Genomic DNA, 57671 nt, shown 5'->3' on the forward strand with positions numbered 1-57671 from the left:
CCAACCACCTGGCGGATCAGGATCAAGCCTGGGATGTCAGGATGGACAATGGTGGTGCCCAGAACCACCTGAGCGCGAATGCCGGCGACGCCTTTGGCGCAGAAGGCATGGACGGCAAGGGATGGGACCTCAAGGCTGGCGACGACGCTGCGGGTACCAGCACTGCAGATGCATCGGCTATCCTTGCAAACTCCGGCTTCCATCTGGAACTGGTGCAGGGCGCCAACATGCTCTCCAATGCCGTTGATGTCTCGGTCACAGGCGGTAACTCGCATGTTTCCGATACCGGCGAGGACAGCGGCTCCTGACGAGTACCTCTCTATGAAAAAAGCTGCACCGGCATTCGCCGGTGCAGTTTGCGGTTGAAGGACCGGGTTTGCGCGAAGACGAAGCACCGCCTCTTGGACGTGTGCCGCCCGCCGCCCAGGCTCTGCCGCGATGATCAGGGAGGGACCTGCAATGCAAATCGACAGAATTTCAGACATGATTGCGCATTTCATCGGCCTGTTCGACACGGTGATCGAGGAAGCGCGTCTAAGAAGCAACTATGCAGAAGGCACGGCACACGCGAACCAAGACCGGTTGTCGGATGATGACGCGGCAAGACTGCTAGACAAGAACTACGACTTGCAGCTTCAGGATTACGATCCCGGCGTTAAATATCGCGCCGGCTATTACGACTTCGACTATCTGCAACCGCATTTCGCTCGCATGGTCGAACACGACATGCAGCAGCTTGCAAATGCGATACCGGTCGATATGTCAGCCGCGCATTTCCGTTTTCCGGGCAGTGTCTCCTTTGAGCAAGAACGCGAACTGGTGGTGCACACCGGCCCTGGCTCCGTTATCGCCCATGTCACGCAGGTCAACATTCTTCAGGACGACGACTATCTGAACATGACGGACGGCCCCAATGTGGCGCGCGACACCAGTTTCGTGACCCAGCGCACCGTCGAGTTCTATAACGAAGCAGCCGTCTTCACGCCCTTTTCCGTTTTCCAGCGCACCGACAGCTACGACGCGTTACAGGCGCTCGCCAAATCAGCACATGATTATATCGGCCATGCACGCGAAAATGACGTGACGTCCCTTGGAACCGGCGCTGAACAGGATTTCGTTCTCGCCGGCAATGACATCAACGGCCTCTACATCAATGGCTCCATGGCAAGCGAAAAGCCAACACTCGACGACTTCATGCCGGATCGTGGCATTGCCAAGCCCGCTGAAGAGCCGGAAAAGAGCGATGTTTCGCTGCATGAGGATAGCCCCGCCGGAAACAGCCTCGATGTGGCTGCCGGCGCAAATGTCGTCGCCAACATAGCAACGCTGGTCAATACTGCCGTCATGGCCTCCGTCACCACCGTCATGGGCGATTATCACCAGATCGACGCAATCACCCAGGCCTATGTCTATAGCGACCGCGATGAGGTCGATTCCGTTTTCACGCAGTCCGAAGACCATGACGCAACCGCCGCATACAATATTGCGACCTTCTCACGCAGTGTCTATCCGGGTGCGGAAAGCGCCGACAGCAGCCACGATAGTGGTGAAACGCCAATATTTCCCACCGCCTGGCGTGTCAGCGTCCTCGAGGGAGACGTGTCCTTCGTCCACTGGATCGAGCAGTACCAGTTCATCAGCGACAACGACACACTGACGGTTACCTCTTCGGGTGCCAGCGTCAGCTTGCTGAGCGGTGGCAACGCTGCCCTAAACATCGCCAATTTCCTCGGCATCGGCATGCAGTACGATCTGGTCATCGTCGGCGGCAATGTGCTGGACATGAACCTCATCAGCCAGATCGCCGTGCTTTACGACAATGACTGGATCCGCGCCAACCCCGACGCGCCTGAGGGCGCCACCGTTCAGTCCGGCAACAACCTGTTGTGGAACGACGCCAGCATCCACAATGTCGGTAGCAACGACCGTTTCGAAACTATGCCGGACTACATGGCGCAGACGGTGAAAGCGATTAACGAGCGTGATCCGAACATGCCGGACGCGCTTGCCCACGATGCCAATTTTGCGGGCTATCAGGGGATCAACGTCCTTTACATCACTGGCAATCTTTATGACGTCAGCATCATCAAACAGGTGAGCGTGCTGGGCGATTCCGACTATGTGACGCAGGCAGCCGCAAAGATTCTCGAAAACAACGAGAACGTCACGATCCATATCGATACCGGCAGCAACGCCGTCATCAATCTCGCGCAGATTATCGATTACGACAGCTTCGGTTCCACCACCTACGTCGCAGGCGGGCTTTATTCGGATGCTATCCTGATACAGGGCGGCATCATCGAAAACGATGCGTCGCAACCGGGTCACCAAGGCCAGCAGCTGGCAAACGAAGTGATCGCGTTTCTGCACGACGATCCCGCCACCATTCAGAATGAATCCGATGGCGTCATCAACGCCGGTCACGACATGTCGTGGTCGAGCGCGCATTCATCCGACGTCATGCAGGCGGTCACTGCATAGGTTTTGACGGGCGGGGAGAAACGCCCGCCGCCAAAGCCGCAGAAACCGCGAGATCACCGAGGGGATTAATAAAAAAATGGATCATATTTCAAGAAAAACCATTACCGCCGGGCACTCGCTGGACTTGCCGCTGGATCAGGATGCGGAAGACAGCAAGCTGACTGATGCCTGCATTTCGGCCATAAACGAGGCCGTCGAAAACCTGCGCCATCTGTCCGGCGCGGAACCGACCGCGAAAGCAGCCCCGCCCTCCCCTGAGATCACACCGCCCCGGCCGCTTCCGCAACATTCCCCATACGCCGAACAACCGCAAATGCGTGACGTTCCGCAGGAAAGGCCAGTGCCGCCGCAGCAAGACCGGCGCCCCGCCTCACCGCCGGAGCCAGAAGCAAAGGTGGACAATACTGAGCTGAAAAGCGCACCCGACCTGCCCTTCGTCAAGACAATCGACAATAATGACGGGCCCATCCGTGAAAACGAGCGCCGTCCGGTGACGGGCGGCGGCGGCAACGGCAAGGAGCCGACGGAGAATGGCGGTGGTGGCGGAGGCGGCGGCGGAAGCCAGAGCGGCTTCCACAAGCGCAGTGAACCCGTCAATTTCGCCGCCAGCCTCGCCAAGGGCATCGCCGCGATACGGCGCAACATGGCGATCGTGATGCTGTTCACCATCGCCATCAACGTTCTGCTGCTTGCCATCCCGCTCTATCTGTTCCAAATCTCGGACCGGGTACTGACAAGCCGCTCCATGGATACCCTCGTCATGCTGACGGTCGCCGTTCTCGGCGCGGTTCTGTTGCAAGCCTTCATGGACGCCATCCGGCGCTTCATCCTGATGCGCACCGCTGTCGAGCTTGAAGTGCAGCTTGGAGCGCCGATCCTGTCGGCAGCGGCCCGTGCCTCCCTGCATGGCAGCGGCAAGGACTACCAGATCCTGCAGGACCTGCAGCAGCTGCGTTCCTTCATTACCTCCGGCACCCTGATCGCCTTTCTCGATGCGCCGTTGATGCCCCTCTTCATCGTGGTGGTCTATCTTGTACATCCGCATCTCGGCATCATCATCATGGTCTGCTGCGCGGTGCTGTTCATCATAGCCTGGCTGAACCAGCGCTTCACCGCCAGACAGTTCGCGGAAGCCTCCGGTTATCTGAGCCGCGCCAATTTCCATCTTGATTCCATGTCGCGCAACTCGCAGATCATCAATGCCATGGCGATGATCCCAGAGGCCGTGAAGATGTGGGGTCGTGAAACAGCCGGATCGCTGAAGTCGCATGTGGCGGCGCAGGATCGCAACATCATGTTCTCAGGTGTTTCCAAAGCAGCCCGCATGATCACGCAGGTCGCACTTCTGGGTTGGGGCGCGCATCTGTCTCTCGCAGGCGAATTGACCGGCGGCATGGTGATCGCAGCATCCATCATTTCCGGCCGCGCGCTTGCACCGATCGAAGGGGCGATCGAGGGCTGGCATCAGTTCAACAAATCTGCAGCCTCCTATAGCCGTATCAAGCAGCTTCTCATCACCTCACCGCTCAATTTCCCGCGTCTGCGCCTGCCCAATCCGGAAGGGCGCCTGGATGTGGAACGTATCCTTTTCGTGCCGCCGCCGCAGAAGAAGGTGATCTTGAACGGCATTTCCTTTTCGCTGAAGAAAGGGGAATCCCTTGCCATCATCGGCAATTCCGGTTCCGGCAAGACGACGCTTGGCAAGATGCTGGTCGGCTCCATCCTTCCCACTTCCGGCAATGTCCGCCTTGACCTCATGGACCTGCGCAACTGGGACCAGCGGCAATTCGGTGAAAGCATCGGTTATCTGCCCCAGGACGTGCAGCTGTTTCCCGGCACCATCAAGGCCAATATCTGTCGCATGCGTGACGATGTTGAAGACCGGCAGATCTACGAGGCGGCTGTGCTCGCTGACGTACACGAGCTGATCGCCGGTTTCCCGCAGGGTTACGAAACCGTGGTTGCCGCCGATGGCGCACCGCTTTCGGGCGGCCAGAAGCAGCGCATCGCGCTTGCCCGCGCCTTCTTCGGTGATCCCAAATTCGTGGTTCTGGACGAACCAAACTCCAACCTTGATACGCAGGGCGAACAGGCGCTGGCAAAAGCCATTCTGCACGCCAAGAAACAGGGCATCACCACCGTCACCATCACCCAGCGACCCGCACTTCTTCAGTGCGTCGACAAGATAATGGTGCTGAAGGACGGATCGGTCGCCATGTTCGGCGAACGGATGGACGTACTGAAGGCTATTTCCGGCAATGGCCGGCAAAGTAGCCAGTCTCCGCAGATCGAGGGTTGAGGATCGTCATGTTCAAGAAAAAAACCGCCGTCGCCGTCGCAGAGGTAAAACCCCAGGGCCAGCTTGAGTGGTACAGCGAAGTGCCACGTTCCATTCGCCTCCACAGTTCAATCGGTCTTGCCGTGCTGCTCGCTTCCTTTGGCGGTTTCGGGTACTGGGCCGGCACTGCACCGCTCTCCGCCGCCATCATTGCCCAGGGCAGCTTTGTCGCCACAGGCAACAACAAGGTCGTGCAGCATCTGGAGGGCGGCATCATCAAGGAAATGATGGTCAGCGAAGGCGACACCGTCAAGGAAGGCGACGTGCTTCTGACGCTCGACAAGACGACGGCGCTCGCCAACGAGCGCATGTTCCAGCTAAGACGCCTTCGCCTCGAAACCATCGTCACGCGCCTGCGCGCCGAGGCACAGGGCCAAAAAAGCTTCAAGGTGCCTGACATCGTCATGAAGGAAGCCAGCGATCCTGATATCAAATCCATCATCCAGAGCCAGAACATCGTGTTCCACAGCAAGATCGTGAAGCTCGACGAGCAGCTGAATCTCATCGAAAAGAACATCAAGTCGCTGGAGTTTCGCTATACGGGCTATGAGGGGCAGAAGCAGTCCTTCGACCGCCAGCTGGCACTTCTGACCCAGGAGCGTGATTCCAAGGAAAGGCTTGCCAAGGACGGTGTCATCCGCAAGACTGACATGCTGGCGCTGGAGCGCGCCATTGCCGATGCCATGGGCGATATCGCCCGACTGACCGGCGAGATGAACCAGAGCGAGGCTGAAATCGCCAAGTTCAAGCAGGAAGCGGTCATTGCCATCAACGCCAACAAGCAGGCTGCTCTCGACGCGCTCGAAACCGCAGAAGCCGATCTGGACAGCGTGCGCGAGCAAGTGCGCGGTGCCGCCGAAGTGCTGGAACGCACCGTCATCCGCTCCCCGGTCAACGGTACCGTGGTGCGCGCCTATTACCACACGGCAGGCGGCGTCATCACCACCGGCAAGCCAATCATGGAAATCCTGCCCGCCCACGTTCCCCTGATCCTTGAGGCGCAGGTTCTGAGAACCTCCATCGACCAGTTGCATGAAGGCCAGACGGCAGCGATCCGCCTTTCGGCACTGAACCGCCGCACCACGCCTGTTCTGAACGGTAAGGTCTTTTACGTCTCCGCCGATAGCATCGAGGAAAATGCAGGCCTGCAGGTTAAGGACGTCTATATCGTGCGCGTGCAGGTTTCAGACGAGGAGATCGCGAAGGTCCATAATTTCCATCCCGTTCCCGGCATGCCGGCGGATGTCCTGATCCAGACTTCGGAGCGAACCTTCTTCGAATATCTGACCAAGCCTATATCCGACAGCATGTCCCGAGCATTCAAGGAAAGATGAAGAAATACCGCTTTTCCAGGAAGGTTGGATGGCGGTTTTGCGTCTGGAAAATGCGGAACGCAGAAGGACCTACACTGTCAATCCCGTCCAGATCGGCATAGAATGCCAGTATATGTCTGGTGGGGCGGGAGAACAGCATGGCGGCAATGTCGGATATATTGCTGATGGTCGGCAGGCTGAATTACGTGTGGACCAACACCGAAAGCCTGATGATCTATCTGATCGTCCATCTCCTGAAAGTGGAGAAGGAAGCGGCCATCGTCGTGTTTCTGACGCTCAACACCACGCGCGCGCGCATGGATCTCATCGAGCGTCTGGCAAAACTTCCCTCAACGCCGGCGCCGGATCGCAAGACCATTCTATCCATCATGGCGCGGCTCAAGAAAGAATCGAAAACGCGCAACAAATACAATCATTGCATCTACTCCTTCGACGAAAAGGGCGAAATTGCCAGCACCCAGCTCATGCGACTGGTGGAGGACGAAACCCAGGTCCGTTACGGTAAGGTAGAACGCATGGACGAGAAAGAAATCGAACACCTCGAGAAATCCATCGCCGACATCGTCTCTGTCAGCAGGGACATGTGGAGTTTCATCCACGCCAGCCCGCACGTCTCATCGGATTACCTCTAGGATCGGGCAGAGCGAATGCTCAGGCTCGCGTCTGTAACCGCACGCCAATCGCGGGATGAGTTTCGCTGTTCTGCGTGGCTTTCGCCGGCAGGCATAGTTTTCCGGCGGCGAAATACAGCAGGAACGAGCCGATCTGGAATGGGAAGATGATATCGATCTCCACGAAGGAGCGGACGACGAACAGCGCGCAGATGGCAAAGAGAATGACGCCCTGCGGATCGCGCTGGCGCATCAGGACCGAGCGCAGATGGCCGAGCAGCGTTCCGTAAAGCACCATGCCGAGCAGAACCATGCCGACGATGCCATTCTCCACCACCGTCTCGATATAAGTGTTGTGAAAATGGAAGCCGCTGCGTCCGGTAATGAAGAAGTCGTTCCACAGGCGCTCGGCATCGGCAAAACCCACCACCCAGAACCCCTGGTAACCAACGCCGAGGATCGGTGTCTGCTTTGCCGCTTCGATGCCCTGCTGCCAGAGATAGGTGCGTCCTGTCAGTGTCGAATCCTTGCCGAAAAGGCCGAGAATGGCATCAAGCAAGCCGAACTGCAGGGACGCGACCACCAGCAATATGCCAATACCGCCGAGTGCGAAAAAGGTCATCTTGCGGTTCGCCGGTGAAAGCATGCCAATCGGGATGAAACCGATGATGAGGGCGACCACCGCCGCCGTGGTAATGGTGGATGTGGCCGATTGCGAAGCAATTAGGCTATAGGCCGATAAGAGCCCGGTGATGCCCGCGATCGGCAGCCAGATACCCCTTTGCTTGAGGATCAGCACGGATGAGACAGCGAAAATGACGCCGAGCGAGGCGTAAAAGCCAAGCTGGTTCTTCGATGAGAAAGCTCCGACGAAACTGTAGGTTCCATCAAGCGCATCGAAAAGGTGGACACCGAACAGCAGCGAATAGAGCAGAATGACGGTGATGCCGATCAACGCCCCACGCGTCAGCGTGCGGATGGAGACCACCCGCATGGCGATAAGTGCACAGACGATATGCGTCATATACTGTATGGAAGCGCGCATGGTGACCGATGCTGCCTCCGACCAGAAGCTCGACAGCACGGTCAGGATGCCGAAGGCGAATATCCACAGATAGCGCGGATAGTTACCCAGCACGCGCCGGTAATTGACCACTACAAGGGGCAGCCACATGCCATAATAGGCCAGAATCGAGATTTGCCCGAAACGCGACGAATAGGCGAAAACGAAGAATGACAGCGCAATCGCCGCCATTCCGTAGACTTCATTGCGTTCGGGATCGATCAGTGCCGATTTGGCGATCCGCATGAAAACCTCACTGCATCAGGATTTCGGACGAGACCTTGATGACGTCGCCTGGCTGGAGCATGGCGTTTTCATCCACCTTCACTTCCTTCGGCTTGCCGTTTTCCTCACGCACCACGACGTAGCTGATTGTCGCGGATTTTCCCGACGGATCGAAACGGATCGCCTCAGCCGATTGTGCGAGCGCCTCCGACATCAATTCCCGGCTTGTACCCAGTTGCAGATTGAGCTTGTCGAGTTCCGCTTCCGTGTCCTGCAATTCCTTGGAGCGCTGTGCCACCCAGTCATTGCGCAGGTTGATTTCATCCTGGGTCGCCTTGTTGATATCCTGCTTGGCCCGCAATGACTGCGTGTCGATATCAAGCAGTGCGGCTTCCACCTCCGCTGCACGTTCTTCCGCGGAAATACGCCGTTGCGATAGTGCAAGGCCCTGCTCGTTCAGCCGGTTGACACGGTCTCGGTCCTCATTGGCAAGCTCGAGCTGGCGGTTTTGCGTTTCCGATTTCTTTTTCAGCGACTCGACTTCGCTTTCCAGAAGCGCATGCAGATCCGTCAGTGCCTTGAGCTGCAAAGTGTAACGCTCGGTGCGCGATTTCATCAGCGCACTTTCGCTGGCGAGAAGCGCGTCGATCTCGGCAATCTTTTCCATCTCCGGCGTCTTGGCGATGACCGTGTCACCCTTGACCTCGGCGATCAACCGCGCCTGACGGGCAAGCAGCCTTGCGCGCTGGTTGTCGTAAACGGCTGCGTCGCCGCGGGCATTTATGAAGTCGCGGGCAAAACGCTGCCCGGCATCGGAGCGCCGCAACCCACCGGCAAGGCTTACGGCCTTCAACACCGTGAGATTGGCAGCATAGGGATATTCGCCGGGCGTCTGTACATCTCCGCTGAGGAAGATCGGCCGGAACTGGGCGATTTCGACAGAAGCCGACGGCAGGTTGCGAAGGGCGAACTTGCTCTGAAGCTGGGCTCCAATCGCCTCACCGACCTCCGCGGACGTCTTCCCCGCCACATCCAGCTGGCCGATGAAGGGCAGCGACAGCGCGCCGGATGGGCCGACGGAATAATCGCCGTTGATGACATCCCAGTTGCGGATGCTGCCATCGGCCGGCTGCCATTCGGCAACGCGGATGCGCAGCTTGTCGGCGGTGCCAAGCTTGTATTGAGCGCCTTCTGCAGCCATTGCGGAAAGCGGCGCTCCGAATGCGACGGATGCAACAAGCAGAAGGGCGGAGAAAGTGCGTCCGGCGGTTCTTTTTGCAAGCGGACGGCTGGCGACGGCAATAGGACCGTTCATCGGGAAACTCCCTGTTTGCGGATCGCCGCACGGGCGATCAGGCGATAGAGCAGCCGGACGGTGCCGGCTGCACAGCGCCGCAAAAAGCGGCCATTATGATTTGCACCAATGACGCACCCAAAGACCGGACTTGGGATCCCGGTCAGGGTGCGTGGCAAAACAAAGATCGATAAAGCCAAACTCAATATCGGTTTTCAGTAGCTTCCGCGTGAAAGGCACACGGCGGGAATGGTCTTGACGATGATGAAGACGTCCTGTCGCATCGACCAGTTCTGCACATATTGCGTGTCGAAAGCCACGCGGGTCTTGTAGCTTACGTCATTGCGGCCGCTGATCTGCCAAAGGCCGGTCAGGCCCGGACGGGTGCTGAGGTAATAGGCGGCATCGCTTTCGTAGTAGCTCAGCTCCTCGTCGACGACCGGGCGCGGGCCAACGACGCTCATTTCGCCGCGGATGATGTTGAGAAGCTGCGGCAGCTCATCAAGGCTGAGCTTGCGCAGCACGGCACCAACTGCGGTTACGCGCGGATCATTCTTGAGTTTGCGGGTCGCACGCCATTCCTCGGCGGCCTCCGGATTGGCGGCAAGATATTGCCGCAACATTTCATCACCGTTCATCGCCATCGTCCTGAATTTCAGGCAATGGAAATAGCGGCCATTATGTCCCACACGCCGGTGCCCATAAAAGATCGGGCCGGGATCGGACAATTTCACCAGTGCGGCGATCAACAGAAAAATCGGGCTGAAGATGAGCAGCGCAAGCAGGGCCGATGTCATATCGAAGCTGCGTTTTGCGATGCCCCCGATAGGGAAACTGACATCGAAGTCTTCGGAACTGCTGAGTGTCTGTTCAGCCGATTGGGTCGCGGACTTCATAGAGAGAACTCCATTTATGTTTTGCGATTGGTCGGTGCCCGGAGGCGTGTCTTTCCGTCTAAAAGAGATAACAAGTCTGTGTTCTGAATTTGATGCTAATGGATTTTTTGTAAGGCACATTGCCCCTGACCGTCTATGCGATTTCTTGCGAGAGCGGCCGATCAACGTCAGGGCAATATTAACGGTTGCATAAAAAAGCAACAAATGTGCCGGCGGCCATGTGTTGAGAGCATGGGTGCCGCTCCCGCATGTATTGCGTTTTCGACAACAGATAGTCTTTTCTTATATGTTTCTTGTGACTTAATCACGTGAGACAGGAACGCCAAGAACAGCCATGCGTCAGGAAGAATATTAAATTTTTTTGCAGCGCAGCAAGATTGTGGCAATGCATATAAAATTTGACATATTAGCCGGGATTTTTTTGCCGGCACGCCAACTTCGCCAAGAAAAAGCGATGGAAAAATTGCAAAAGCGGCGCAAAAGCGGCAAAATAATGGCAGGAACCCGTATCAAAGTTCGGTCGGATCGTAGAAAATCTCTCCGGCTGGACCATATTATCTCCGGCTGCAACGGTCCGACCACCATTCCGGCGTGACTTTACGCGAAAGCCATAGAATCAGAAGGTGGGTGGCGTGCAGGCGCTGATGACCTCGCACGGCACTGGACCAACGCAGCGGAAGCGATGCGGCCTGCGGCTTTCGAAATAATAGGCATCCCCCGGACCAAGAACCCGCCGCTCCTCGTCTACCGTCACCTCCAGACGCCCGGAGAGGATGATACCCCCCTCTTCTCCATCGTGGACCAGTGGCACCTTGCCGGTATCGGCACCCGGCTGGTAACATTCCTTCAGGATTTGCAGGCTGCGGCCGAAAACATTTTCGCCCACCTGCCGGAAGGATATCGGTCCTTTGCCGATTTCGACAAGTTCATCCGCGCGGTAAAATGCCTTGCGGCTGGTCTCCGGCTCGTAGGCGAAAAATTCGGCAAGGCCGATCGGTATACCGTCGAGAATGCGCTTCAGCGCGCCGACGGACGGGTTGGAGGTGTTGGATTCGATCAGGGAAATCGTCGAATTGGTAACGCCAGCACGTCTTGCCAGTTCACGCTGGGAAATATTGTGACGCAGCCGCAAATGGCGCAAACGCCCGCCTATATCCACCGACATGCGTGATCCCCCGTTGCCGTTGTTCGAAATATCGAAAACTACCTTTCCCGCCTATAACATTTTCAATGGCTTGGCCACAGCGAGAAAAGGGCTTGTTCAGCCCGGAAAATAGCTTTCAATCACCGGCACCGAACAGGAGAACCGTTATGGACAACCCCAACCGATCCAACTCCACCTCACTCGACAGCTACTGGATGCCATTTACCGCCAACCGGCAGTTCAAGGCCAATCCCCGCCTGCTGACGAGCGCGGAGGGCATGTATTACACCAGCAATGACGGTCGTCAGGTTCTCGACGGCACAGCTGGCCTGTGGTGCGTCAATGTCGGCCATGGCCGCCACCAGATTGCATCCGCCGTCAAACACCAGCTTTCGACCATGGATTATGCGCCCTCGTTTCAGATGGGCCATCCCGCCGCCTTCGAATTCGCCGAGCGGCTGGCGGAAATCGCGCCCGGCCCGGAAGGCGCGAAGCTCGACCGCGTGTTCTACACCGGCTCGGGTTCTGAATCAGTCGATACGGCGCTGAAGATTGCCATCGCTTATCAGCGCGCCATCGGTCAGGGCACCCGCAGCCGTCTGATCGGCCGTGAGCGCGGTTATCACGGCGTCGGTTTCGGCGGCATCTCCGTTGGCGGCCTTGTTAACAACCGCCGTGTTTTTCCGCAAATCCCGGCCGACCACCTGCGTCACACCCACGATTTGGCGAAAAACAGCTTCGTAAAGGGCCAGCCCGAGCATGGTGCCGAACTGGCAGACGATCTGGAACGGCTGGTTGCTCTGCATGGGGCCGAAACAATCGCGGCCTGTATCGTTGAACCGGTAGCCGGCTCCACCGGCGTGCTGGTGCCGCCGAAGGGTTATCTGGAGCGCCTGCGGGCCATCTGCGACAAGCACGGCATTCTGCTGATCTTCGATGAGGTTATCACCGGTTTCGGCCGTATGGGCTCGTCCTTTGCCAGCAACTACTTCGGCGTGACGCCTGACATCGTCACCACCGCCAAGGGGCTGACCAACGGCGCAATCCCGATGGGTGCGGTTTTCACCAGCCGCAAGGTGCACGATGCGTTGATGCATGGGCCGGACAACCAGATAGAGCTGTTCCACGGCTATACCTATTCCGGACATCCGGTTGCCTGCGCCGCCGGCATCGCCACGCTCAACATCTACCGCGACGAAGGGCTCTTTACCCGCGCGGCAGAAATGCAGGATGTGTGGCACGACGCCATCCATTCGCTGAAGGGCCTGCCCAATGTCATCGACATCCGCACCATCGGCTTCATCGCCGGCATCGAGCTGCAATCTCGTGATGGAGCTATCGGTGCGCGCGCCTATGACGTTTTCGTGGATTGCTTCGAGCGCGGTCTGCTCATTCGCGTCACGGGCGATATCATTGCCCTTTCGCCGCCGCTTATCGCCGAAAAATCCCATTTCGACGATATCGTCTCGATCTTGGGCGACGCGCTGAAGAGAGCGGATTAAAAGTATAAATCTCTAATAAATAAAAGGCTGCAATTTCTATTGCAGCCTTTTTTTGCATTTATCAAGACCGCAACAAAAATAGATCATTTCTTAAGCATATTCTATTAATTTCCCGTAGTATAACCAACCGAGCGGGAATGGCCTCATGGCGTCGATTCAGAAAAAAATTATATTGGCAAGCATTGCGATCTTTTCCATCACCGGAAGCGCGGCGGGGGTCGGTATCTGGGCGACGAATACGCTCAATCGCAATAGTACGGATGTATCGCGGTCCGCCGAGATACTTCATAATCATATGCGTGCCGACATGATGCACGATGCGCTGCGCTCAGACGTGCTGGCAGCCATTCTTTCCACGAATGATACGATGGGCCTGTCGTTCGACGCGGTAAAGGCCGACCTTGCCGAACATGAAGCCACTTTCCTTGAAGCAATGAAGCTAAACAAGGCGCTTACCGAAGGTACGAACGCCAAAGCCGTTATCGAGAGCGTTGAAAAACCGCTTCAGTCCTATCTTGAAAGCGCCAAAACGGTGGTTGGCCTCGTCAACGCCGATCCGGGCGCGGCGACAAAAATGATTCCGGACTTCATGCGCCAGTTCACCACTCTCGAAACCGCGATGGAAACGGCGAGCGAACAGATCGACGCGCTTTCCGAAGCAACTGTCGCGGAAAGCCAGGAGACGAAGGCGGTAATCGAGCTCGTATTAGAAGGGCTGCTGGTTCTGGCGACGCTCTTCTGCGTAGGCCTCTTTATCATCACCCGCAAAACGGTAACGGGTCCAATCCTGCGCCTGTCGAAGACGATGGAAATCCTTGCCAGCGGCGACACGTCACAGCCTCCTTCCGGCATGGACCGGAAGGATGAGATCGGCTCCATGTCCAGCGCGGTCGAAATATTCCGGCAGGCGGCGATTGCCAATCGGGCGCTCGAAGAACAGGCCGCAGCAGCCAGACTGCAGGCAGAAGCCGATCAGGCGGCCGCGCGACAGCAAGCGGAGGACGATGCGTCTGAGCGGCTGCGCATCGCCACTTCCGGTCTTGCGACAGGACTGAAGCGGCTGGCATCGGGCGATCTGGCCTTTCAGCTCGATCAGGCCTTTGCCCCTCAATTCGAGGCCTTGCGCCACGATTTCAACAGCTCAGTGCGTCAACTCGGCGAAACGCTGTTCGCCATTTCCGATGGCATCAGCACGATTGACGGCAGCAGCCGGGAAATCGCCGCAGGTGCCGGCGATCTTTCCCGCCGCACGGAAAATCAGGCAGCGTCTCTGGAACAGACCGCAGCAGCGCTCGATGAAATCACGGTCAATGTTTCAAACGCCAACAAGCGTGCCGCCGAAGCGCGGCTCGCCGCCACCGATGCTAACCACAGCGCACTGAAATCTGTGGAGGTTGTCAGCCATGCGGAAGAGGCGATGCGCCGCATCGAAACCTCGTCCCGGCAGATCACCGGCATCGTCGGCGCCATAGACGAGATCGCCTTCCAGACAAATCTTCTGGCATTGAATGCAGGCGTCGAAGCCGCACGCGCCGGTGAAGCCGGCAAGGGATTTGCGGTAGTGGCGCAGGAAGTGCGCGATCTCGCCCAGCGCGCAGCAAAGGCCGCAAGCGAAATCCGCGATCATATCCGGCAATCCTCGACGGAAGTGGAAAGCGGCGTGAAACTGGTTCTCGACACCGGCACGGCGCTGAAGGAGATTGGCGAGCGTATCGCCGGCATCGATCGCCATATGAACGCCATCGCCACATCGGCGACCGAACAATCGACCGGTCTTGCCGAAATCAACGCGGCGGTAAACTCCATGGATCACGCCACCCAGCAAAATGCTGCCATGGTGGAACAATCCACTGCGGCTTCTGCAATGCTCGCCGCCGAAACGGCAAAGCTGCGCTCGCTTGTATCGCGGTTCCGTCTGGAAATGGAAAGTGCCGGTAGCCGCGACGTTACCCGTCGCGTTGCCTGAGGTCGCTGCCGCAGATCGAGCCGGCAGCAGCAGTATCGAAGCGCTTTGATTGCGCCTTCATTCATTACCCATTTCCAGCCGCCTCTCAGGCGGCTGGAAATTTTGTCTATCAATAGGTCTGCATTGGTTGCGACAGGCCGTCGCCGACCACGCCGCCGCCATACTGCGCCACGGGCACGCCCGCCTGCCCGATAGGAACACCCTGCTGTGCCGGCCCGAGCGCCGTCACCACAATCGGCGTACCATCAGGCACACGGTTATAGAGGTCGACAATATCCTGGTTCAGCAGACGCACGCAGCCGGAGGAAACCGACTTGCCGATCGTCCACCATTCCGGCGAGCCGTGCAGACGGTAGATCGTGTCCTTGCCGTCCTTGAAGATATAAAGTGCACGCGCACCGAGCGGATTCTTGAGGCCCGGCTCCATGCCGCCATTGCGGCCGCTATAGGGTTCCAGCTCAGGCTGGCGGGCAATCATCTCGTCGGGCGGCGTCCAGCGCGGCCATTGACGCTTGTACTGGATAACGCCGCGTCCGGCCCATTCGAAGCCCGCGCGGCCGAGACCGACGCCATAACGCATGGCCTGGTTGTTCTCGTAGGTGAGATAAAGGAAATGGTTGGCGGTATCGACCACAATGATGCCGGGACGCTCACCGGTGGGATTTTCCACCATTTGCCGCAGGAACTGGCGCGGGATCCGCTTGTAGGGAATTTCCGGCAACGGAAACTGCTCGTCGGGCTTCGGACCGTACATCAGGGCATACATCGGGTCGTCGGCCGGGGCTGTTGGCCGTGTGGCCTCACGCGCGGTGGTGTTGCAGCCTGCAAGGCCGGCCAGCGCCAATCCGCCCGCTCCAAGCAGGAAACCTCGCCGGGTCGTTGTCGTGTCGTTCAATTGAAAAACCTCATCTGCGTCATCTTGCGCTGGCAAAGGGATCTGCCAGCGCCGCCTCGGGGCGGCTTATAGGGTACTTCGTGCCGGAGACCTGCGATGCCATGGCCTTTGCGCCACTGGATTTCAGGATGGCACGGAAGCTTGGGTGCATGCCGCCGTCCACATACGCGCTGACCGGGGCAGAAGTTCCATCGTTCATCGCGGCGGCAAATTTCTGTTGCTCTTCGGCCATTTTCGACGCCACCAAGGGGTCCGGCTGGTTTATCGCAGGTGGGCAGGCCGCCAGCGGATCGGCAGGCTCACCGCCGGCAAATTCGCTGTTAAAAACGTATCGCCGGCCACAAACGGAAACCTTTGGCTGGCGGCGCGTCACCTCGAAATAGTCATAGCCTTCCTTGAGCGTCTTCCAGAAGGGCATATTGGGATCGTCCCGATTCGCCACCATGTTTCGGGCGCTCATGCGGAAGGGATAGGCCTGAACCTGAAAGCGGTCCTGCCCGCCCTGCAGCGCGCGCGCCACGACCGCATAAATCTCGCCGACCTGTTGATCGGTCATCGCGTAACAGCCCGACGAAGAACAGGCGCCATGCACCATCAACGCTTCGCCGGTGTAACCAAGCGCCGATTCCAGCCGGTTGGGATAGCCGAGATTGAAGGAGACGTAATATTGCGAATTGGGGTTCAGCATGCCTGCGGAGACATGATAAAACCCTTCCGGCGCCTGCCGGTCGCCCGTCTTCGTCTTCGGGCCAAGTTTTCCGGACCAGCGGCACATGGGATAGGTCTTGAGCAGCGCATAATTACCGGTCTTGTCGATCTTCCAGACCTCAAGCTCGCTTTCCTGCTTGAAAATGCGAACGAGAACCGGGCTTTCCGGGCGCATGCTCTTGGCAGACATCTGCGCCATCATCTTGGATGACAGCTTCGGCGGGTCCTTTTTGACGCTGTCGAGACCCATGGAGGTGCACGCGGCGAGACCGCCGCCGATCGCGACGACCGCAGCTATTCTCATTCCCGCTTTTACCCTGCGCCGCAGCCCCGCACTTGCGAAGTTCAGCAATGCATTCATACCCATGGATCGTTCTGCCCGCCCGATTTGCCCGCCTTTGTGGCAGAGGCTTAACTAGCGAAGGTGGCCATATGGCGGCAACCTCCCGCAAGGACAAAGTCTCGTGAACAGACGTTACCCATTCGTTAATCATACGCACACAAGCCTGTGATGGGACTGCTGCTACCGAAGAAGCCCCTGCCCGCCATCGATCCATACCGGCGTCCCGGTGATATGGCGCGACTGGTCCGATGCCAGAAAACCGATCAATGCAGCAACATCCTCGCTCGTCCCTGCAACCCCGCCGGTGACCGGAATGTCACCCGCCGGGAAACGGACTGGCACTTCGGTCCTGTCGCGCCCGCGTATGTCGGTATTTTCGTCAATCGCCGTTTCAATTTCGCCCGGACACACCGCGTTGACACGGATGCGATGACGCCCGAGCTCCAGCGCCAGTTGCTGGGCCATGGCAAGCTGCCCGGCCTTCGTCACCGAATAGGCGGTAGCGCCCGGCGAGTTGAAAGTGCGTGTGCCGTTGATGGAAGAGACGATGACGATGGAGCCGCCACCTGCCGCCTTCAGATGCGGCACACTGGCATGGATAGTGAGATAGGTGCCGCGCAGGTTGATGCGGATCGTATCGTCCCACTCCGAAGGCGTCAGCTCGTCAATCGGCGCCCAGACGCCGTTGACGCCCGCATTGGCCACCACGACATCCAGACGGCCGAAAGCATCCGCAAGCTCTGCAATGGAGTGTCGCATAGCTGCCTCCTCCGCCACATCGGCGACGAGGACCTTAGAAGCGCCAGATAAGGCGGAAATCTCATTTTTCACTGCCTGCAATTCAGATTCGGTACGGCCGAGAAGGCCTACGGAAAAGCCTTCGGCAGCCAGATGAAGGGCAGCAGCCCGGCCGATGCCGGAGCCAGCGCCGGTGACGAGGGCGACTTTACCACTGGCCAAGGTCACAGCCCTCCTTTTCTAGACGCGATCGAGGTGACCGTTGCCGAGACGGGGTCGCTGGCCGGAAAACTGTCTTCCAGCCCCTCTTCCAGTTCCTCTTCAAGAATGTCACGATCCTTCGATGTGCGGGCGCTCGCCTGACCGTGCGGGACCTGATCCTGCGCCGTGCCGAGAGCGGAAAACTGCGACGGCGCATCGGCGCCTTGACGCGTTCCGAATGCCGTCAGCTGAACCATCACCGCGCTCGCGCGTTTGATGGCCTCCGCATCGTCGACGCCATCAAGACCGTCGGCAAGGCGGACCGAGACCTGATCGCCGTCGCTGCCGACGAATTCCACGGAAATCACTCCGTTATCCCGTTTTACATAGGTCGTAGAAAGTTGCATGACATGCCCTCCGATTTGAAAAAGCATCGACGTAATCCGATGCGACAACACACTGAAACCTGAATTCACAACGATGGCAGAGCAGAAGGGGTTCCAGATGGATCAGGCCTTGGGCCCGGAAATGCAGGAGCGCTTCTTTCAGCGCGATCCCGTTGACGTTGCGCGCGCCCTCATCGGCATGGAATTCCGCGTTGGCAATACCGGCGGCATCATTGTGGAAACCGAAGCCTATCATCCAGATGATCCGGCATCCCATAGTTTCAATGGACAGACCCCCCGCACCAAGGCGATGTTCGGCCCGGCTGGCCATCTCTATGTCTACCGGTCCTATGGCATTCACTGGTGCGCAAACTTCGTATGCGCTCCGGGCTCCGCTGTGCTTCTGCGTGCAATCGAACCCCTCACCGGCATAGATATGATGAAACTGCGGCGAGGAACTGACAAACTGAAACTGTTATGTTCCGGCCCCGGCAGGCTTTGTCAGGCCTTGGCCATTACCGGAGAAATGGACGGAGCAGCGCTGGACCGCCCGCCGTTTTTCCTCCGTCTGCCAAAGGAGGCCGCCGCCGTTACCAGCGGCAGACGCATCGGCATAAGCCGCGCGCAGGATTATCCGTGGCGGTTTGGTCTTGAAGGCTCGGCCTTCCTCAGCAAGAAATTCGAACAGGCCTGAAACCTACAAGACCTTGGGCGGTCCGTCGTTTTCATCTGGATTGGGGTTTGGCGCCTCGTCCGGCAGCCTGTCGGGCTCCGGCTCTTTGACCGGCGGTATATCCGGCTGTGGCGGCACCGGCATTGGCGGGTCTGGATAGGGTTCAACGGGAACAGTTGGCATTGAAGCTCCTGGATATAAGCGCTTTCGTCCAATGCGGAATCGAAATGCGCTTTCATCTGCTGGGACAACGCGAGCGCACCGCCCCTCATCAGGCGGCGCAACACCCAATTCGCCCATCGGTCAGATGCCGGTCAGGTCCCTTCGGTTTCATTGCGCCGCCCTGCGGATTGTACAGGACAAACGCGGGAAAACGCCGGTCAGTTCCGTTTTTTTTGGGAAGCTTTTGCGAGTGGTCAGGCGAAACCCAGCGAGCTGCGGGAAATATCGCGGTTTTCGCAATAGTCGCGGGAGTGGGCCTCATGGCCGTGTTCGCGAGCGGTGGAACGGGTCAGTTCCGGGCTGGGTACGTTGAGCAGCGCATCGGCATAGGTACCGGTTGCCTCCACATCATCGATCACAGTCTGTTGTTGCGGCTTTAAAAATTCAAACATCGGTCACCTCCTTCAACACGTCCCCTCAACGCGCTGGCCCAGGTCCTGTTCCAAAAGGCCTGTGCAGCTTCAATTATACACGAGATGCCGCTGCCGTATAGGCGATGAAAGACGAACGGCAATCAATTGACGTTCACAAAATGGAATGGAATCAGTGAGCTATGGCGACGAGCTCAGGCTGGACCGACCGATTCCCGCAGGATCAGTTCGACCGGCCACAATTCCTGAACCTCGCGGACAGGACGGCCGCCGACGATCTGCAGAAGCAGGTCCGTAACCCGCATGCCAGCCATGCGCATGGGCGAGCGTGTGGTGGAAAGCGGCGGCATCATGCTTTCCGGAGTGAGGTAAGGAAACACGTCGTCATGGGCGATGACGGACACGTCCTTACCGATCACCAGTCCCAGTTGGGTTGCCGCGCGATAGACGCCCTGCGCCGTCATCATCGCGCCGGCGACGAAGGCGGTCGGTCGCGGCGTCTGCTCCAGCAGCGAGCGGGCGAAACGGAAGGCGGCATCTTCGCTGAAATGCTCGCTCATCATGAGGCGCGGATCAGGCGTGATGCCATGGGTCGCGAGCGCGTCACGAAAACCCTGTTCGCGGTCCTGCACGAATGTACGGCCTGTCGGGCCGTTGATCATCGCGATGCGACGGTGGCCACGTTCCAGAAAATGGATTGTCGGACGATACGTCACATCATGATTGTCGATATCGAGCCAGGCGTGCTCGAACGCCGTCTTCGAGCGGCCATGCACGATGAAAGGCACGCCCAGCCGATTGAGCAGCGCGATGCGCTCGTCCTCCGGACGCGGCGAATGCACGATTATGCCATCCACTCGTCCGCTCGACGCCAGCCGGCTGAAAATCGCGAGCTCTTCCTCAATGTTATTGTCGACGGTGACGCTGACGAGAATGTCGGTCTCTTCGCCTTCCAGCCGCGTCGCCATGCCGCCCATGAATTCCGAAAAGAAATGCCCGCCGCCCGAACGGCCCATCACGACACCGATCGCGCCAGCCCTGCCTGTTGCCAGCCTGACCGCGTTGGCATTGGGCCGATAGCCGTATTTCAGCGCAGCATCCATCACCCGCTGGCGCGTCTCTTCACGCACCTCGGGATAGCCGCCAAGCGCACGGCTGACGGTGGTGGGCGACAGCCCGACCTTTTCTGCGAATTCCTTGAGCTTCATGTTTTCTGCCAATTTGCTCCTGCATGCGTCGCCGCCGCAGATTTTTCAAGCGGACAAAAATTGAAATCGCTTTCAATTTATTCCCACCTGAAACCTTACAGTTCGCCGTTTCGAAAGGCAAACCCTCCGTGACAACACCCGAAGATGCCCAATTTCCGCGCCATAAGAAAGAGTATTGACAGATTTGTCGGCTTTTGCGAACTTCACATCAGTCAAAAGCGCTTTCAATTTTGAGGATGATTGGAAGCGTCAACGGAGGAGTTTGACAATGAATATTTCCATGAAGACTTTGTTGCTGTGTGGCAGCGTGCTGTCTGCGGCGGTTTCCGCGCAGGCGGCCGAACTTTCCATCGCCGCCAACTCGACCGGCAAGAACATTGCATTTTTCAAGGAGCGGATCGCCGCCTTCGAAAAAGAGACCGGCCACAAGGTCAATCTTGTCACCATGCCGTCATCGTCCAGTGAGCAGTTCAGCCAGTACAGGCTATGGCTTGCCGCGGGCAACAAGGATGTCGACGTCTATCAGACGGACGTGATCTGGGCGCCGCAGCTCTCCGACCAATTCGTGGATCTGACCGAAGCGACGAAGGATGTCATTGGCGATCATTTCCCCTCCATCGTGGCGTCACAGACCGTGGACGGCAAGCTTGTCGCCATGCCGATGTTCACCGATGCACCCGCTCTGTTCTACCGCAAGGACCTTCTGGAAAAATACGGCAAGCAGCCGCCGAAAACCTGGAAGGAACTGGGCGAGACCGCCAAGGAAATTCAGGACAAGGAGCGCACAGCCGGGCAGAAAGACCTGTGGGGCTTTGTCTTCCAGGGCAGCGCCTATGAGGGCCTGACCTGCAACGCTCTGGAATGGATTGCGTCCGCCGGTGGCGGCCATGTCGTTGAGACCAACGGCGACATCTCCATCAACAACGAGAAAGCCGCAGCCGCGATTGAAGCCGCCAAGGGCTGGGTCGGCACCATCGCGCCGCAGGGCGTGCTTGCCTACAAGGAAGAGGAAGCACGCGGCGTCTGGCAGACCGGCAATTCCGTCTTCATGCGCAACTGGCCCTATGCCTATGCGCTTGGAAACGGTGCCGACAGCGCCATCAAGGGCAAATTCGGCGTCACGCCGTTGCCGGCCGGTGAAGAGGGTGCGGCACCCGCCTCAACGCTCGGCGGCTGGAACCTCGCCGTTTCGAAATATTCCGACGATCAGGAAGCTGCCATCCAACTTGTGAAGTTCCTCGCATCGAAGGATACCCAGAAGATGCGTGCGATTCAGCTTTCCAACATGCCCACGATCGCCTCGCTTTACGACGACAAGGATGTCGCGGACGCACAGCCTTTCATGCCGACATGGAAGCCGATTTTCCAGACCGCCGTTCCACGCCCCTCTGCCTCGGCGAAGGTGAAATACAACGAGGTTTCGGCCAAATTCTGGGGTGCCGTGCACAACACGCTCTCCGGCAACGGCACGGCGGCGGAAAACCTTGAGCTCCTTGAAGTCGAATTGACCGATCTCAAAGGCAACGGCTGGTAATCCGGCCCGTGTGGGAAGCGGTCTCGCCTGAGCGTTTCCCACACCCCAACTGCGAGATATCCCAATGAACGATACCGCCCTTGAAAGACCGGTCGCGGCATCCGGCACCGGCTCCGACCTTCAGTCGGAACGCCTGAAATCCGCATGGCTGTTCCTAGCCCCCACGTTTCTGGTACTTGCGATGGTGGCCGGCTGGCCGCTGGTGCGCACCGTCTGGTTCAGCCTCACCGACGCGTCGCTGACCAATCTCGACGGCGCACAATTCGTTGGCTTCAAGAACTACCTCACCTGGATCACGCTCAGCAGCGGCCGCACCATCTATCGCGGCCTGTTGGCTGATCCCGCCTGGTGGGGCGCGGTTCTGAACACGCTGAAATTCACCATCCTTTCGGTCAGCTTCGAAACCGTTCTCGGCCTTATCGTTGCGCTGGTGCTGAACGCGGAATTCAAGGGACGCGGCCTCGTGCGCGCCGCCATCCTCGTTCCATGGGCCATTCCCACCATCGTTTCGGCGCAGATGTGGGCGTGGATGCTGAACGACCAGTTCGGTATCTTGAACGACCTGTTCCTCAATCTCGGGCTGATCTCTCACAAGATCGCATGGACCGCCAATCCGGACACCGCAATGGTCGCCGTTCTTATTGTCGATATCTGGAAGACGACGCCCTTCATGGCGTTGCTCATTCTCGCCGGCCTGCAAATGGTGCCGAAGGACATGTATGAGGCGGCGAAGGTGGACGGTATCCACCCCGTCAAGGTGTTCTTCCGCGTCACCCTTCCAATGATCCGGCCAGCGCTTATGGTTGCCGTCATCTTCCGTATGCTGGATGCGATGCGCGTCTTTGACCTCATCTACATTCTGACGCCGAATAACGCCCAGACCCGCACGATGTCGGTGCTGGCGCGTGAGAACCTGTTCGATTTCGACAAGTTCGCCTATGGCGCAGCCGCTTCCACCATGCTGTTCCTCATCATCGCCTCGATAACAGTCGTTTATATGTGGCTCGGGCGCGTCAACACAGATGGAGCTTCGCGATGACCCTGCCAAGCATCCTGAAAACCACCGCCTTTTATGCGCTGGTCGCCGTCATCATGGTGATTTCGGTATTCCCGTTCTATTACGCGATACTGACCAGCCTGAAATCCGGCTCAGCGCTGTTCCAGGTGAATTACTGGCCGCGTGAATTCTCGTTGACCAATTACAACTTCGTCATCGGCAACGGCACGTTCCTGCGCAATCTCGGCAATTCGCTGTTCGTTGCATCTTCAGTCGTCGTACTGTCGCTGTTCCTTGCGGTAACGGCGTCCTATGCCCTGGCCCGTGTCCGTTTCCGGGGCCGCTCGCTGCTTCTGCTCACCATCCTCTCGGTCTCGATGTTTCCACAGATCGCCGTTCTCGCCGGCCTGTTCGAACTTATCCGCTGGGCTGGCATCTTCAACACGCCGCTCGCGCTGATCTTTTCCTACATGATCTTCACCCTGCCCTTCACTGTCTGGGTGCTGACGACATTCATGCGCGACCTGCCGATCGAAATCGAGGAAGCGGCAATCGTCGATGGCGCAACGCCATGGGTCATCATCACCCAGGTCTTCATGCCGCTGATGTGGCCGGCGCTCGTCACCACAGGGCTCCTCGCCTTCATTGCGGCATGGAACGAGTTCCTCTTCGCGCTCACATTCACCTCATCGAACGAACAGCGCACGGTGCCGGTCGCCATCGCACTTCTTTCGGGCGGTTCGCAGTTTGAAATCCCCTGGGGAACGATCATGGCGGCCTCCGTCATCGTCACCGCCCCGCTCGTCGTCCTCGTTCTTATCTTCCAGCGACGCATCATTTCCGGCCTCACCGCCGGCGGCGTCAAAGGCTAGGAGAAAACTTATGACCACCATTCAACTGCGCAATCTTCGCAAATCCTTCGGCGCCTTCGATGTCATCAAGGGCATCGACATGGACATCCGCTCCGGCGAGTTCATGGTTTTCGTCGGCCCTTCCGGTTGCGGCAAGTCCACGCTGCTACGCCTCATCTGCGGGCTCGAGGAAATCACTGGCGGCACGCTCTCCTTTGACGGAGAGGCCGTCAACCGCCTGCCACCCGCCAAGCGTGGCGTCGCCATGGTCTTCCAGTCCTATGCGCTTTATCCGCATATGACCGTATTCGAAAACATGGCCTTCGGCATGAAACTCTCTGGCGCCGACAAGGAGCAGCGCCGCAAGCGTGTAGAGGCGGCAGCGGAAATGCTGCAGCTCACGCCCTATCTGGAACGTCTGCCGAAGCAGCTTTCCGGCGGCCAGCGCCAGCGTGTCGCCATCGGCCGTGCCATCGTGCGTGATCCGAAGGTGTTCCTGTTCGACGAACCGCTCTCCAACCTCGATGCGGCGCTGCGCGTCGCAACCCGTCTCGAAATCGCCAAGCTGCACCGGGAGATGCATGACACGACGATGATCTACGTCACCCACGACCAGGTGGAAGCCATGACGCTCGCCGACCGCATCTGCGTTCTGCGCGATGGCCGCGTCGAACAGATCGGCACGCCGCTCGAGCTTTACGAAAGCCCGGTCAACACCTTCGTTGCCGGCTTCATCGGCTCGCCGAAGATGAACTTCCTTGCCGGCAAATATGCGGAAGTCGAAGGTGCCGCCACCATCGGCATCCGCCCCGAACACCTTGCGATCGATGCCGGTGAGACCGGCTGGAACGGCGAAATCATCCATTCGGAAATGCTGGGATCGGACAGCTACATCTATGTCGAGATTGGTGCTGGCGAACCCATCGTCGTTCGTGAGGAAGGCGTGACCGACCGCAAGCCGGGAGAAAAAATCGTTCTCGTGCCGGATGCGGCGCAGATCCACCGCTTCGACGCGCAGGGCCAGGCCCTTGCCCGCAATCCCGTGCGCGGCGCCGCCTGAACAGTTAACTTTCGCCGGATCACCCAAGCGTCCGGCTTTCACCAAGGAGCAAGAAAATGACCATCAACACCGTTGTATGGGGCGAAAATATCCACGAACACATCAACGAGACGGTGCGTTCGATCTACCCCGATGGTATGCACAACACCATTGCCGATGCGCTGAATACCAACCCTGAGATCAGCGCCACCACCGCCACGCTTCAGGAACCGGAACACGGTCTTTCGCAGGAGCGTCTGGACAAGACCGACGTTCTGGTCTGGTGGGGCCACAAGGACCACGGTGCGGTTCAGGATGAGATCGTCGAGCGCGTTGCCAAGCGTGTCTGGGAAGGCATGGGCCTCATCGTCCTCCATTCCGGCCACTTCTCCAAGCCTTTCAAGCGACTGATGGGTACGCCCTGCGCGCTTAAATGGCGTGAGGCGGGCGAACGCGAACGCCTGTGGACGATCAATCCGCGTCACCCGATTGCAGCCGGCCTGCCCGAGCATTTCGAGCTGGAAAACGAAGAGATGTATGGCGAGCAGTTCTCCGTGCCGGAGCCGCTGGAAACCGTGTTCATCTCCTGGTTCCAGGGCGGCGAAGTCTTCCGTTCTGGCCTCACCTGGCGCCGTGGGGCAGGCAACATCTTCTATTTCCGCCCCGGTCACGAAACTTATCCGACCTATCACGACGCCAATGTACAGAAGGTCATCAGCAATTCGGTGAAATGGGCCTATAATCCGGTCGGCGCACTGAAAAGCATTCATGACGCCCCCAACGTTCCCGTCGACAAGGCGCTGGAGCCTATCGAAGAACGCGGCCCCAAGCTGCACAAGGCAGGCGAAGCAGGTTACAGGTAAACAGCCATGAGACTTCTCATTCTCGGAACCGGCGGCATGGCCAACAACCATGCCACATATTTCTCGCAAATCCCCGGCGTCGAACTGGTGGCTGCGGTGGATGTGGATGATGTGGTTGTGCGGGGCTTTGCGCTTCGCCACAACATTCCACTCTCCTTTACCTCGCTGGATGACGCGATTGCCTGGGGCGAGTTCGACGCGGCGGCAAACGTCACGCCGGATGCCATCCACCACCCAACCAGCCTTAAGCTTCTGGCGGCGGGCAAACATGTTTTCTGCGAAAAGCCGCTGGCGGAAAACTACGCCAAGGCCGCCGAAATGGCCGATGCCGCAGAAAAAGCGGGCCTTGTTGCCATGGTCAACCTCACCTATCGCAATGTCGCCCCCTTGCAGGCGGCACGCGAAATGGTGCTGGCTGGCAAGATCGGCAAGGTGCGCCATCTGGAAGCCTCCTATCTCCAGAGCTGGCTCGTTTCCAAGGCCTGGGGCGACTGGATGACGGAGAGCAAGTGGCTGTGGCGGCTTTCCACCAAGCACGGCTCAAACGGTGTTCTGGGTGATGTCGGCATCCACATTCTCGACTTCGCCTCCTATGGCGCGGGCAGCGATGTGGAGCGCATCTTCACGCGCCTGAAGACCTTCGACAAATATGAAGGCAACAAGATCGGCGCCTACGATCTCGACGCCAATGACAGCTTCACCATGACCGCCGAGTTGGAAAACGGCGCCATGGGCGTCATTCACGCCAGCCGCTGGGCAACGGGCCATCTCAACGAACTGCGCCTGCGCATCCACGGCGACAAGGGTGCGCTGGAGGTGATCCACACGCCTGACTATTCCAGCCTGCGAGCCTGCATCGGCGACGATGTGGAAAAGGCGATCTGGAAGACAATCGATGTCGACCCGGTGCCGACGAATTACGAAAAATTCGCCAAGGCCGTCATGGAAGGTGGCATTGCTGATCCGGACTTCCGCCACGCGGCGAATTTGCAGAAGGTGCTTGATCTCTCGATCATCGCCGACCGCGAACGGCGGGAGCTGGCCGTCTCGGCTTGAATTGCAAGGGCGCGGCGGCGTAAGCCGCCGCTTCCAATACTGCAGCGTGTACTATTATCTCCCGTCACCCCGAATCTAGCGCTGCATGACGGAGGTACTACCTCAAACGCCTCGCCTATTCCCCCACAAGAGCACATGCAGCTGCGGCAGCACCCGGGCGGAAAACCAACGGTCTTCGCTGACCTTGTCCACCAGCCACAACATGCGATCCATGATTCCATCGATATCCACACGCGCGTCGTCGTCATCCGGCGGCGGCGGGGTGTGGTTGCCGGGCTGGAGGTAAATCGGCAAATGCGGGAAACGGGCTGATGCAGCCTTGGCATAAGCATAGTCCGCATCGTCAAACACCACGATCTTCAGCGCCACCTGCGGTCCATCGCCGGCGGCGGCAAGACAGTCTTCAAAGGCCCGCCAGTCGGTTTCCATGCCGCTCGATGGTGGCTTCGGGCTCAGCACCAGATGATCGAGATCGCCAAACCAGTCTTTTGCGATGCTGCCCTGCGTTTCCAGCGCGAACCTATAGCCCTCGCCCTGCCCCTTCGCGATTAGTTGCCCAAGGGGCTGGATGGCGGGATTGCCGCCCGAAAGCGACACCGTCAGCGGCACACTGCCGGAAAGCCGTCGCACCTCCTGCCAGATCGCCTCCACGGACATCGGTTTCCATGTGTCGCGATACTCGCTGTCGACGGCATGCAGCGTATCGCACCAGGAGCAGCGGTAATCGCAGCCACCAGTGCGAACGAAAACGGTAGGCAGACCAATCAGCAAACCCTCGCCCTGAATGGTCGGGCCGAAGATTTCGCTGATGCGGATCGCTGTTTCCTTCGCTGCAACTTTCTGTGCAACCGCCGTCATGGCCGGTATTCCGCCCAGGTCTTGGCGGTTTCGCTCACTCGCACGGCGCTGGTTTCCGGCAGGCTCGTCTTGCACCAATCGTAAAAGTGCTTCGCCAGACATTCCGCGGTGACCCGGTCATGGCCGAGAACGTCGTTCAGGTGGCGATGATCGAAATGATCGTCGATGTAGCGCTTCAGCGGCGCGAGTTCGTGGTAATCACGCACGAAACCGTGCTCGTTCAGCTCTTCGCCTGATAGTTCGACCTCAACGATGTAATTATGCCCGTGCAGGCGGGCGCACTGATGGTCGGCGGGCAGGCTTTTCAGCTGGTGAGAGGCAGAGAAATGGAACTCCTTGGTGATGCGAAACATCAACGCACCTCCTGTGCCGCATAAGCATGAGTGGCCGCCACCCAGAAATCCGGGTCCTCATAGTCCGTCGGATCGGTAACACCTGCCAGATGGAAGGCCTCGCGCCGCTCCACGCAGGTGCCGCAACGGCCACAATGGCGAGAGCCGCCCTTGTAACAGGACCAGGTTTCGCCAAATGGGGTGCCGTATTTCACCGCGTCAGTCACAATCGCCGCTTTGGAGACGGTGACATAGGGCGCAAACAAGGTGACGTCTGCGTAGCCTTCCAGCGCATGCGCCTGCATGGCATTAAAGCTGTCGATGAAGCCCGGCCGGCAATCGGGATAGATGAAATGGTCCCCACCATGCACGGCGATCGCCACCGCATCCGCCTGCTGGGCGGCGGCAAGGCCGAAGGCGATGGTCAGCATGATGGCGTTGCGGTTCGGGACCACCGTGGAGCGCATGGTCTCTTCCGCATAATGTCCGTCCGGCACATCGATATCGTCCGTTAGCGCGGAACCGGTGAGGTGCGCGCCGATGGTTGTGATGTCGATGAGATGATGTGGCACGCCGAGACGCTTTGCGCAGTCGGCTGCGAAATCCAGCTCCTTCTTGTGGCGCTGGCCGTAATCGAAGGAGACAAGAGCGAGAAGTTCATGTTCCGCCGCGATTTTGTGCGCAAGCGAAACGGAGTCCAATCCGCCGGAGCAGATGACGATGGTTTTCATACGTTGGGATCCCTTGTTTTGACCGGGTGGGCTGCGACCGGATTACGGGGGCGGCTTTAAACCAAAGCGAAGCGATTGTGAAGGGCTTTGCGGAAATAGCGGAAATTCCGCGCAATCCACGAAATTGCCCCGCCGCAGCAACAAGACGAAACAATCGCGACATAAGCGGGAAACCGGCTTGATCTAGAACGGACTGAACGTTGCAGTTCTTGAAGGATGTTGCCGATGGCGGCCGGTTCTATGTTCCTCTTTTCGCTAAGCGATCTCAGCTCCATCGGCTCCGGCATTTTGATGGCGTTGGCAGGCACGCTTTATGTCACCCTTACCATTCGTGGGCTGATGGCCACCGTGCGTCATGGATAAGGCACTCGGCAACAGACGCCCAGGGCTCAGGCGCAATCTCGCAGTCTTACTTTTCATAGCCTCCGCGACGCTCGTCGCCACGATAGGGATCGCCCCGTTCGTTTTCCTGATCTGGATGGTCACGACCGTCGCACGATGGCTTGGTTTTTTCATTGGCTTTTGAGACACGAAGCTCGCCCATGATGCGGCGGAGCGGAAGGAGCCCGGCAAAACGGCAGTGCGCCGGGCTCTTTTTTTCGATAAACCGGGCTCAGCGCAGCAGCGCCTGCGCCTCCTCGATGCCGAGTGCTGCCGGCTGCGTGCAGGTTGTGGTCATCTCGATGAAGCGGCCTTCTTCCCCGGATTTGAGGATGGAGGTCATCACGTCGATACCGTGCAGGGAGCGATCCAGCGAGCAGCGGGCATCGCGGCCTTCAAGGATAGCAATCGCCATATCGGCCAAGCCTGCCGTGCGATAGTTGGCGCGCGGGCCATTCGGGCTTTCCTGGTTGGCAATGCCGAAGGGATGCGCCCAGTCTTCCAGCGGCTGGATATTTTTGTCGCGTCCGCTCGCCTCCACCACACCGCCGAAGAAGTTGGGGTCCGGCACGTAGATCGATCCTTCCGTGCCGTAAAGTTCCATATTGGCGTGGCGATGCGACCACACATCCCAGCTGGCCGAAAGTGTGATCGTTGCTCCGTTCACGAATTCCAGAAGCGCATGGATGTTGGTTGGCGTTTCTACCGGGATGATCTCGCCGTTCAGCGGCTGGCTGGTCACCGTTCGGGTGGGGTTGGCCATTGATGTCAGTGCGCCAACGCGCTTGACCGGGCCGATGAGGTTGATGAGGTTCGCCACATAATAGGGGCCAAGATCGAGGATTGGCCCGCCCCCCTTCAGGAAGAAGAAGCCCGGATTGGGGTGCCACATCTCCATGCCGGGGCTCATCACATGGCAGGTGCCGGAGGTGATGCGCCCGACCTTGCCCTCGTCGATATATTGCCGGGCAAGCTGATGCGCGCCGCCAAGGAAAGTATCAGGCGCGCAGCCAACGGAAAGGTTCTTCTCGCGGGCGATGCGCCGCAACTCCTCGCCTTCCTCCAGCGAAAGCACCAGCGGCTTTTCCGAATAGACGTGTTTACCCGCCTCGAGTGCCGCTTTCGACACGGGAAAATGCGCGGCGGGAATAGTGAGGTTCACCACCACGTCGATGTCCTTGTTGGCGAGGAGTTCCTCGATCGACTGCGCCGTGACACCAAATTCTTCTGCCCTCAGTTCCGCCGCATTGCGGTTAAGGTCGGCGCAGGCCAGCACCTTAATGCCCTTGAAGAGCGGTGCCAGCGAAAAGTAAGCAGACGAGATGTTGCCGCACCCGATGATGCCGACGCCCAGTTCCCTTTGCATGATGAAAACTCCGGATTGATGCTCAATAGGTTTTGAAGGATGCGATGGAGCGCGTGATCAGCCGATCGATATCCTTGGGATTGTCGTGTTCGACCACGAAATGTTTCGTGGCGGATTTTGCCCTTAGAGCTGCCACGAGGGCCTTCCAGTCCACCGTACCGTGGCCGACATCCGCCCAGCCGTCCTCATCCGTATTTTCGCCTGATGGTGCGATGTCCTTCACGTGCACGGCGGTAATGCGCTTGCCGTAGCTTTCGATCCAGGCGAGCGGATCGGCATTGCCTCTGATAATCCAGGCAATATCCGCTTCCCATTTCAGGTCCGGTCCGCCGGCAAAAATCTGCTCCTGCGGGGTGGAGCCATCCGGGAGCACCTTGAACTCGAAATCGTGGTTGTGCCAGCCGAAGGTTAGCCCGGCATCCACGAATGGTTTACCCACTTCCTGCAGGCGCTTGCCGAAGGCGAACCAACCAGCCGCGTCCGCCGGGCGCTGGTCGGGCATCAGGTAAGGGCAATAAATCGCTTCCACGCCAAGAACCTTGGCGATGTTCAGAGCCTTTTTCGGATCACCCTCGAGAAGATCGAGGCCGAAATGGCCGGTCGGCATGGCAAGACCATTGGTATCGAGTTCGGAGCGCAGGCTGTTCAGCCCGGCGTCATCAAGCGAGGCGTACATGGCGCCGTAACCTTCGACCTGTTTGTAACCAGCCGCCGAAAGCTTCTTCAAAATATTGGAAAACGGCTGGAAATTGCGGGCGCTGTAAAGCTGGAAACCGAGTTCTGTCATTATCTCCTCCATAGAGATGTGGGTGCTTGGGATGGTGTTGGGGGTAAAACGGGGCCCTTCCTAAAGCCGCTCTTCGCTCTGTGCGTCGAACAGCGAGGCCATGGTGAGGTCTAGGCCGAGGCGAACCCGGGTGCCCGGCGCAAACCGCCTGTGGCCGCCAACGCGCACGGACAAGGTATGACCGGCATGTTTGAGCCAGATCAGATTGTCGGCGCCCATCGGCTCCTCGATGTCAACGATCGCCTCATGCACCTCGCCGCTGACGATGTCGGCATCGACGCGCACATGTTCGGGACGCACACCGAGAACCACGGCACGACCGGCGACAAGCGGCGCCTCCGGCTGATAACCATCCAGTGAGAAGGTGACGCCGTTGGTGGTGAAGACCACCTTGCCGTCCTTCTCGATCAATTCGCCACGCAGGAAATTCATCGAGGGCGAACCGATGAAGCCCGCGACGAAGAGGTTCCTTGGCTTGTTGTAGATGGTGACGGGATCGGCAAGCTGCTGGATGACGCCGCTTTTCATGATGGCGATACGATCAGCCAGTGTCAGCGCCTCGATCTGATCGTGTGTCACGTAGATCATGGTGTTTTTCAGCGCTTGGTGCAGCCGTTTGATCTCGACGCGCAGTTCCGAGCGCAGCTTGGCATCGAGGTTGGAAAGCGGTTCATCGAACAGGAACACGTCCACGTCGCGCACCAGCGCCCGGCCGATCGCCACGCGCTGGCGCTGGCCGCCGGAAAGCTCGGCGGGCTTGCGCTTCAGGAGTGGTTCGATCTGCAATATGCCCGCCGCCCTTTTGACGCGCCGGTCGATTTCCTCTTTCGGAACCTTGGCGACCTGAAGGCCGAAGGAGAGGTTCTTCTCCACCGTCATCTGCGGATAAAGCGCATAGGACTGGAACACCATGCCGATGCCACGATCCTTCGGCTCCTCCCAGGTAACGTTGCGGTCCTTGATGAAGATTTGCCCGTCGGTTGGCTCCAGAAGGCCCGCAATGCAATTGAGAAGTGTCGACTTGCCGCAGCCGGAAGAGCCGAGCAGCACGAGGAACTCGCCGTCGTAAATATCGAGATTGAGGTCTTTCAGGACAGTAACGGCACCGAAGGACAGGGAAAGATCGCGAATGGAAACGCTTTTGTTCATATAACTCAACCTTTTACTGCGCCTGCGGCGATGCCACGGACGAAAAGCCTGCCGGAGACGAAATAAACGATCAACGGCACGGCCCCGGTGAGAAGGGTTGCAGCCATGTTGACGTTGTATTCCTTCACGCCCTGCACGGAGTTGACGATATTATTGAGCTGCACCGTCATCGGGTAATATTCCGGCCGCGTGAACACGACACCGAACAGGAAGTCGTTCCAGATGCCGGTGACCTGCAGGATCATCGCCACGACGAAGATCGGCAGCGACATGGGCAGCATGATGCGAAAATAGATCTGCCAGAAATTGGCGCCATCAATACGTGCCGCCTTGAACAATTCCTCCGGCAGCGACGCAAAATAGTTGCGGAAGAGTAGCGTCAGGATTGGCATGCCGAAAATCGTGTGCACGATCACGAGGCCGGTCAGCGTGCCATAAATGCCCAATTCGCGCAGCACGATGACGATCGGGTAGATCATTACCTGATAGGGGATGAAGGCGCCGATGATGAGGATCGAGAAGAACAGTTCCGAACCCTTGAACTTCCAGTTCGCGATGGCGTAACCGCTGACGGAAGCCACGATGATCGAGATCACGACCGACGGTATGAGGATGCGTACCGAGTTCCAGAAGCCGCGTGAAAGCCCGTCGCAGTTCAGCCCGGTGCAGGCATTCGCCCAGGCTTTCACCCAGGGTTCGAAGGTGATTTCCACCGGTGGCGCGAAAATGTTGCCGAGCCGTATTTCCGGCATGCCCTTCAGAGAGGTGACGACCATCACGTAAAGCGGAAGCAGGTAATAGGCGGCAGCGACAAACAGCGTGCCATAGAGAATGATGTTGCGGCGGGAAAACGTTTTTTTCGGCTTCTTGCCGCGGGGACCGGAAAGGTCCGTGGCAACCGCATCGGTTGCGGCGGCGACCGTGTTCAATGTGCTGATATTAGCCACGCTTCTTGCCTCCGAATTCGAGGTACGCCCATGGAATGACGATAATGGCGACGGTCAGAAGCATCATGGTCGAGGCGGCAAAGCCCTGCCCCAGGTTCTGCGCCTGGAACATGTAGTCATAGACATATTTCGCCGGCACTTCGGATGCGATGCCCGGTCCGCCACTGGTCTGCGCCACCACCAGATCGTACACCTTGACGATGCCGCTCGCGATAATGACAAGCGTGGTGATGAAGACCGGCCGCATCATGGGAATGATGATGAGGATATAGGTCTTCCACATCGGAATGCCGTCGACGCGCGTCGCCTTCCAGATATCCTCGTCTATGCCGCGAAGACCGGCCAACATCAGGCACATGACGAGCCCCGTGCCCTGCCAGAGCGCCGCGATCAGGATGCCGTAGATAACGATCTCGGAATTATAAAGCGGGTCGAAGGTGAAGCTTTCCCACCCCATCGAGCGGACCACGGACTGAATGCCGAATTCCGGGTTCAACAGCCATTGCCAGACAAGGCCGGTTACGATGAACGACAGAGCAAAGGGATAAAGGAAGATGGTGCGGAAGGTGTTCTCGAAACGGATCTTCTGATCCATCAGCGCCGCCAGCACGAAGCCGATCACCAGACTGAAGATCAGCGACAGAATGCCATAAATCGCCAGATTCTGGATGGAAATGATCCAGCGCGGCGCGGCCCACAACCGCTCATACTGGTCGAAACCGATGAAGCTTGCACGTGGCAGAAGCTTGGAATTGGTGAATGAATAAATCACCGTCCAGACCGTTCCGCCGAGAAAAATCACGACGGCGGTCAATATCATGGGAATGGAAGCAATCTTCGAATTGAGATTGCGGAAAAGCTGGTTGGGGCGGCCGGAGCGCGCTAGACCCGCCATGGATGACCCTCCTGTAACGTTGCCGTTGATAGCCAAGCAAGGTCTCAAATACCTTGCCCCAATCCTCCGGGCTTGCGCGTTTACGCATCCCGCAGGGAGCTTGCGGCGGATGGATGCCACCCGCCGCACAAGAGGTTGCGGTTAGTCAGCGGAACCGATGATGCCGGCGAAGCGCTTCTGTGCATCTTCTGCAGTCATCGCGCTGGCAAAAAACTCTGCCATCAGGTCTTCTTTCTGCTTCTGCGTATCAGCAGAAATCAGCTGGTCTGTGCTGGTCAGCGCATTGCCCTTGGCCAGAATTTCCAGACCCTTCTTCATGCAGTCATTGGCCGCATTGAGGTCGACGTCGCCACGGATCGGCAGCGAGCCTTTCTTAAGGTTGAAAGCCACCTGCGTTTTGGGATCGACGATGGTTGCGGCCAGAACGTCCTGCGCCTTGGATTTTGCTTCATCCTTCAGCAGCGGGAAATAAAAGGCGTCGCCGCCGGTGGTGAGATAGTCGTTAAGGCCGAGACCCGGCAGGCAAGTGTAGTCCGTACCCGCCTTCTGGTTGGCAAGCTGGAACTCGCCCTGCGCCCAGTCGCCCATGATCTGGCCGCCAGCCTTGCCTGTTATGACCATGTTGGTGGCCTGGTTCCAGTCCTGAACATTGGTGCCCTTGGCCATGTCGCGGGCCTCGACGGCGGCCGCAAAAATCTTGGCCATGTCGGGACCGGCCGCTGCTTCGGCATCCTTGTCGCCATAGACCTTCTGATAAAGATCCTTGCCGCCGATCGAAAGCGTCAGTGTGTCAAACAGACCGTTGGCCTGCCATGCCTGACCGCCGAGCGCGAGCGGCTGGATACCGGCTTTTTTCAGTGCCGGTGCTGCGGCAGCAAATTCAGTCCAGTTCTTGGGAACTTCGACGCCCGCTTTCTTGAACGCTTCGTTGGAAAGCCACAGCCATTGCCAGGAATGGATGTTGACCGGCGCGCAATAGATCTTGCCGTCGATGGTGCAGCTGTCGAGCAGGCTTGCCGGCTTTATGACGTCTTTCCACTTGCCCTTTTCGGCAACGTCGGTCAGGTCGCGCATCAGGCCGGCCTGCACCAGCTCTTCCGCCTGTCTGCCATGGTTGAACTGGGTGGCACCCATCGGGTCGCCGCCGGTGATACGGCTGATCATGATCGGACGGGCGGTGCCGCCCGAACCGGCAATAGCGCCGTCCACCCACTTGTTGCCGGTGGCATCAAAAGCCTTGGCAAGTTCGGCAACGGCAGCGGCTTCACCGCCCGATGTCCACCAATGGGTAACTTCAAGATCGGTAGCCCCAGCGACACCCGCCGGAATCATAACACTGGCCAAAAAGGCCGCAGAAATATAGCGCATTCGCATGAGTCTCCTCCCTCACTGAAACGTTGCAGTTGGAACGTAAGCGAAGATTTTTGATTAGGCAACCGCCTAAAAAATGAATCTCGCCGCAGCTCGCCGCGCTGTTTCGAGCAGATACAAACGTGCCGAACGGCTAGATTTTGTTGAGAAAGAAGATTGGGAAATTGGAAGGATGCCGAATGGCACGACAAAGACTGCGCACCGGTAATCTGCAGGCAACGTAGTATCTTCATAGTCTTCCGACTTTGGCGTCGGTTCCTGCGCACAGAGTGCCAAGCCCGCATGGACGGGCAAACATAAGGTGAGCGATCGTGAAACGTTGGCACATTCTTTTGATGATCGGTCTGGCGGGCGTGTTATCGCTTTTGCTCGCACCGTTCGAACGGTTGGCGTCGGGACAGGATCTTTCCTTCACGATACGGGTTGTGATGCTCGTACAGCCGGCAGTCCTGATCATTGCTGCGGTGGCGACGGGTCAAGCGCTCGCCGGCAAACTCGGGCTCGGCACTCCGCTGATCGATGCCTGGCTGAAAGGAACCGGGTTCGGGCAAGTCTTGCGCAGGCAAGCCCCATCAGCTTTGCTGATGGGCCTTCTCGTCGGCCTGTTGATGATCGCTTATTCGTCTGTGATCCTGCCTGCCTTCACCGATACGGCAACCATGGAAAAAATGGCGGCGTTTGAAGTCCCACTTGTCACCCGGCTTCTCTATGGCGGCATAACGGAGGAGCTGCTGACCCGATGGGGCTTGATGACATTATTCGCATGGGTGCTCTGGCGAATAGTGGGCAAGGGGCAAGTCCAGCCGGTCATGCTGTGGACTGCCATTGTCATCGCAGCGGCCCTTTTTGCCGTGGGCCACCTGCCCTTTCTGTTTGCCATTACCGTTCATCCGCAACCATTGCTGATTGTCAGTGTCATGCTCGGCAATTTTATCCCCGGACTGATGTTCGGGTGGCTGTTCTGGCGTCGCGGGCTGGAAGCAGCGATGCTTTCCCACGCTTTCGCCCACTGCGTGAATGCAACTGTCTCCTGATCCGTCGAGCCGACAGATAAGTCAGGGATTTATCATCCCGGCCTCGCCGGCCGGGATAAAATGCCGCTTCTGTGAGGGCAGCAGTCCTAATGCCTCTTATAATCATCCTCGATGCGGATGACGTCGTCTTCGCCAAGATAGGCGCCGGTCTGGATTTCGACCAACTCAAGCGGAATCTGCCCCTCATTGGCAAGCCGGTGCGGTTGGCCAATCGGGATATAGACGGACTGGTTTTCCGTCAGCAGCCGGGTTTCGTCGCCAATCGTTACGGTTGCCGTGCCCTTGACGATGATCCAGTGCTCCGAGCGGTGATAGTGTTTCTGGAACGAGATGCGGTGGCCAGGATCAACCGTGATGTGGCCCACGCGGTAGCGCTCGTCCACATACATATGTTCGATGTAACCCCATGGACGATACACTCGCCTGTGCGCTTGCGTCCGCGGCGCGTGTTCGCCATCCTTCAGTGTCTCCACCAGGCCCTTCACGTCCTGCACCCGGTTTTTCGGCACCACCAGAACCGCATCCTTGGTAGCCACCACCACCAGATCCTTTGCCCCCACCACGGTCGTCAGCAATTGCGTGGAATGGATCAGGCAGCCCTCGGAATCGATGAAGACGCCGTCGCCCTCGAGCGCATTGTCGTTGCCGTGCTTGTCGGCGATTTCCCAGATCGCGTCCCAGCTGCCAATATCCGACCAGCGGAAATGGCCGTGCACCACCGCCATGCGCTTGGTCTTCTCGATCACCGCATAGTCGATGGAGTTTTTCGGCGAGGCTTCGAAGCTCGCCTGATGCAGGCGCACGAAGCCAAGGTCGCTTTCATATTGTTCGACCGACTGCGTTACTGCCGCAAGAATCTCCGGCGCGAATGCCTTGAGTTCGGCAATCATCACGTCGGAACGGAACAGGAAGTTGCCGGAGTTCCAGAGATACCCCTTCTCCAGATAGGAGATTGCCGTCTTCACATCCGGTTTTTCCACGAATGCCTCGACGATGCTCAGGTCAGCCTCACCATCAATCGCTTCACCAGGCTTGATGTAGCCGTAAGAGGTGCGCGGTTCGGTTGGCACCAGACCGAAAACGACGATATTGCCCTGATCGGCGGCCCTGGCGCCAAGCCTCACGGACTCTGAAAATTTGTCGGCATCCAGCACCACATGGTCGGCGGCGAGCGCCAGCACCAGGCATCCCGGCTCCCGGCGCTCGGCCAGCACGGCGGCAGCGGCCATGGCGGCGGCACTGTCGCGGCGGGCGGGTTCGAGAACCACCGTCGCCGGAAGATCGATCTCCTCAGCCTGGCGGCGGGCGAAGAAGCGGAAATCCTCGTTGGTGATCACCAGCGGCTCGGCATAAAGCGCCTTGTCGGCCACGCGCGTGAGTGTCTGCTGATAGGTCGAAAGATTGCCGACCAGCGGCTGGAACTGCTTGGGCAACTGATCGCGCGATACCGGCCAAAGCCGTGATCCCGCCCCACCAGCAAGAAGAACCGGCGTGATCTTTCGAGATTGTTCCGTCACAATAAAAACCTTTCCAACTTTAAAAAACTTCCGGCGGGCCGGACAATATACATATTTACCAATGCTGCCATCATCGGTTCACGGGCGGATAAGCGCAAGCTCATAAGTTCGCCTTGTGAAAGCTTGGTGAATGTCGGACCCGTTTTGCTAACGCGACGCACAGGGTGAGGTTCCGCGCAAAGGCGATCAGTCGCTTTGACAGGCCGCAAAGAAAAACCCGGGCGAATGGCCCGGGTTTCCGTTTTCAGAGCGATGACCTGTCAGGATCAGTTCGGCAGCGCGTAAGCGATCACGTAGTCGCCACGGTCAGGAGACTGACGTGCACCGCCGGCCGAGATGACGACATATTGCTTGCCTGTCTTCGGAGACTTGTAGCTCATCGGGCCGCCCTGGCTGCCGACAGGAAGGCGGGCCTTCCAGACTTCCTTGCCGGTCGCCGTATCAAAGGCGCGCAGATAATAATCCTGTGTGCCGGCGATGAAGACGAGACCGCCCTGGGTGGCAAGCGTTCCGCCGAGCGTGGGCATGCCGATCGGGATCGGCAGACCCATCTTGATGCCAAGCGGACCGGTATCCTCAACGGTGCCGACTGGAACCTGCCACTTGATCTGCTGCGTCTTCATGTCGATCGCAGTCATCGAGCCATAGGGCGGAGCCTGGCAGGGAATGCCGAGAGCAGACAGGAAACGGTTCTTGTTCACCGCATAGGGCGTGCCCTTCATGGGAACGACGCCCATGCCGGTATTGACGCTTTCGCCGCCGCTTGCCGTTGCCTTGGTGGGAGCAGCTTCCTTCATCTCAATCCACAGGCCGAGGCGCATGTCGTTGATGAAGATTGTGTTGGTCGTCGGGTCAGTCGAGATGCCGCCCCAGTTCATGCCGCCGAGCGAGCCCGGGAAGGCGAGGGAGAGGTCCGTGCCCGGCGCCGTATAGAGGCCTTCATAACGCATGCCCTTGAAAGCGATACGGCACAGAAGCTGATCGAAAGGGGTGGCACCCCACATATCGGCTTCCGTCAGCGTCTGCGCGCCGATTTGCGGCATGCCCACCGAACGCGGCTGCGTTGGTGCATATGGCTCGTTCGGAATGTTGCCGGCCTTGACCGGAACGTCTTCCACCTTGGTCAGCGGCTGGCCAGTCGCACGGTCCAGCACATAGATCTGACCGGCCTTGGTGCCGAAGACCAGAGCCGGAACGGTCGTTCCGTCAGCCTTCGGGAAATCGATGAAGCTCGGCTGCATCGGCACGTCGAAGTCCCATAGGTCGTTATGAACCGTCTGGTAGACCCACTTTTCGCGGCCGGTCGTGGCATCGAGCGCCAGCATGGAAGCGCCGTATTTATGATCGAGCGGTGTGCGCGTCGCGCCATAAAGATCGACCGAGGGGCTGCCTACCGGCATGAAGACCGTGTTCAGCTCCGGATCGTAGGACATGGATGCCCAGACGTTCGGCGTGGAACGGGTGTAGGTCTGGCCCTCGGGCGGCAGTTTGGTGATTTCAGGGTTGCCGGGATCGAAAGCCCAGCGAAGCTCACCCGTCACCACGTCGAAACCGCGCATCACGCCGCCAGGCATATCCACCTGTACGTTGTCAGCGATACGCCCGCCGACCACGACGGTGGTGCCGGCCAGTGTGGGGGCCGATGTCAGCACATATTGCGGGTCCGGCGCATCACCAAGACCGATCTTCAGATCGACGCGGCCGTTGGTGCCGAAATCCGGGCAAAACGCGCCGGTGTCGGCGTCGAGCGCGATGAGTTCCGCGTTGATGGTGTTCATGAGAATGCGGCGCTGGCAAAGCGCGCCGTCGGCTACGATCGCCTGGGTGACAGGCGTTGCGCCCGGAGCGGTCGGCTGCTTCAGCGGCGCCTTGGCATCGAAATAGGCGAGACCACGGCAACGCATCCAGACGGTGGATTTGGCGTTGATTTCGGTCTTCCACTTCTGCGCGCCGGTATCGGCGTCGAGCGCGATGACATTGTTGTGCGGTGTACACACAAACACGGTGTCGCCGACCTGAAGCGGCGTTTCCTGATCTTCCGCACCGTTCGCGCCGGGGCTGATCGGGATGTCGCCAGTCCGATAGGTCCATGCCACCTCAAGGTTCTTGACGTTATCGCGGTTGATTTCGTCAAGCGCAACAAAGCGGCTGCCGCCCGCCGTATTGCCGTAATGTTCCCAGTTCTTCTGCTCTTTTTCCGGCGTTACCGGCGTCAGTGCAGCAACCTCACCCTTGAAGGCGACGGTCGGATGCGGCACGAACATGCCGGCAAAACCGGCAGCGGACGCAATGGCCAGAACGCCAGCAAGGGCAAAGGACGCGCCGTAAGCAGGCGTCTTGCCAGCCGCGCGCCGCAGCAGCGGATAGGAGAGCGCAACCACCATGGCGCCCACGCCCAACGCCAGCAGGCGGGAGATGAGCGGCCAGAAGTGCAGTCCGGCTTCCCACACTGCCCAAACACCGCTAACGATGAAGACAAGGCCGAACAGGAGCGCGCCGGCAGGCTTGCGCAGGAGAATAAGCAAGCCGGAGACGATCAGCGCGATACCCGCCAAGACGAAATAGAGGCTGCCGCCGAGTGTTGCGAGCTGCCCGCCGCCAATGGCGAAGAACAGTCCCGCAGCGACAATGACGGCGCCGAGCACGAAGAGCCATAATCTGGCTGCAAGCGACGTTGAGGTTGCTGGTTTACTCATGAAATTAAATATCCGGTTAGGAGAGCCGCCGCGAAGGCTGACGCCCGATGATCTTTCAATGCCCGGCCCAGGCCAGACAGTCCGCCGTACTTACGGCTGAGCGAAGATGCGCTGAAGGCGACGAGGCGAAATGGGGAACAATGGTGCGGGAGACTTCCGTGGTGACTGTCATGTTGACCCATTCACTGCAGTTTATCGCCGGCCCCAATGGACGGCGGACAATGTGCTCGAACAAATCCTCCCAAGTTCGTATCGCAGAGGCCCGCATGCGGGCACTGGGCGACCGAAACCTCGGTGCGGTATAACGTCGCCTGCGACAAGATGACAATGCGCAAGACGGGCATTTTTGATAAGCTGCGCTTATACCATATCAACACCTACAACACAAAGACCTCTCCGCCGATGGATATTCGCCAGCTCGCCATTTTTGTGGAAGCCGCAAGGGCCAAAAATTTCCGCGCGGCCGCTTTGCAGCTGGGCATCGCCCAACCGGCCGTAACGCAGCGTATCCGGCAACTGGAAGAGAATCTGGGCTTCAAGCTTTTCCTCCGTGTCAACCGTGGTGTGGAACTTACGCCGGCTGGGCAGTCGATGCTGCTCGATGCGGAGGAAATTCTTGCCCGCACCAAGGGGGCGCTGGAAAAGGCACACCAGATCAGGCGCGGCCAACTCGGCACGCTGCGCATCGGCTTCGGCACCAGTGTAATGGCGGAACGAAAATTGCCGGCGCTGATCACCCGCTATGGCAACAACCACAGGGAGGTGACGCTTGAACTCCTGCCCGGCATGACGATGGAACAATTGATCGAGCAGGTGGCGACGCGCAAGACAGACGTCGCTTTCATTCGCGCACCCCTGCCCCAATTGCCGCAGAGCTTGCGGGCCATGCCCTTCGACCGCTCCAAACTGTGCGTCGCCCTGCCGGAGCGCCATCCGCTCGCCTCCCGCCCCAGAGTTTCGGTTGTCGATATCGTGCAGGAAAAATTGCTGTTGCCGGTGGACGAGATCGGCCTGGGGCTCAGCAGCAGCGCGCTTTCCCTTTTCGAGGATGCAGGCTGTGAGCCGGAAATCGGTATGCGCATCGCCAACGTCAACACCATCCTTGCCCTCGTCGAAGCTGGCGCGGGAATTTCCATTCTGCCGGAAAGCACCGTGCGCTCCACAAGGGGCATCACAGGTGTGCCGCTCGAAAGCGCCGATGCCTGGTCAGATAGCGTGCTGGTCGTCAGACGCGGTCCGCTTGCCCTCCACGTGGAGGCCTTCGTGAATATGGTACGGCAGGCCTACCAGTCCCACCTATAATGCCGACAATACACACTTAATCGATTGAATCGGACACAAATTTCGCCACGGCTAAATTTGCTGCACTGAACAACATTCAACGCTTGGCACGCGCGCGAAAAATACAATAACAACGACGGATATTTTTGCACTGTTATCGACACGAAAGCACACTCAGCCCATGTCCGACACGACGAAGCCCGCCAGCCCCAGAACATCGGTTACAGATCAGGAAGCACTGGATTTCCACGCGCAAGGCAGACCGGGGAAACTGGAAATCACCCCGACCAAGCCGATGGCGACTCAGCGGGATCTGTCGCTTGCCTATTCGCCGGGAGTGGCCGTGCCGGTGAAAGCCATCGCCGAAAATCCGGCGACCGCTTACGATTATACGACACGCGGCAACATGGTAGCAGTGATCTCCAACGGCACGGCGATCCTCGGTCTCGGCAATCTCGGCGCGCTCGCCTCCAAGCCTGTCATGGAAGGCAAGTCCGTTCTGTTCAAGCGCTTTGCGGATGTGGATTCCATCGATCTCGAGGTCGATACCGAAGACGCCGACGAATTCATCAATTGCGTGCGTTACCTTGGCCCCTCTTTCGGCGGCATCAATCTGGAAGACATCAAGGCGCCGGAATGTTTCATCATCGAAAGCCGCCTGCGCGAGCTGATGGACATTCCCGTTTTCCATGACGACCAGCACGGAACCGCCATCATCGCCGCCGCCGGTCTCATCAACGCCATCGAACTGACAGGCCGAGACTTCAAGACGACGAAGCTCGTCTGTAACGGCGCAGGTGCTGCTGCCATCGCCTGCATGGACCTTATCAAGGCCATGGGTTTCAACCCCGAAAACATCACGCTTTGCGACACCAAGGGCGTGATCTACCAGGGCCGCACCGAAGGCATGAACCAGTGGAAATCCGCCCATGCGGTAAAGACTGACAACCGCACGCTGACTGAGGCCATGAAGGGCGCGGATGTCGTCTTCGGCCTGTCGCAGAAGGGTGCCTTCACCGAAGAGATGATCCGCTCCATGGCGCCAAAGCCGATCATTTTCGCAATGGCCAACCCTGACCCGGAAATCACCCCGGAAGAAGTCGCCCGCATCCGCGACGACGCCATCATGGCGACGGGGCGTTCGGATTATCCGAACCAGGTCAACAACGTCCTCGGCTTTCCCTATATCTTCCGCGGCGCGCTCGATGTCCGTGCAAGCCAGATCAACGACGCAATGAAGATTGCCGCTGCACAGGCACTGGCCGATCTTGCCCGCGAGGATGTGCCGGATGATGTGGCCGCCGCCTATCAGGGCAACCGCCCGCGCTTCGGATCGCAATATATCATTCCCGTTCCCTTCGATCCGCGACTGATCTCGGCAATTCCGGTGGCCGTGGCCAAGGCCGCCATCGAAACCGGCGTCGCTCGCCGCGAATTGCCCGATCTCGATGCCTATGCCCGCGAGCTTTCCGCCCGCCGCGACCCCATGGCGTCGACCACGCAGCGCCTTTACGAGCGTGTGCGCCGCTCTCCGAAGCGGGTCGTTTTCGCCGAAGCGGAAGAAGAACAGGTGATGCGCGCAGCGATCTCGTTTACCGCGCAGGGGCTTGGCACCGCCATCCTGCTCGGCCGTGACGACATCATCAAGGCCAATGCGGAGCGTGCCGGCATCGATCTCGACCGCGCCAATATAGAGATCACCAATGCCCGCCTTTCCAGCCGCGTCGATGCCTATGTCGATTATCTCTATGCGCGTTTGCAGCGCGGCGGCTTCCTGCTGCGCGACGTGCAGCGCCTGATCCACAACGACCGTAACCATTTCGCCGCCTGCATGGTGGCGATGGGCGATGCGGACGCCGTGGTCACCGGCGTTACCCGCAACTATTCCACGGCGCTCGAGGATATCCGCCGCTGCATCAACACCAAACCCGGCCACCGTGTCATCGGCGTTTCTCTGGTCGTGTCGCGCAACCGAACGGTCTTCGTGGCAGATACCGCTGTGCACGACATGCCGTCCGCCGAAGACCTTGCCGATATCGCCGAAGAAGCAGCCGGTCTCGCCCGCCGTTTCGGCTACGAACCGCGTGTGGCGATGCTCGCCTATTCCACCTTCGGCCAGCCGGTTGGCGAACGCTCCGACAAGGTGCGCGAAGCGGTGAAAATCCTCGACAAGCGCAACGTCAATTTTGAGGTCGACGGGGAAATGTCGGCCGATGTGGCGCTGAACCATCATCGCATGCAGAGCCAGTATCCCTTTGCCCGCCTTTCCGGCGCGGCCAACGTGTTGGTCATGCCCGCCATCCATTCCGCCTCGATCTCCACCAAGATGCTACAGGAACTGGGCGGCGCGACCGTCATCGGCCCGCTTCTCGTCGGCCTCGACAAATCGGTGCAGATCACCTCGATGGGTGCCAAGGACAGCGACATCGTCAATATGGCGGCGATCGCGGCCTATAACGCCGGTCGGTAACGATGTGGGAGCGCTCTTCGGGAGAAGGGCGCTCAAAATGCCCAGGCATAGCCAACATATCCTCGCCCCTGTGGCGAGGATATTCCAAAGCGCCGAACCCCGCCGCCGTAAGAACAAGATTCTACGATTTCAAATTATTAGGTTATTTTTTCTCACCAGAGAACTTATTGGAACACGATTTTATTTATACGATTTTTTGCGCAACGCCAATTCTCGCTCTCGACGGACGCCTCATGTAGTTTCCACCCACAACCAAAAGGAAATACCCATGGCCCTCTCCTTCTCCAGATTTGCCGCAAAACTCATCGCCGGAACCGTCGTCATCGCTTCGATGGCCACCGCCGCTCACGCGGATGCGACGCTCGACCGTATCAAGGGTCGCGGCAAGCTCACCGTCGGCGTCATCCTGTCTGGCGCGCCTTTCGGCTTCATCGATCCGAAGACGCAGGAGCAGAAGGGCCTCAACATCGACGTCGCCAAGGCGCTGGCCGCCGGTCTCGGTGTGGAGCTGGTGACCGAAACCGTGACCCCGCCCAACCGCGTGCAGTTCCTGCAGCAGGGCAAGGTTGATATTCTGATCGCCAACATGCAGTACACGGAAGAGCGCGCCAAAACGCTCGATTACGTGCCCACCCCCTATGACCGCCAGGGCGGCGCAGCCATCGGCCGAAAGGACTCGGGCATCAAGGACTGGCCAGACCTGAAGGGCAAGATTGCCTGCGTGTCGCAGGGCTCCAACTACACCCAGCCGCTGATCGAGCAATATGGCGCGCAGGTAAAGGCGTTGCCGAGCCAGCCTGAATCGCTGCTCGCGCTGAAGGGCGGCAATTGCGATGTCTCCGTGCACGTCAACGGCACGCTGAGCCTGATGCTTCAGGACCGCGCCGATGAGTGGAAGGATTACGGCATCCTGATCCCCACCGACCTTATCCCTTCTGACTCCGTCATCTGGCTGCGCAAGGGCGAGGCCGACACGCAGGCTGCGCTCGACAAGATCGTCAAGGAGCTGCACGCTTCCGGCAAAATGATCGAATTCGCCAAGGCCAACCGCCTGCCGAGCATCGGCTTCATGGAAGAGCAGAAGACGAAGCTCTCCGCGGCGCAGTAAAGGCTGGGCAATCCCGCTTGCTCTGTCACCCCGGACCTGGTCCGGGGGACCGGCATGTCGTAGGGGCATCTGCCATCACGGAGATTTCCCTCACCACTGAGAACGGCCGGTTTCGCCCGCCGTTCTTTTCTGCTTTATAGCAAGACAGGTCATTCTGGCACCGCCTGCCGGGCGGCAGCCGCGACAACAGCATGGATATCCGATGCAGGATGGATTTACAGCGCGTTTCATAGAGTTGGCCGCGCATATAGGCCTCAACTATGACTTTCTGAACAGCGGCTACGAGGTTCAGATATGGCTCGACGGCATGAAGATGACGCTCATCCTCGTCGCCGTCACCCTGCCGCTCAGCCTCGTTTTCGGCTTCATTTTCGCCGCCATGCTCACGTCAGGCAAAGGCTGGCTCGCCGGTCCGGTGCGCGCCTATGTGGAATTGACGCGCAACACGCCGACGCTGGTGCAGCTGATGTGTGGTTTCCTTGTGCTCAACATGTTGATTTCAAACGCGCTCGGCGGCGCGCAGAACAATCCGCTCACACCGTTCTTCTGGGTCGTCGCCATCACCGGCCTGCACGTTGCCGCTTTCCACGCGGAAGCCTTGCGCGGCGGTATCGAGGCGGTGCCGGCTACCACCATCGAGGCGGCACGCGCCATCGGTTTCAGCTCTTTCGAGATTTTACGTTACGTGGAATTTCCGCTGGCAATTCGCACGGCACTTCCTTCCATAATCAACAATCTCATCAATCTGGTGAAGCTCACCACCGTCGGTTCGGCGATTGCGGTCGGTGAAATCACCTATGCCTCGATCCTGATCTGGACGCAGCGCGACAATGTGGTCGAACTGATGCTGGTGATCCTCATCTTTTTCAGTGTCATCAATTTCATCGTCGCAAGGGCGGGCCTGTGGCTTGAGCGGCGTCTTGCGGTTCCGGGGTTCGGTCAATGAGCGCGGTTGTCTCTCCAACACAGGCGGCGAAGAAGCTGCCTTTCGGCACCATTCTTCTGTGCGGCGTGCTGGTTGCCGTCGTGCTGTGGCTGGTTCTCGATCCCTCGCTCGGACAGGTGCTGCTGGAATGGCTGCCCTATCTCGGCAAGGGTTTTGCAATGAATGTGCTGATCAGCATCCTGGCGATTGCCATCGGCACCATCATCGGCGTCTTGCTTGGCATCATGGAGCTTGCGCCCTATCGCCTCGTGCGCGCGCCGGCGCTCACCTACGTGCAAATCTTCCGCAACGCCCCGCATCTGGTGCTGATTTTCGCCGCGACCTACATCTTCCCCTTCGAGATCGTCGCCTTCGGCAACTACATTCCGTTTCCAGACTGGATTAAGGCCGTGGTCGGGCTTGCGATTCCGGCTAGCGCCCACATCGCCGAAATCACCCGAGGCGCCATCCAGTCCATTCCCACCGCACAATGGGAAGCGGCGCAGGGCCTCGGGTTTTCGCGCAACCAGACGCTGCGCTGGATCATCCTGCCGCAATGCGTGAAGCGCTCGCTGCCGCCGTGGATGAACCTTTACGCCTCCATCACCATGGGCACGGCGCTTGCCTCGCTGGTCGGCGTGCATGAGCTCCTCCACGCCGCAACCGATGCCAGTACCGCCGTGCAGCGCAACGATTTCACCGTCGTGGTCTATCTCACCGTCCTGATGGCGTTCTTCCTGTTCTGCTATCCCGTGTCCCGTTTCACGCAGCGCCTTGAACGGCGCTTCGCTTCCCGCTGATTGGAATACACCATGTCCGCATCCGCCCCCCAAACCGCCGCCAAAGCTCTGGTTGAACTGGAAGGCGTGCACCTGTCCTTCGGCGACAATCAAGTGCTCAAAGGCATTGATCTCACCGTCAACAAGGGCGACGCCGTCTCCATCATCGGCCCTTCCGGCTCGGGCAAATCCACGATCCTGCGCTGCATCAACGGCCTGCTTATTCCGCAATCTGGCAAGATCACCGTGGGGGGCACCCGCGTCGATCAGCTGAAAACGGAAGCTGAGCGCATAATGCTGCGCAAGCGCATCGGCATTGTCTTCCAGCAGTTCAACCTCTTCCCGCATCTGACTGTCATGGAAAATATCACCATCGCGCCGATTAAAATCCTCGGCACGCCGAAGGCGGAAGCCGAGCGTCATGCCCGCGAATTGCTGGAAAAAGTCCGCCTGTCGCAGAAGGTGGATGCCTATCCCGGTCAGCTGTCCGGCGGCCAGCAGCAGCGTGTGGCCATTGCCCGCGCGCTTGCCATGCGGCCTGAATTGGTGCTGTTTGACGAAGTTACCTCCGCACTTGATCCGGAAACCGTGGGCGAAGTGCTCGCCGTCATCCGCGATCTCGTCAATGACGGCATGACCAGCATTCTCGTGACCCATGAAATGCGCTTCGCCGAGGAAATCAGCGACAATATCGTCTTCACGGAAAACGGCCTGATCGTTGATCAGGGCACGCCGGAGCACATCTTCTACAAGTCGACCAATCCGCGTATCAACGCCTTCGTAAAGGGTCTCGGCGGACAGGTGGCACGGGTCGCCGACGGCGAAGGGATCTGACGCCATGACCTCCGATGAAAAACTCACCCTTCATCTGGCAGAAGCCATCGCCGCCTCTGATCCGCTCCGCGACGAAGAGACTGTGACGATCGCCCGCACGGCGCTGATCGACTTTTTTGCCTGTGTGCTGGGTGGCGCTTCCGACCGAAGCACGAAAATCCTCATCGACAGCTTTACGTCAGGCACATCCGGCACGGCGGGCATTGTCGGCCATGATCTGCGCACGGATGCTTTCACCGCCGCACTCATCAATGGTCATGCGGGGCACGTGCTGGATTATGACGACGTCCATGGCAGTGTGCGTGGCCACCCCACCGTCGCCATCGTTCCCGCTCTATTGGCTGTTGCGGTCGAGGAAGGCTCTACGGCGGATGCATTTATCGCCGCCTATATTGTCGGGCTGGAAACCATGGCGCGGCTTGGCCTGTCGCTCGGTACCAAGCATTACGAAAATGGCTTCCACGCCACCGCGACCCTCGGCCCCATCGGTGCGGCGGCGGCCATTGCCCATCTTCTGAAATTCACCCCGCAGACGACCGCTATCGCTCTCGGCCTTGCCGCCACGCAGTCTGCGGGACTTCGCCTGCAATTTGGTTATGATGCGAAGCCACTGCATGCCGGGCTTGCGACACGCGCTGGCCTCACCGCCGCGCGGCTGGCAAGATCAGGTTTTCAGGGTGCGCCGGATTTTCTGGAAAACCCTATCGGCTTTTATTCCGCCTTCGCCTTTGGCGCGGAACAGCCGAAACGGCTCCTGTCCGGCTGGGGTACACCCTGGCAGATCGTCTCTCCCGGATTGACGCTCAAGGCATTTCCCTGCTGCACCGCCAGCCACCCTGTTGCCGTTGGTGCGCTTGCACTGCGCAGCGCAAATGATCTGGCACCAGATGAAATCGAAACTGTCGTCATCACCTTTCCCCCGGGAGGCGATGCCGCTCTTGTGGGTTCGGCCACACCCGCCACGGGCATCGATGCGCGTTTCAGCGCCGAATATGTCTTCGCCGCCGCACTGACGGATGGCGCACTCGGCATCAGCCATTTCGACGAAAGCCCTGCACGCGCCGACCTGCTTGGACTTTCCGCAAAAGTCTCGCGCCGGCACGACGAGACCGCCCGCCGCCTCTCGCCGGATCCTACCACCCGTTTCGTGGTCATCGACGTGACGAGAAAGGATGGCACGGTGCTGTCGCGCCGCATTGACGGTCTTCCCGGCATTGATGACCCCACGGAAAAATTTGCCGACGCCACCGGCGGCAATGAAAAATTCGCCGGAATTCCGGCACTGGTGCGGACCATGAAAACCTCAGCCGACCTCAAGAAGCTAGAAGCGCTTCTGGCAACGCAAATATAACACGACTGAAATAAAGGCATGATCACCATGACCACGAATACCCGCAAAAGACAGATGCATCTTGGCCTGTTCCTGCAAGGAGCCGGCCACCACGTTTCCGGCTGGCGTCACCCGGATGCGGAAGCCGGCAGCGAGAATTTCGACCTGTTGACCCGTGTCACGAAAATGGCCGAAGATGCCAAGTTCGACATGGTCTTTCTGGCCGATGGCCTCACAAGCGGCGTCGACGCCCATCCCTCGATGATCGCCCGTTTCGAGCCGCTTACCCTGCTTGCGGCGCTTGCCATGGTGACAAACAAGATTGGACTGGCCGCCACCGCCTCCACAACCTATGGTGAGCCCTACCACACCGCACGCGCCTTCGCCTCCATCGACCATCTCAGCCACGGGCGTGCGGCGTGGAACATCGTTACCACCTCCTATGCCCGCACGGCGGCGAACTTCTCCAAGAGCCATCCTGAGCATGACGAGCGTTATGCCGTTGCGGAAGAATATGTGAACGTCGTGCGTGGCCTGTGGGACAGCTGGGACGACGACGCCTTCGTCAAGGACAAGGAAGGCGGCCGCTACGTCGATCCGCAGAAGGTCCACATTCTCGATCACGAAGGCAAATATTTCACGGTGAAGGGGCCGCTGAACATTCCGCGTTCGCCGCAGGGTCACCCGGTTCTCATTCAGGCCGGCTCCTCCGGCCCGGGGCAGGATCTCGCCGCCCGCACTGCCGATATCGTCTTCACAGCCCAGCAGGCCATTTCCGAGGCGCAGGCCTTCTACACCAGCCTAAAGGCGCGAGTGGAGAAATTCGGCCGCGATCCCGCAAGCGTTGCCGTGATGCCCGGTTTCATGCCCATCATCGGCAAGAGCTTCGAAGAAGCCGGCGAAAAGCTGAAGGAGCTGAACCGCTGGACCGACATCAAGAGCGCCATGCCGTTGCTTGAGGAACGCATCGGCCATAGCCTTACCGAGTACGATCTCGACGGCCCGCTACCGGACCTGCCTATTTCCGACCAGTTGCGCAGCCGCGCCGAACTTTTGACAGAACTGGCGCGCCGCGAAAAGTTGACGATCCGTGAACTGGCGCTGCGCGTTGCAGCTGGTCGTGGCCACCATATCGTCATGGGCACGGCCAAGGACGTTGCGGATCGCATGCAGGAGTGGTTCGAGAACGGCGCGGCAGACGGCTTCAACGTCATGCCGCCCTTCTTCCCCGGTGGGTTGGAAGAATTCAACCGCGAAGTCGTGCCGCTCTTGCAGGAACGTGGCCTGTTCCGCAAGGAATACGAAGGCTCGACGTTGCGCGACCATCTCGGCATCAACAGGCCTGCCCTGCGGGCATAAAAAACGGATGCCCGGCGACGGGCATCCGCATGACAAGAGGCTCACGTGGAAGCAGGCTGTCGCCGATCCGTCAGGCTGCTTTCCTTCCCGACAGTTTCACACTGTGGCTCGTCCGCGACGAGTTGGATGAAATGGATGCCCCGTCGTCGCGCTGGGTCGCGCGGCGGTTCAATTTGAACAGGCTGACCAGTTGCGCCAGCACATCCGCACCCTGGGCAAGTGTAGCGCTAATGGCGGTCGTGCGCGCGCTCATCGCCGCGTTTTCCTGCGTCATCCGGTCGAGCTGGTTGACTGCGCGGTTGATTTCGCTGATGCCTAAGGCCTGTTCATCGGCGGCCTTGGCGATCATATCGACATTGCCGTCAATGTGCTTCACCAGCGCATCGATCTGCTTCAGCGCCTCACCCGTCTCGCCAACAAGCCGCACGCCTTCCATAACCTCGGTGCCGGAATTGTTGATGAGCGCCTTGATTTCCTTGGCGGCACTGGCGGAGCGTTGCGCAAGTTCGCGCACCTCCTGTGCCACGACCGCAAAACCCTTGCCGGCATCGCCCGCGCGCGCGGCTTCGACGCCTGCATTCAGGGCAAGAAGGTTGGTCTGGAAGGCGATTTCGTCGATAACGCCGATAATCTGGCTGATTTCCCGCGATGCCGTCTCGATGCGCTGCATGGCGTTGACGGTACGCCCAACCACTTCCGTGGAAGCCGCCGTTGACGTCCGCGCACTCTGAACGAGTTTTCGGGTTTCCTTGGTGTTTTCCGTCGATGCCCGTACGGTCGCGGTGATTTCTTCCAGCGCCGCCGAGGTTTCCTCCAGCGCCACGGCCTGCTCACGCGATCTTTCGGCGAGATGAACAGAGGCTTCGCTGACTTCCTGGCTGCTTCTGGTCAGGTCATCGGTCTGCCCAAGAACATTTTCCAGGGTTTTCTGGAATTCGGCGATGGACTTGTTGAAATCCCGTCTCAGCCCCTCGAACTCACCCACGAAAGGCTTGTCGAGCGTGACGCGGATGTTGCACTGGGAAAGACGCTCAAGCGCAGCGCCCAGTTCTTCCACCGCATGGACGCGGTCCGTTACATCGAAGGCGAATTTCACCACCTTGACGACTTTTCCCCGCTCGTTGATGATCGGGTTGTAGGACGCCTGGATGAAGACGCGTTTTTCGTTCTTGCCGAGCCGCATGAACTGACCGGTCGAGAACTCTCCCTTACAAAGATCCTTCCAGAAATTGCGGTACTCTTCGGACTGCACGTAGCCACGCTCGCAAAACATCGAATGATGATTGCCGACGATCTCTTCCGCCGTGTAGCCGAGCGCTGTCAGGAAGTTCTCATTCGCGGAGAGAATTTTCCCCTCGGGAGTGAACTCGATCATCGCCTGCGCACGCGAAAGCGCTGCCAGCTTGCCGTTATCCTCGGTGCTTCGGCGCTTCGTCGCCGTGATATCGGAAGCGATCTTGACCACCTTGTAAGGTTTGCCGAAACGAAAAACCGGATTGTAGGAGGCTTCAATCCAGATGTCGTCGCCGGTTTTCGACCGCCGCCGATATTGGCCCTGATCGTATTCGCCGCGTGAGAGTTTCGCCCAGAAGGCCTTGTATTCGGGTGACGCTGCATCTTCGGGAGACAGGAACATGCTATGGGGGCGTCCGATGATTTCTGATTGCTGATAGCCGACCGCCTTGCAGAAATTGTCGTTCGCTTTCAGAATTTTGCCAGTCAGATCGAACTCAATGATGGCTTGCGAGCGGCTTAGGGCATCAAGTACCGCAGATGCGTCCGTACCGAGTTTGAAAAATTGAGACATGTCTTTGAACTCCCAACATAACTTGTATGCGGACCTTTCCTCCTCGATGCCAAGGAGATGAAAATAAAGGATCGGTCTGCGTGTACGCGAAACCTAGCCGGACACTGTTAAATAGCAATTAATGATGACCCATAACTATTGGTGCAATGACCGAAACTGTTGGCAAGAATACTTCAGACCGAGCTGCCTTTACCAACCCGTCCGCACCGGATGAGAACCGCTTATTTGCCACAGTGCTGATATTTCTGCCGCCGCAGAGCGATACGGGCTTTCATCGGTACGGCATTCATTGTTATGGCGGGCTTGAAAGATTTGTGTTGCAGGAGCGCCGATGACCAAAACCCTGAAATGCGACGTGCTGGTGATCGGCACCGGCATTATCGGTTCCATGGCGGCGCTTTACCTGCAAAATGCCGGGCGTGAGGTCTTTCTTCTGGAGCGCGGTGAAGTTGCCCGGGGCGCGAGCTCCGGTAATGCCGGCATCCTCGCCTTTCCCGAAATCATCCCCATTCCCGCCCCCGGCATCATGAGAAAAGCACCGCGCTGGCTTTTCGATCCGCTTGGCCCGCTCAGTGTGCCGCCTGCTTATGCGCCGAAGATCGCGCCGTGGCTGTGGCGTTTCTGGCGCGCCAGCGCTGAGCGCAACTTTCGCCACGGCCTGAGAACGCTCAGCGAGATCAACCGGCTGTCCGCCACCGAAATGGCCCATGTCGCCGCCATGCCGGAGCTCTCGCACTTTGTCGCGAAAACCGGCACGCTCGATCTTTACGACAGCGAAGCCAGCCTCAACGCTGCCCGCAAGGACTGGGATGAAAAGGAACAGGCAGGCTTCTCTTCCAAGCGTGTCGCCCGCAACGAGATAGACGAATTGCAGCCGGGTCTTGCCCCGCAATTCCGCCACGCCATGTTCTCGCCTGATGGCTTGCAGGTCTCCGATCCCTACGACTTCACCCGTGCCATTTTCGACCTGGTGATCGCCCGTGGCGGAAAGCTGCGCAAGGGCGAGGCAGAACGCATCGACGCCGTCGGCGAAAGTACGATCGTGACCCTGGAAAACGGCGACAAGATCGACGCCGACAAGGTGGTGATCGCCTGCGGCGCGTGGTCCAAGCCGCTTGCCGCAACACTTGGCAACATCGTGCCGCTGGAAACCGAACGCGGCTATAACACCACCCTGCCCGCCGGCGCCTTCAACCTCACGCGCCAGCTTTATTTCAACGACCACGGTTTTGTCGTTACACCGCTATCTTCCGGCATCCGCGTTGGCGGCGCAGTCGAGTTGGGCGGTCTGGAGTTGAAACCGAATTTCAAACGATCCGAGGCCATGCTCAAGAAAGCCGGTCGTTTCCTGCCCGGTCTCAAGGTTGAAGGCGGCCAGCAATGGATGGGGTTCCGCCCTTCGATGCCGGACTGTCTTCCCGTCATCGGCACGGCGCGCACCACACCTTCCGTCATCTATGCCTTTGGCCATGGTCATTTGGGGCTGACGCAATCGGCAGCTACCGCCCGCCTCGTGACGCAACTGGCAAACGGCGAGGAGACCGCAATATCGGTCGATCCGTTCCGTCCGGGGCGTTTTTCCTGAAAATGCGGAAATCCGGTTTCAAGCCTGTTAGAGTTTCTACGGTTTAAGCGGACGCCTGCGCGCTATTTCACCTGCTGTACGGAATCTTCCGGAAACTCCACCGTGGCGAAGGACGGATAGACCTTTCGCAGGATCGTCACCTGCTGCTGATCGCTCACACGCAGCAAATACCATTGCGTACCGTCGATAAGCGCCAGGGTATGGGATTTCGCTTCGATCGTCTGGCCGCCGGTTTCCATCACCGTTTTCGTCGGAACGAGCGCATAGGGCGTTCCATCAGGCGTCTGCTGCACACTGATCGCCGCCGTGTCCATGGTGAATTCGGTGATCTTGACTGCTGCAAGCGCCATTTGCATCTGCGTGGTCAGAGCGCTACGCAACTGCCCGACGGAAACACCCGCGTCGTTTGCAATGAATTCAAAGATTTTCGGCGGCACCGTCCGGCCGACAAAATCAAAATCCTGCGCATTCAAGGCGGCGCTGAACCGCTCTATCTGTGTTTGCAGCTTGTCTTGCTCAGACGGCAAAAGATCGCGCGACAAAGCGGGATGCGACATCACCTCCAGCAATAACAGCCAGGAAAACAGGCGTTTCATTGTTTCGCCTTTCCAGGTTTGGGCTTGCCGGTTGCACGGCATCGCAACGTCCGCGCCGCGAAACGCTTGTGAACAGCGTTGCTCAGCGCAGCAGAATGAAACCCGCAGCCGAAAGCACGAGGAAAACGATAAGGCCGCCAAGGAAACCCACGGACGTAAAGAAACCCGCGACCATGGCCAGCATCAGCACGCAGACCAGCATCGTGCCGTACTTCGTCATGGCAAGAAAAGCGTTGTAGGTCTTTTCATGCTCGGCGTAGTTCATCTCGGCGCCAACTTCGACCGGACCTGTGTGGTGTTCGCTCATTCCGCTTCCCCTTCTGCTCCATCCGCCATACCCGCCGCACAAGACAATTTGCCCTGCGGACGATAACGGGCCCATGCCGGATTCTCCGGAGCCAGAGGTAACATGAAGTCGGCGAAAAGTGCAATGCGTTCCACACGAAAGAACATCGATGACAAGCGGGGCAAACGGTATGCCGTGCAAAGCGTGCCGTCGTGCAACATTCCTTTGTAAACGGTTGAAAACGGCGGCCATGCGGCCGGTTTAATAGTGGTTTCGGTTGCTTTTCGGACAGCCTGCCCATACACTGGATTCTGTGGGGAGGAACGCCGGAATTTGGCTGTGCGGATACGCGTGGAGGCGTGCCCGTCACGATGGCCGACCGGCTTGCTTGCCACCATAACCCGCAAAGGGCCCGGCAAGGGAAGAGGGGAAAGTCATGAAACCGCTTTTGAAATTAAGTGCGCTGATCGACCTTGTCAGCGAAGCTCTGGGCAAGGTCGCCGGTTATCTGGTGCTTGTCTGCTGCCTCGTCAGCGCCGGAAACGCCATGGTGCGTTATACCTTCAACTATAGTTCAAACGGCTGGCTCGAAATCCAGTGGTACATGTTTGCCTTCATCGTGCTGGTGGGTGCCTCCTACACGCTGCGCATGAACGAACATGTGCGGGTGGACATCATCTACGGGGCTATCTCGTCTCGCACGCGCCTGTGGGTGGACATCATCGGCATCGTACTTTTTCTCATGCCCGCCTGCTTTTATCTGGCCTGGCTTTCCTGGCCGATGTTCATGCTTTCCTGGCATCAGAACGAAATGTCCTCCAATGCCGGCGGGCTGATCCGCTGGCCGGTGAAACTCATCATCTTCGCCGGTTTCGCCCTTCTGGTTCTTCAGGGATTTTCCGAACTCATCAAGCGCATCGGCGCCCTCAACGGGCTTTATGCGCTCGATACGAAGTACGAAAAACCCCTGCAATGATCGCCGCGATCTGAACCTTCAGGATATTTCCCATGTTCGAATATGGAATTCTTCCGCCACTGATGTTCCTCGGCATGATCATCTTCATGCTCTACGGATTTCCGGTTGCTTTCTCTCTTGCCACCGTCGGTCTGGTTTTCGGCGTCATCGGCATCTTCACCGAGCATTTTTCGCCGGCCTTCCTTCAGGCCTTGCCGCTGCGCATCTTCGGCATCGTCTCGAACGACCTGCTGCTCGCCATTCCTTTCTTCACCTTCATGGGCGCGATCCTGGAGCGATGCGGGCTTGCCGAAGATTTGCTTGAAGGCACGGGCAAGCTGTTCGGCGCCATTCCAGGCGGCCTCGCCTATGCCGTCATTATCGTCGGCGCAATCCTTGGCGCGATCACCGGCACGGTTGCCGCCTCCGTCATCACCATGGGCGTCATCTCGCTGCCGATCATGCTGAAATACGGTTACAATCCGCGCCTCGCCACCGGCGTCATCGCCGCGTCGGGAACCATCACGCAGGTCATTCCGCCTTCGCTCGTGCTGATCGTTCTTGCCGACCAGCTCGGCAAATCCGTCGGCGACATGTATCTCGGCGCAATCGGCCCGTCGATCCTGCAAGTCGCCATCTTCATGCTCTTCATCCTGTTCATGTCGATCGTGCGGCCGAAGGATTTGCCTGCTTTGCCGCCAGAAGCGCGGGGCGAACTCAACCGTGCACTGGTATTTCGCGTGCTGGCGGGCATGGTGCCCTCCATCGTGCTGATCTTCCTCGTGCTCGGCACCATCTTCCTCGGCCTTGCAACACCAACGGAAGCCGGCGCGCTCGGCGTCGTCGGCGCCATGGCGCTGGCCGCAGCCCACCGCCGCCTCACCTGGGATCTCGTCAAGCAGGGTATGCATTCCACCATGCACATCACGTCCATGGTGGTGTTCATTCTGGTAGGCGCCACCTGCTTTTCCCTCGTCTTTCAGGGCATGGACGGTTCGCTGTGGATCGAGCACATGTTGTCGGGCATTCCGGGCGGCCCGATCGGCTTCCTGATCTTCGTCAACATCTTCATCTTCTTCCTCGCCTTCTTCCTCGATTTCTTCGAGATCGCCTTCATCGTCATCCCGATGCTCGCACCCATCGCGCAGGCGCTCGGCATCGACCTGATCTGGTTCGGCGTGCTGATCTGCATCAACATGCAGACCAGCTTCATGCACCCGCCCTTCGGTTTCGCGCTGTTCTACCTGCGCTCAATCGCGCCGCGCACGGTCAAGACCTCGGATATCTACATGGGTGCCATTCCCTGGCTCGGCATGCAGCTCATCCTCGTCGCCATCGTGATCTTCTGGCCGG

At 58.8% G+C, this 57671-nt stretch carries 53 protein-coding genes (2 of these 53 only partly in view); 28 read left to right on the plus strand and 25 right to left on the minus strand.

All coding sequences use genetic code 11. The annotated features are described in order from the left end of the window. The 5 genes from T18_RS09565 to T18_RS09585 all read left to right on the plus strand — a co-directional run. Positions 1-308 carry the 3' end of a hypothetical protein gene (locus tag T18_RS09565; RefSeq protein WP_035199459.1) on the plus strand. 655 nt of this gene lie to the left of the window's left edge, so 308 of the gene's 963 nt are visible here — the last part of the coding sequence; its start codon lies beyond the left edge, outside the window; the stop codon is at positions 306-308. Positions 309-459: 151 nt separating this feature from the next. Further along, the gene (locus T18_RS09570; protein ID WP_038494074.1) at positions 460-2481 is read left to right on the plus strand and encodes a hypothetical protein; all 2022 of its coding nucleotides are present in this window, start codon (positions 460-462) and stop codon (positions 2479-2481) included. A gap of 76 nt (positions 2482-2557) precedes the next feature. Beyond that, positions 2558-4780 carry a type I secretion system permease/ATPase gene (locus tag T18_RS09575; RefSeq protein WP_038494079.1) on the plus strand — a complete coding sequence of 741 codons (2223 nt, stop codon included), beginning with the start codon at positions 2558-2560 and terminating at the stop codon, positions 4778-4780. Positions 4781-4788: 8 nt separating this feature from the next. After that, positions 4789-6153 carry an HlyD family type I secretion periplasmic adaptor subunit gene (locus T18_RS09580; protein WP_038494081.1) on the plus strand — a complete coding sequence of 455 codons (1365 nt, stop codon included), beginning with the start codon at positions 4789-4791 and terminating at the stop codon, positions 6151-6153. Between the two features lie 137 nt (positions 6154-6290). Beyond that, positions 6291-6785, plus strand: coding sequence for a hypothetical protein (locus T18_RS09585; protein WP_038494084.1), 495 nt, complete (start codon positions 6291-6293; stop codon positions 6783-6785). Positions 6786-6804: 19 nt separating this feature from the next. Here T18_RS09585 and T18_RS09590 read toward each other — a convergent pair whose 3' ends face one another. The 3 genes from T18_RS09590 to T18_RS09600 form a co-directional block, all read right to left on the minus strand. Then, complete coding sequence (locus tag T18_RS09590) at positions 6805-8073, minus strand: O-antigen ligase family protein (RefSeq protein ID WP_003510903.1); 1269 nt, start codon at positions 8071-8073, stop codon at positions 6805-6807. A 7-nt stretch (positions 8074-8080) separates the two neighbouring features. Continuing rightward, positions 8081-9367, minus strand: coding sequence for a polysaccharide biosynthesis/export family protein (locus T18_RS09595; protein ID WP_013761580.1), 1287 nt, complete (start codon positions 9365-9367; stop codon positions 8081-8083). 194 nt (positions 9368-9561) lie between these two features. After that, on the minus strand, positions 9562-10242 hold the full coding sequence (locus T18_RS09600; protein WP_003510909.1) for a sugar transferase: 681 nt from the start codon (positions 10240-10242) through the stop codon (positions 9562-9564). Positions 10243-10627: 385 nt separating this feature from the next. Here T18_RS09600 and T18_RS09605 point away from each other — a divergent pair, with 385 nt between their 5' ends. Next, positions 10628-10837: a hypothetical protein gene (locus T18_RS09605; RefSeq protein WP_141682305.1), complete on the plus strand. Its 210-nt coding sequence runs from the start codon at positions 10628-10630 to the stop codon at positions 10835-10837. A gap of 21 nt (positions 10838-10858) precedes the next feature. Here the strand turns inward: T18_RS09605 and T18_RS09610 are convergent, their stop codons facing one another. Continuing rightward, positions 10859-11407: a cupin domain-containing protein gene (locus T18_RS09610; protein WP_003510910.1), complete on the minus strand. Its 549-nt coding sequence runs from the start codon at positions 11405-11407 to the stop codon at positions 10859-10861. 146 nt (positions 11408-11553) lie between these two features. On the opposite strand from T18_RS09610, the gene T18_RS09615 reads away from it, so the two are divergent. Together T18_RS09615 and T18_RS09620 are read left to right on the plus strand one after the other, a co-directional pair. Then, complete coding sequence (locus tag T18_RS09615) at positions 11554-12888, plus strand: aspartate aminotransferase family protein (protein WP_038494091.1); 1335 nt, start codon at positions 11554-11556, stop codon at positions 12886-12888. A 145-nt stretch (positions 12889-13033) separates the two neighbouring features. Next, positions 13034-14854: a methyl-accepting chemotaxis protein gene (locus T18_RS09620; protein WP_038494093.1), complete on the plus strand. Its 1821-nt coding sequence runs from the start codon at positions 13034-13036 to the stop codon at positions 14852-14854. A 109-nt stretch (positions 14855-14963) separates the two neighbouring features. Here T18_RS09620 and T18_RS09625 read toward each other — a convergent pair whose 3' ends face one another. From T18_RS09625 to T18_RS27135, 4 genes are all read right to left on the minus strand, one after another. Beyond that, a complete protein-coding gene (locus T18_RS09625; RefSeq protein WP_035251547.1) occupies positions 14964-15749 on the minus strand; it encodes a L,D-transpeptidase in 786 nt (261 codons plus the stop codon). A 19-nt stretch (positions 15750-15768) separates the two neighbouring features. Then, complete coding sequence (locus tag T18_RS09630; RefSeq protein ID WP_038494094.1) at positions 15769-16824, minus strand: L,D-transpeptidase family protein; 1056 nt, start codon at positions 16822-16824, stop codon at positions 15769-15771. Positions 16825-16980: 156 nt separating this feature from the next. After that, entirely contained in the window at positions 16981-17766 is a 786-nt protein-coding gene (locus tag T18_RS09635) for an SDR family oxidoreductase (protein WP_038494096.1), read from the minus strand. Further along, positions 17763-18146 carry a hypothetical protein gene (locus T18_RS27135; protein ID WP_038494099.1) on the minus strand — a complete coding sequence of 128 codons (384 nt, stop codon included), beginning with the start codon at positions 18144-18146 and terminating at the stop codon, positions 17763-17765. Before T18_RS27135 ends, T18_RS09635 begins: the two co-directional genes overlap by 4 nt. Before the next feature lie 97 nt (positions 18147-18243). On the opposite strand from T18_RS27135, the gene T18_RS09645 reads away from it, so the two are divergent. After that, on the plus strand, positions 18244-18819 hold the full coding sequence (locus T18_RS09645) for a DNA-3-methyladenine glycosylase (protein ID WP_038495795.1): 576 nt from the start codon (positions 18244-18246) through the stop codon (positions 18817-18819). 3 nt (positions 18820-18822) lie between these two features. Here T18_RS09645 and T18_RS09650 read toward each other — a convergent pair whose 3' ends face one another. The 3 genes from T18_RS09650 to T18_RS09660 all read right to left on the minus strand — a co-directional run bounded on the left by T18_RS09650 (position 18823) and on the right by T18_RS09660 (position 20599). Then, on the minus strand, positions 18823-18981 hold the full coding sequence (locus T18_RS09650; RefSeq protein ID WP_035251458.1) for a hypothetical protein: 159 nt from the start codon (positions 18979-18981) through the stop codon (positions 18823-18825). Positions 18982-19214: 233 nt separating this feature from the next. Further along, positions 19215-19412 (minus strand): hypothetical protein, encoded by a 198-nt coding sequence (locus T18_RS09655; RefSeq protein ID WP_003510923.1) that lies wholly within the window; start codon positions 19410-19412, stop codon positions 19215-19217. Between the two features lie 173 nt (positions 19413-19585). Beyond that, positions 19586-20599, minus strand: coding sequence for a substrate-binding domain-containing protein (locus T18_RS09660; protein ID WP_003510924.1), 1014 nt, complete (start codon positions 20597-20599; stop codon positions 19586-19588). Between the two features lie 268 nt (positions 20600-20867). On the opposite strand from T18_RS09660, the gene T18_RS09665 reads away from it, so the two are divergent. The 6 genes from T18_RS09665 (at position 20868) to T18_RS09690 (ending at position 26939) form a co-directional block, all read left to right on the plus strand. Beyond that, positions 20868-22133: an ABC transporter substrate-binding protein gene (locus tag T18_RS09665; RefSeq protein ID WP_038494104.1), complete on the plus strand. Its 1266-nt coding sequence runs from the start codon at positions 20868-20870 to the stop codon at positions 22131-22133. A gap of 64 nt (positions 22134-22197) precedes the next feature. Then, complete coding sequence (locus T18_RS09670; RefSeq protein WP_038494108.1) at positions 22198-23172, plus strand: carbohydrate ABC transporter permease; 975 nt, start codon at positions 22198-22200, stop codon at positions 23170-23172. Then, positions 23169-24002 carry a carbohydrate ABC transporter permease gene (locus tag T18_RS09675; RefSeq protein WP_003510927.1) on the plus strand — a complete coding sequence of 278 codons (834 nt, stop codon included), beginning with the start codon at positions 23169-23171 and terminating at the stop codon, positions 24000-24002. The genes T18_RS09670 and T18_RS09675 overlap by 4 nt, the downstream gene beginning before the upstream one ends. 10 nt (positions 24003-24012) lie before the next feature. Next, positions 24013-25041 (plus strand): ABC transporter ATP-binding protein, encoded by a 1029-nt coding sequence (locus T18_RS09680; RefSeq protein WP_038494111.1) that lies wholly within the window; start codon positions 24013-24015, stop codon positions 25039-25041. A 56-nt stretch (positions 25042-25097) separates the two neighbouring features. Then, complete coding sequence (locus T18_RS09685) at positions 25098-25883, plus strand: ThuA domain-containing protein (RefSeq protein ID WP_003510932.1); 786 nt, start codon at positions 25098-25100, stop codon at positions 25881-25883. A gap of 6 nt (positions 25884-25889) precedes the next feature. Then, entirely contained in the window at positions 25890-26939 is a 1050-nt protein-coding gene (locus T18_RS09690; protein ID WP_003510934.1) for a Gfo/Idh/MocA family protein, read from the plus strand. A gap of 102 nt (positions 26940-27041) precedes the next feature. Here T18_RS09690 and queE read toward each other — a convergent pair whose 3' ends face one another. Genes queE through queC form a run of 3 tightly spaced genes read right to left on the minus strand, consistent with a single transcriptional unit; the run spans position 27042 to position 28860 of the window. Further along, a complete protein-coding gene (gene queE, locus T18_RS09695; protein WP_003510936.1) occupies positions 27042-27797 on the minus strand; it encodes a 7-carboxy-7-deazaguanine synthase QueE in 756 nt (251 codons plus the stop codon). Then, a complete protein-coding gene (queD, locus tag T18_RS09700; protein ID WP_003510937.1) occupies positions 27794-28150 on the minus strand; it encodes a 6-carboxytetrahydropterin synthase QueD in 357 nt (118 codons plus the stop codon). The genes queE and queD overlap by 4 nt, the downstream gene beginning before the upstream one ends. Further along, positions 28150-28860 (minus strand): 7-cyano-7-deazaguanine synthase QueC, encoded by a 711-nt coding sequence (gene queC, locus T18_RS09705; RefSeq protein WP_003510940.1) that lies wholly within the window; start codon positions 28858-28860, stop codon positions 28150-28152. Before queC ends, queD begins: the two co-directional genes overlap by 1 nt. Positions 28861-29085: 225 nt before the next feature. Here queC and T18_RS27140 point away from each other — a divergent pair, with 225 nt between their 5' ends. After that, positions 29086-29223, plus strand: coding sequence for a hypothetical protein (locus T18_RS27140; RefSeq protein WP_003510942.1), 138 nt, complete (start codon positions 29086-29088; stop codon positions 29221-29223). A gap of 250 nt (positions 29224-29473) precedes the next feature. Here T18_RS27140 and T18_RS09710 read toward each other — a convergent pair whose 3' ends face one another. The 6 genes from T18_RS09710 to T18_RS09735 form a co-directional block, all read right to left on the minus strand. Further along, entirely contained in the window at positions 29474-30607 is a 1134-nt protein-coding gene (locus T18_RS09710) for a Gfo/Idh/MocA family protein (RefSeq protein WP_003510945.1), read from the minus strand. Between the two features lie 22 nt (positions 30608-30629). Beyond that, positions 30630-31394 (minus strand): sugar phosphate isomerase/epimerase family protein, encoded by a 765-nt coding sequence (locus T18_RS09715; protein WP_003510948.1) that lies wholly within the window; start codon positions 31392-31394, stop codon positions 30630-30632. Positions 31395-31454: 60 nt separating this feature from the next. Then, positions 31455-32543 carry an ABC transporter ATP-binding protein gene (locus T18_RS09720; protein ID WP_003510949.1) on the minus strand — a complete coding sequence of 363 codons (1089 nt, stop codon included), beginning with the start codon at positions 32541-32543 and terminating at the stop codon, positions 31455-31457. Between the two features lie 5 nt (positions 32544-32548). Then, a complete protein-coding gene (locus T18_RS09725; protein ID WP_003510950.1) occupies positions 32549-33490 on the minus strand; it encodes a carbohydrate ABC transporter permease in 942 nt (313 codons plus the stop codon). Continuing rightward, positions 33483-34385 carry a carbohydrate ABC transporter permease gene (locus T18_RS09730; protein WP_003510951.1) on the minus strand — a complete coding sequence of 301 codons (903 nt, stop codon included), beginning with the start codon at positions 34383-34385 and terminating at the stop codon, positions 33483-33485. Before T18_RS09730 ends, T18_RS09725 begins: the two co-directional genes overlap by 8 nt. Before the next feature lie 141 nt (positions 34386-34526). Continuing rightward, a complete protein-coding gene (locus T18_RS09735) occupies positions 34527-35759 on the minus strand; it encodes an ABC transporter substrate-binding protein (RefSeq protein ID WP_038494114.1) in 1233 nt (410 codons plus the stop codon). Between the two features lie 332 nt (positions 35760-36091). Between T18_RS09735 and T18_RS09740 the strand changes: the two genes are divergently transcribed. Continuing rightward, positions 36092-36790: a CPBP family intramembrane glutamic endopeptidase gene (locus tag T18_RS09740; protein ID WP_003510953.1), complete on the plus strand. Its 699-nt coding sequence runs from the start codon at positions 36092-36094 to the stop codon at positions 36788-36790. Between the two features lie 86 nt (positions 36791-36876). Here the strand turns inward: T18_RS09740 and T18_RS09745 are convergent, their stop codons facing one another. Then, positions 36877-38307: a mannose-1-phosphate guanylyltransferase/mannose-6-phosphate isomerase gene (locus tag T18_RS09745; protein WP_003510955.1), complete on the minus strand. Its 1431-nt coding sequence runs from the start codon at positions 38305-38307 to the stop codon at positions 36877-36879. A 266-nt stretch (positions 38308-38573) separates the two neighbouring features. Beyond that, positions 38574-41003: a glucose/quinate/shikimate family membrane-bound PQQ-dependent dehydrogenase gene (locus tag T18_RS09750; protein ID WP_003510957.1), complete on the minus strand. Its 2430-nt coding sequence runs from the start codon at positions 41001-41003 to the stop codon at positions 38574-38576. Positions 41004-41330: 327 nt separating this feature from the next. On the opposite strand from T18_RS09750, the gene T18_RS09760 reads away from it, so the two are divergent. From T18_RS09760 to T18_RS09795, 8 genes are all read left to right on the plus strand, one after another. After that, entirely contained in the window at positions 41331-42305 is a 975-nt protein-coding gene (locus T18_RS09760; RefSeq protein ID WP_038495798.1) for a LysR family transcriptional regulator, read from the plus strand. A 160-nt stretch (positions 42306-42465) separates the two neighbouring features. After that, positions 42466-44754 (plus strand): NADP-dependent malic enzyme, encoded by a 2289-nt coding sequence (locus T18_RS09765; RefSeq protein WP_003510961.1) that lies wholly within the window; start codon positions 42466-42468, stop codon positions 44752-44754. A 268-nt stretch (positions 44755-45022) separates the two neighbouring features. Then, the gene (locus tag T18_RS09770; RefSeq protein WP_003510963.1) at positions 45023-45862 is read left to right on the plus strand and encodes a transporter substrate-binding domain-containing protein; all 840 of its coding nucleotides are present in this window, start codon (positions 45023-45025) and stop codon (positions 45860-45862) included. A 202-nt stretch (positions 45863-46064) separates the two neighbouring features. Beyond that, positions 46065-46808, plus strand: coding sequence for an amino acid ABC transporter permease (locus tag T18_RS09775; protein WP_003510965.1), 744 nt, complete (start codon positions 46065-46067; stop codon positions 46806-46808). Next, complete coding sequence (locus tag T18_RS09780) at positions 46805-47587, plus strand: amino acid ABC transporter permease (protein WP_003510967.1); 783 nt, start codon at positions 46805-46807, stop codon at positions 47585-47587. Before T18_RS09775 ends, T18_RS09780 begins: the two co-directional genes overlap by 4 nt. 12 nt (positions 47588-47599) lie before the next feature. Continuing rightward, a complete protein-coding gene (locus T18_RS09785; protein WP_003510968.1) occupies positions 47600-48400 on the plus strand; it encodes an amino acid ABC transporter ATP-binding protein in 801 nt (266 codons plus the stop codon). Positions 48401-48404: 4 nt separating this feature from the next. Then, positions 48405-49751 (plus strand): MmgE/PrpD family protein, encoded by a 1347-nt coding sequence (locus tag T18_RS09790; protein ID WP_003510970.1) that lies wholly within the window; start codon positions 48405-48407, stop codon positions 49749-49751. 18 nt (positions 49752-49769) lie between these two features. Further along, a complete protein-coding gene (locus tag T18_RS09795) occupies positions 49770-51089 on the plus strand; it encodes an LLM class flavin-dependent oxidoreductase (protein WP_003510972.1) in 1320 nt (439 codons plus the stop codon). A gap of 70 nt (positions 51090-51159) precedes the next feature. On the opposite strand, the gene T18_RS09800 is transcribed toward T18_RS09795, so the two are convergent. After that, on the minus strand, positions 51160-52896 hold the full coding sequence (locus tag T18_RS09800) for a methyl-accepting chemotaxis protein (protein WP_003510974.1): 1737 nt from the start codon (positions 52894-52896) through the stop codon (positions 51160-51162). A gap of 331 nt (positions 52897-53227) precedes the next feature. Here T18_RS09800 and T18_RS09805 point away from each other — a divergent pair, with 331 nt between their 5' ends. Then, positions 53228-54481 carry an NAD(P)/FAD-dependent oxidoreductase gene (locus T18_RS09805; RefSeq protein ID WP_003510975.1) on the plus strand — a complete coding sequence of 418 codons (1254 nt, stop codon included), beginning with the start codon at positions 53228-53230 and terminating at the stop codon, positions 54479-54481. Between the two features lie 62 nt (positions 54482-54543). Here T18_RS09805 and T18_RS09810 read toward each other — a convergent pair whose 3' ends face one another. Both T18_RS09810 and T18_RS09815 read right to left on the minus strand, forming a co-directional pair. Beyond that, positions 54544-55077 carry a hypothetical protein gene (locus tag T18_RS09810; protein ID WP_003510976.1) on the minus strand — a complete coding sequence of 178 codons (534 nt, stop codon included), beginning with the start codon at positions 55075-55077 and terminating at the stop codon, positions 54544-54546. 82 nt (positions 55078-55159) lie between these two features. Further along, positions 55160-55384, minus strand: coding sequence for an aa3-type cytochrome c oxidase subunit IV (locus T18_RS09815; protein WP_003510978.1), 225 nt, complete (start codon positions 55382-55384; stop codon positions 55160-55162). Positions 55385-55799: 415 nt separating this feature from the next. Here T18_RS09815 and T18_RS09825 point away from each other — a divergent pair, with 415 nt between their 5' ends. Then, positions 55800-56339: a TRAP transporter small permease subunit gene (locus T18_RS09825; RefSeq protein WP_003510982.1), complete on the plus strand. Its 540-nt coding sequence runs from the start codon at positions 55800-55802 to the stop codon at positions 56337-56339. Between the two features lie 32 nt (positions 56340-56371). After that, positions 56372-57671 carry the 5' portion of a TRAP transporter large permease gene (locus T18_RS09830; protein ID WP_003510985.1) on the plus strand. The gene runs 182 nt beyond the window's last position, so 1300 of the gene's 1482 nt are visible here — the first part of the coding sequence; the start codon lies at positions 56372-56374; its stop codon lies beyond the right edge, outside the window.

Source organism: Rhizobium sp. TBD182 (assembly GCF_001950375.1).
In the GTDB taxonomy this organism is placed as follows: domain Bacteria; phylum Pseudomonadota; class Alphaproteobacteria; order Rhizobiales; family Rhizobiaceae; genus Agrobacterium; species Agrobacterium tumefaciens.

Bases quoted from the DNA above. Each gene is read 5' to 3' on its own strand.
- T18_RS09655 (WP_003510923.1), bottom strand. From the start codon at position 19,412: ATGTTTGAATTTTTAAAGCCGCAACAACAGACTGTGATCGATGATGTG.
- T18_RS09630 (WP_038494094.1), bottom strand. From the start codon at position 16,824: ATGGGTATGAATGCATTGCTGAACTTCGCAAGTGCGGGGCTGCGGCGC.
- T18_RS09710 (WP_003510945.1), bottom strand. From the start codon at position 30,607: ATGCAAAGGGAACTGGGCGTCGGCATCATCGGGTGCGGCAACATCTCG.
- queC (WP_003510940.1), bottom strand. From the start codon at position 28,860: ATGAAAACCATCGTCATCTGCTCCGGCGGATTGGACTCCGTTTCGCTT.
- T18_RS09775 (WP_003510965.1), top strand. From the start codon at position 46,065: ATGCAGGATGGATTTACAGCGCGTTTCATAGAGTTGGCCGCGCATATA.
- T18_RS09740 (WP_003510953.1), top strand. From the start codon at position 36,092: ATGATCGGTCTGGCGGGCGTGTTATCGCTTTTGCTCGCACCGTTCGAA.
- T18_RS09605 (WP_141682305.1), top strand. From the start codon at position 10,628: ATGCATATAAAATTTGACATATTAGCCGGGATTTTTTTGCCGGCACGC.
- T18_RS09815 (WP_003510978.1), bottom strand. From the start codon at position 55,384: ATGAGCGAACACCACACAGGTCCGGTCGAAGTTGGCGCCGAGATGAAC.
- T18_RS09645 (WP_038495795.1), top strand. From the start codon at position 18,244: ATGGATCAGGCCTTGGGCCCGGAAATGCAGGAGCGCTTCTTTCAGCGC.
- T18_RS09800 (WP_003510974.1), bottom strand. From the start codon at position 52,896: ATGTCTCAATTTTTCAAACTCGGTACGGACGCATCTGCGGTACTTGAT.
- T18_RS09790 (WP_003510970.1), top strand. From the start codon at position 48,405: ATGACCTCCGATGAAAAACTCACCCTTCATCTGGCAGAAGCCATCGCC.
- T18_RS09670 (WP_038494108.1), top strand. From the start codon at position 22,198: ATGAACGATACCGCCCTTGAAAGACCGGTCGCGGCATCCGGCACCGGC.
- T18_RS27135 (WP_038494099.1), bottom strand. From the start codon at position 18,146: ATGCAACTTTCTACGACCTATGTAAAACGGGATAACGGAGTGATTTCC.
- T18_RS09675 (WP_003510927.1), top strand. From the start codon at position 23,169: ATGACCCTGCCAAGCATCCTGAAAACCACCGCCTTTTATGCGCTGGTC.
- T18_RS09665 (WP_038494104.1), top strand. From the start codon at position 20,868: ATGAATATTTCCATGAAGACTTTGTTGCTGTGTGGCAGCGTGCTGTCT.
- T18_RS09750 (WP_003510957.1), bottom strand. From the start codon at position 41,003: ATGAGTAAACCAGCAACCTCAACGTCGCTTGCAGCCAGATTATGGCTC.
- T18_RS09600 (WP_003510909.1), bottom strand. From the start codon at position 10,242: ATGAAGTCCGCGACCCAATCGGCTGAACAGACACTCAGCAGTTCCGAA.
- T18_RS09610 (WP_003510910.1), bottom strand. From the start codon at position 11,407: ATGTCGGTGGATATAGGCGGGCGTTTGCGCCATTTGCGGCTGCGTCAC.
- T18_RS09680 (WP_038494111.1), top strand. From the start codon at position 24,013: ATGACCACCATTCAACTGCGCAATCTTCGCAAATCCTTCGGCGCCTTC.
- T18_RS09795 (WP_003510972.1), top strand. From the start codon at position 49,770: ATGATCACCATGACCACGAATACCCGCAAAAGACAGATGCATCTTGGC.
- T18_RS09730 (WP_003510951.1), bottom strand. From the start codon at position 34,385: ATGGCGGGTCTAGCGCGCTCCGGCCGCCCCAACCAGCTTTTCCGCAAT.
- T18_RS09770 (WP_003510963.1), top strand. From the start codon at position 45,023: ATGGCCCTCTCCTTCTCCAGATTTGCCGCAAAACTCATCGCCGGAACC.
- T18_RS09720 (WP_003510949.1), bottom strand. From the start codon at position 32,543: ATGAACAAAAGCGTTTCCATTCGCGATCTTTCCCTGTCCTTCGGTGCC.
- T18_RS09780 (WP_003510967.1), top strand. From the start codon at position 46,805: ATGAGCGCGGTTGTCTCTCCAACACAGGCGGCGAAGAAGCTGCCTTTC.
- T18_RS27140 (WP_003510942.1), top strand. From the start codon at position 29,086: ATGGCGGCCGGTTCTATGTTCCTCTTTTCGCTAAGCGATCTCAGCTCC.
- T18_RS09585 (WP_038494084.1), top strand. From the start codon at position 6,291: ATGGCGGCAATGTCGGATATATTGCTGATGGTCGGCAGGCTGAATTAC.
- T18_RS09615 (WP_038494091.1), top strand. From the start codon at position 11,554: ATGGACAACCCCAACCGATCCAACTCCACCTCACTCGACAGCTACTGG.
- T18_RS09690 (WP_003510934.1), top strand. From the start codon at position 25,890: ATGAGACTTCTCATTCTCGGAACCGGCGGCATGGCCAACAACCATGCC.
- T18_RS09715 (WP_003510948.1), bottom strand. From the start codon at position 31,394: ATGACAGAACTCGGTTTCCAGCTTTACAGCGCCCGCAATTTCCAGCCG.
- T18_RS09805 (WP_003510975.1), top strand. From the start codon at position 53,228: ATGACCAAAACCCTGAAATGCGACGTGCTGGTGATCGGCACCGGCATT.
- T18_RS09810 (WP_003510976.1), bottom strand. From the start codon at position 55,077: ATGAAACGCCTGTTTTCCTGGCTGTTATTGCTGGAGGTGATGTCGCAT.
- T18_RS09570 (WP_038494074.1), top strand. From the start codon at position 460: ATGCAAATCGACAGAATTTCAGACATGATTGCGCATTTCATCGGCCTG.
- T18_RS09580 (WP_038494081.1), top strand. From the start codon at position 4,789: ATGTTCAAGAAAAAAACCGCCGTCGCCGTCGCAGAGGTAAAACCCCAG.
- T18_RS09685 (WP_003510932.1), top strand. From the start codon at position 25,098: ATGACCATCAACACCGTTGTATGGGGCGAAAATATCCACGAACACATC.
- T18_RS09760 (WP_038495798.1), top strand. From the start codon at position 41,331: ATGCGCAAGACGGGCATTTTTGATAAGCTGCGCTTATACCATATCAAC.
- T18_RS09620 (WP_038494093.1), top strand. From the start codon at position 13,034: ATGGCGTCGATTCAGAAAAAAATTATATTGGCAAGCATTGCGATCTTT.
- T18_RS09660 (WP_003510924.1), bottom strand. From the start codon at position 20,599: ATGAAGCTCAAGGAATTCGCAGAAAAGGTCGGGCTGTCGCCCACCACC.
- queE (WP_003510936.1), bottom strand. From the start codon at position 27,797: ATGACGGCGGTTGCACAGAAAGTTGCAGCGAAGGAAACAGCGATCCGC.
- T18_RS09825 (WP_003510982.1), top strand. From the start codon at position 55,800: ATGAAACCGCTTTTGAAATTAAGTGCGCTGATCGACCTTGTCAGCGAA.
- T18_RS09735 (WP_038494114.1), bottom strand. From the start codon at position 35,759: ATGCGAATGCGCTATATTTCTGCGGCCTTTTTGGCCAGTGTTATGATT.
- T18_RS09575 (WP_038494079.1), top strand. From the start codon at position 2,558: ATGGATCATATTTCAAGAAAAACCATTACCGCCGGGCACTCGCTGGAC.
- T18_RS09590 (WP_003510903.1), bottom strand. From the start codon at position 8,073: ATGCGGATCGCCAAATCGGCACTGATCGATCCCGAACGCAATGAAGTC.
- queD (WP_003510937.1), bottom strand. From the start codon at position 28,150: ATGTTTCGCATCACCAAGGAGTTCCATTTCTCTGCCTCTCACCAGCTG.
- T18_RS09785 (WP_003510968.1), top strand. From the start codon at position 47,600: ATGTCCGCATCCGCCCCCCAAACCGCCGCCAAAGCTCTGGTTGAACTG.
- T18_RS09595 (WP_013761580.1), bottom strand. From the start codon at position 9,367: ATGAACGGTCCTATTGCCGTCGCCAGCCGTCCGCTTGCAAAAAGAACC.
- T18_RS09650 (WP_035251458.1), bottom strand. From the start codon at position 18,981: ATGCCAACTGTTCCCGTTGAACCCTATCCAGACCCGCCAATGCCGGTG.
- T18_RS09765 (WP_003510961.1), top strand. From the start codon at position 42,466: ATGTCCGACACGACGAAGCCCGCCAGCCCCAGAACATCGGTTACAGAT.